We start from the raw sequence: 57,671 nt of genomic DNA, 5'->3' as shown, positions 1-57,671 counted from the left end.
AATTCTTGTAACAGGTGCGACTGGCTTCCTTGGAAAATATGTGATCGATGAATTGTTGGCTCACGATTATTCCATTGTAGCCTTTGGCCGAAACGAAAAAATTGGGAAGGCTCTGGAAGGTGAGCGCGTTCAATTTATTAAAGGGGATTTGAGCTCTATTGAGGAATTAAGACAAGCCTTTCAGTCTGTTGATGCTGTGGTTCACGCTGGAGCTTTATCCACTGCCTGGGGACCTTGGAAGGCCTTCTATCAGGCTAATGTAGTTGGTACTCAAAATGTCCTTGACTTGTGCCGTGAATATGCGGTAAAACGCTTGGTTTACGTATCTTCTCCCAGTATTTACGCAGCTGGAAAAGACCAATTAAACATCAAGGAAAGCGATGCTCCCAAAGAAAATCACCTCAACAATTACATCCGAAGCAAATTGGCGTCTGAAAAACTTTTTTCTGACTATTCAGATGTGCCAAGTATCATCTTGCGACCTAGAGGATTATTTGGTGTGGGGGATACCAGTATTTTGCCTCGTGTCTTACGCCTCAGTCGAAAAATTGGAATTCCTTTGATTCGAGGAGGAGAGCAGCTCATGGATATGACCTGTGTGGAAAATGTCGCCCTAGCCATTCGCTTGGCTCTGGAAGCAAAAGAAGCTCACGGACAAGTTTATAATATTACAAATGGGGAACCAAAGACCTTTAAGTATTTGATCGAAACCACACTAAAGGGATTGGGAGAGCCGATTCGCTATCGGAAACTTCCAGCAGGTCTCCTAGCAGGTATGGCGTACAGTCTTGAAGGGGTGTATCGATTCTTTCATATGAAGGCTGAACCCCCGTTGACGCGCTACACCTATTATCTTCTTCGCTATAGCCAAACTCTCGATATTCAAAAGGCTCAAACTGAACTTGGCTACTATCCAAAAATGACTATTGAAGAAGGGATTGACAACTATGTCCAACATGATCAAGCTCATTGATTATTTTCCAGCAGGCTATTGTAGCAGTCATTCTGGTCTCTTATTTAAAGGAATTCCAAATGAAAAAATGCAATTTCCTGCAGGTGTCTTTTTGATTCATCATCGTGAAAAAGGCTATATTTTGTACGATACCGGCTATCACTACGAGATTAAGAAAAAAGCTCGGTATTTCTGGTACCGTCTAGCCACCCCAATGCAGATGAAAAAAGAAGACCAGATCGATTATTTATTGCAAGAGCGGGAGATTGATCCAGCATCCATTTCCTATGTGATTCTTTCGCATTTGCACCCTGATCATCTTGGCGGAGCAGCACTTTTTCCAAATGCTCATTTCTTTGTCACTCAGGAAGTCTATGAGGTGTACCAAAAACCGAAATTCAAAGATTTGATTTTTAAAGAGTTTCTTCCAGCTGATTTTAAAGATCGAGTGACTTGTCTCAAAGCAGATCAAAGACATCCTGCATTCCCCTATCGCCCGACCTCGGATCTTTTTGGAGATGGGAGCATTCTTGTTTCGTCCATCGATGGACATGCGAGAGGGCAAGGCTGTCTTTATCTGGATGAGCTCAAGCTCTTTATTGGGGCGGATCTTTCTTGGGGAGTAGACCTCTTGCCTTTCACACGGCAAATGCGTCTCATTCCTTCCTTGGTTCAGGATGATAAGAAGGCTTATTTAAAAGGAGCTGATTTGCTGGAAACACTCTTGCAAGATGGTATTCAAGTTGTGGTTAGCCACGACCCGCAAGAACGGATTGAAAGGATTTTAAATGAAAAAAACAGTCTTTCTGAAAACCTTTATTGAAACCAGATGGTGCCACCGATTCCGTTCAAAAGAGGCCTTGAAGCGATACCAAGATAAGCAATTGGCACGCTACCATGCTTTTATCACCTCTCAGTCCCCCTATTTTCAAACCCATTCTCCCAAATCCTTTGGAACCATGGATAAAACCTTCATGATGACACATTTCAATGAACTCAATACCCTAGGGGTGGATCGAGATCAGGCTTTAGAGATGGCGATTCGCGGAGAACAAACACGAGATTTTACTGAGATGAATGGAGAAGTAGCAGTAGGCTTATCTTCTGGAACTTCCGGCCACCGAGGAGTCTTTGTCACCACAGAAAAAGAGAGAAGTATGTGGGCTGCAGCGATCTTAGCCAAGATGCTACCGAAAGGAAAACTGTTTGGTCATCGCATTGCCTTTTTCTTACGAGCGGACAATGAACTTTATCAAACCATTAATTCAGGCCTTATTCGCTTGGAATATTTTGATATTTTCAAGGATAGCAAGGAGTATTTAGAGCGACTCAAAGACTATCAACCAACCATTGTGGTCGCACCAGCTTCGACCTTGATTGAGTTAGCTAACTATGTCAGCAATCAGCAACTTGCGATCCAACCCGTCAAGGTTGTCTCTGTCGCAGAAATCCTAGAGGAACGAGATGCTGAGACAATCGCCAAAGCCTTTCAACTAGACACGGTTGATCAGGTCTACCAAGCGACAGAGGGATTTTTAGCTTGTACCTGTTCAGAAGGCAATCTACATCTTAACGAAGATATTTTGAATGTCGAAAAAGAGTACCTAGATGATAGCCGCTTTTATCCGATTATTACGGATTTCAAACGAACCAGTCAACCGATCTATCGCTACCGCCTCAATGATATTTTGGTAGAAGAAAAATCTCCTTGCCCTTGTGGTTCCGTCTTTACTCGAATCGCAAAGATCGAAGGACGATCAGATGATATCTTTCATTTCAAAAAAGAAGATGGCAGTAGCCAGATGATCTATCCGGATTTTATTCGACGGTGCATTCTCTTTGTCGAAAATATTCAGGACTATCAAGTGACTCAGTTGGCAGATGGATCCATTACCATTGCCTTGAGTCACCGGACAGAGTCTATGGAGCAAGCAATCTTTGCTCAATTTGAACTCTTAGCTCAGCAAAAACAATTCATTCTCCCAAGTATTCAATTTATCGATTATCAATGGGACCCAACACGTAAATTAAAACGTGTTCAACGACTTCAATAAAAGGAGAATCCTATGACTACCGTAAAAAGACATTTGCAAATTAAAGGCTATGGAACAGCGCTTCCAGCTCATACCGTAACTTTCAAAGACCAGACTCGTTACCGCGTGAAAGAAGGAGAAGAAACACAGATTGATCTTGCAGCTCGTGCGATTGAAGTGGCTTTAAACCATGCGGGGCTTGAAATGGCAGACATCGACTGCCTGGTTTCGGCTAGTGCGGTTGGCGTTCAGCCCATTCCTTGTACAGCTGCTCTGATCCATGAGCGCGTAGCCAAGGGACTGACGATTCCTGCTATGGATATCAATACCACCTGTACCAGTTTTGTATCAGCTTTAAGCACTGTTTCTTATCTGATTGAAGGTGGTGAATACCGTCGGGTTCTGATTGTATCTAGTGAAGTAGGGAGCCTAGGGCTTAATCCCAAACAAAAAGAAAGCTTTGAACTGTTTAGCGATGGCGCTGCAGCCTTTATCTTTGAAGCAACAAAGGAAGATAAAGGAATCATTGCCAGCATGCAACGTACCTGGTCAGAGGGAGCTCATGATACCGAAATTCGTGGTGGTTTGACAGCGTATCATCCAAAATTGTACTCTGAAGCAACCAAGACTGATTTCATGTTTGACATGAAAGGGAAGAAAATCCTTTTGCTTTCTGCCCGTGTTATTCCAGAAATGTTCCAAGAATTCGAAGAGAAATCAGGCGTTTCTAAAGATGCTGTAGACTATATTATTCCTCACCAAGCAAGCCGGGCCTTACCACTTGTCATGGACAAATTGGGCGTCAGCAAAGACAAGTACCTCAATATTGTCAGTGATTATGGAAATATGGTTTCGGTAGCCGTACCTTTCGGCCTAGCCTATGCACTGGATCATGGATATGTGAAGGAAGGAGATACCATCTTCTTGATGGGAACTGCAGCAGGGATGACGGTCAATATGTTGGCACTGAAACTTTAATGATGGATCCTCTCATTTCAAGCTCAAAAAGCATCAAGTCCCGCTAGTCTTTAGCGGGCTTTTTTGATATAATGAAAGGTATGGAAATTGAGAAAACCAACCGAATGAATGCGCTCTTTGAGTTTTATGCAGCGCTCTTGACGGACAAGCAGATGAACTACATCGAGCTCTACTACGCAGATGACTACAGCTTGGCTGAGATTGCAGAAGAGTTTGGAGTGAGCCGTCAAGCGGTCTATGACAATATTAAACGTACAGAAAAGATTTTGGAAGATTACGAAATGAAACTCCATATGTATTCCGATTACATTGTACGCAGCCAGATTTTTGATCAGATTTTAGAACGCTATCCGGAAGATACTTTTCTACAAGAGCAGGTTGAAATTTTATCAAGCATTGACAATCGGGAGTGATTATGGGCAGTCTCGTCATTTATCAAGGGATACCTTGCAAACTATTAGTCGCAGAGGAAGTATTTCCTACTCGACTACAGATTATCTCGCCCAATGATATCTCCAAAGCTATGCAAATAGGTTTTAGCTGTTGGGGATATCCAAATGAAATCATGAAAGAAGTCACACCCGAAGAACTAGAATGTTTGCAACATTTCGGACGATTTCCACTGAATTGAAAAAATAGGAGAAAATAATGGCATTTGAAAGTTTAACCGAACGTTTACAAAACGTCTTTAAAAATCTTCGCAAGAAAGGGAAAATCTCTGAAGCGGATGTCCAAGAGGCAACCAAAGAGATTCGTCTAGCCCTCTTAGAGGCCGACGTTGCCCTTCCTGTTGTAAAAGACTTCATCAAACGGGTCCGCGAGCGGGCTGTAGGTCATGAAGTCATCGAAACCTTGAACCCTGCCCAACAAATCGTGAAGATTGTTGATGAAGAATTGACAGCGATTTTGGGTTCAGAAACAGCAGAAATTATCAAATCTCCTAAGATTCCGACCATTATCATGATGGTCGGTCTTCAAGGGGCTGGTAAAACAACCTTTGCGGGTAAATTGGCCAACAAATTGGTCAAGGAAGAGAACGCACGTCCTTTGATGATTGCGGCCGATATCTATCGTCCGGCAGCCATCGACCAGTTGAAGACACTTGGTCAACAGATCAATGTTCCTGTCTTCTCACTTGGTACAGAGGTCCCTGCAGTAGAGATCGTTCGCCAAGGTTTGGAGCAGGCGAGAGCCAACCACAATGACTATGTCTTGATCGATACGGCTGGTCGTCTGCAAATCGATGAAAAACTCATGGGTGAGTTGCGGGATGTTAAAGCCCTTGCTGAACCAAATGAAATCCTCTTGGTTGTGGATGCCATGATCGGTCAAGAAGCAGCCAATGTGGCGCGTGAGTTCAATGAACAACTCGAAGTAACTGGTGTGATCTTGACCAAGATCGATGGGGATACCCGTGGTGGTGCGGCCCTTTCTGTCCGTCAGATTACTGGGAAGCCAATCAAGTTCACTGGTACTGGTGAAAAAATCACTGATATCGAAACCTTCCACCCAGACCGTATGTCTGGTCGGATCCTCGGTATGGGGGATATGCTGACGCTGATCGAGAAGGCTTCTCAAGAATACGATGAGAAACGCTCTCTTGAACTCGCTGAAAAGATGCGGGAAAACACCTTCGATTTCAACGATTTCATTGATCAATTAGACCAAGTTCAAAATATGGGACCAATGGAAGACCTGCTCAAGATGCTTCCAGGTATGGCCAACAACCCAGCTATGAAGAACCTCAAGGTCGATGAACGAGAAATTGCTCGCAAACGTGCAATTGTATCATCCATGACCCCAGCTGAACGCGAAAATCCAGATTTATTAAATCCAAGCCGTCGTCGTCGGATTGCTGCTGGTTCAGGAAATAGCTTTGTCGAAGTCAATAAATTCATCAAGGACTTTAACCAAGCCAAACAGATGATGCAAGGCGTCCTCTCTGGCGATATGAACAAGATGATGAAACAAATGGGGCTCAATCCAAATAACATGCCGAAGAATATGCCTGGTGGAATGCCTGATATGTCTGCCCTCGAAGGCATGATGGGACAAGGTGGCATGCCTGACTTGTCAGCTCTTGGCGGAGGCGCTGGAATGCCTGATATGAGCCAAATGTTTGGCGGTGGCCTCAAAGGAAAAGCTGGTGAATTTATGATGAAACGAGCTATGAATAAGATGGCCAAACAAATGCGCAAAAATAAGAAAAAACGGAAATAATCGTTTCTAATAAGGGCCTGGAACACACTGTTCTGGGTTCTTTTAGAAACTACTACTAGAGGAAACATGTTAAATAAACTATTTCAACAAGTCATTCGTTTCTTTGTAAGACTGTTTTCTTCTCACAGAAAGCCCTTTGAATTTCCTAAAGGGTCAAAGAAACCACCGATCAGACCAATCATCCTTGTACCTGGGAGTTCAGCCAGTATCCAGCGATTCAATGGAACCATCCGCATGCTCCATCGATTTTCTAGAAAAAAACAGAGTCTCTTAAAAATAAAAGTCAACAAAGATGATTCTATAGAGATGGAAGGAAGATTGAATACGAAAGAGCCGAATCCGATGATTGTGATTGGCTTCGAGAACAATCGAGACGGCTACAGCAATATCAAGCAGCAAATCGAATCCCTTAAGATTGCTCTAACCTATCTTCTTGATCACTATTATTTTACAGAGTTCAAGGCAGTTGGGCACTCCAATGGTGGACTAGTTTTGACTGGTTTATTGGAAAGTGGCTTTTTAGAAAAGAAAAAACTGACCGTAAGGAAGCTCGCTATTATTGGTAGTCCTTACCAATTCAATCAAGAAATGTATGACGATTTTCAAAAATGGAAGCATCGATTAGATAAAGAAGTAGAGGTCCTTAACTTTGTCGGTAGCTTTGCTGGAAAATCAGACGGCATCGTGCCTCTCTCTAGTGCCCAAGCAGCAAAATCTATTTTTGACAATCAAACCTATACAGAAGTGAATTTAAATGGTCGTAAGGCTCATCATTCAGCTTTACCCACTAATCCAGATCTAGTGAAACAATTAAGTCTATTTTTGAATCTATAGAAAATTACATAATTTCGGTTATGTAATTTTTATTTGTCTCTTGCAATCCTTAGGTAAATATGGTACATTTTTGGTAGCGATTACACATACTTAAGGAGGATTTTATGAAAGATCCCAAATTATTAGAAACAATAAAAGATTATAAGGGACGAGATGACGTTCCAGCAGATTTTGATACTTTTTGGGATCAAGCCCTAGCAAAGATGACTGAACTCCCTGAATACAAGCTCGAAGAACGAGATTTCAGCATTCCAAATGTGATTTGTTATGAATTAACCTTTAAAGGAACACGAGATGGACTTGTTTATGCGCGGGTTGTTCTCCCAAAAACGGATCAAAAAGTTCCCGTTATTTTCCATTTTCATGGCTATATGGGCCGTTGTTGGGATTGGACAGACATGCTGGCTTATACAGTATCTGGCTATGGAGTTGTGTCTATGGACGTAAGAGGTCAATCCGGTTATTCAACAGACGGAGAGCGATCACCACTTGGAAATACTGTAAAAGGACAGATTATCCGCGGAGCTGTGGAAGGTCCAGATGAGCTATTTTATAAGGATGTCTACTTAGATCTTTACCAGTTAATCGAAATTGTAGCTAGCTTTCCTCAAGTAGATGACAGCAAATTCGCCAGCTATGGAGCCTCTCAAGGTGGTGCCTTGGCCCTAGTAGCTGCCGGATTGAATCCCCGAATCCAACGAACGGTAGCCATTTATCCATTCTTATCAGATTTCAGACGGGTGTTAGAGATTGGAAACACCAGCGAGGCCTATGACGAACTTTTCCGTTATTTTAAGTTCCATGATCCATTCCATGAAACGGAAGACCAAATCATGGAAACATTAGCCTATATTGATGTGAAAAATTTTGCCCATCGCATCAAAGGACAGGTTCACTTGATTACTGGGTTAGATGATGATGTCTGTTATCCTGTGACACAGTTTGCCATTTATAATCGATTAGAGTGTCCAAAAGAGCATTTGGTCATGCCAGAATATGCCCACGAAGCTATGAATGTTCAAGTCAATGATCGAGTCTATAATTGGCTCTGTGGTAGCAAGATTTCCTTTCGATATGTAGAAAAATAAGTTAGAGCTGAAAAACAATCAGTAGATCCCGAGATTTGCTGATTGTTTTGTTTTTAAAAGGCATAGAGTATAGAAAGAAAACAAAACAGTCCTATAAAAACTAAAAATTTATGTACAATTAACTAAACTAGAGCTAAACTATTGATACAACTGAATTAGAAGCATAAAGTACATTCGTTAAAAAGTGTACTTTATTTTTGTTTTGTACATTATTATGGAGTGGTATTTTGTATGTTTTCTAGTACATAATATTCTCTAATCTAAGGAATTGATTTGTACATTTTATACTCAAGCAATAGCAGAAGAAGTGGTGGTTCAATTGTACATTTTTTGCAGCTTATTTATGTTCCTATTGAGAGTAAGTTACAGAATATTAATAGTCAATAAAACTTTGAACTTTCTTGTTATTTTTTTGAGCAAATGAAAACAGAAAGTTATAGTTTTGTGACAAGTATCTTGAAAATGAGTTGTTATCGTGATAGAATAAGGTTAGAAAGGAAATATAAGGGTATAGGAGATGAATAAACAAATTGGTAACAGAATAGCAGAGTTAAGAAGCGCTAAATCTTTTTCTCAAGAACAAGTAGCTGAAAGAATTGGAATAAGTAGACAAAAATATGCTCGAATTGAAAACGGCATTAATAGTGTAACATTAGAAATTCTTGTAAAACTTGCTGATGCTTTTGATGTCACTGTTAAGGATATTACAAAAGTACTTGATCAAGAAGTATCTGTAGCTTATAGATCAGGAGAACAAAAAAAATCAACACGTGACATGCTCTATATGATTGATTTATTCTATGCAAACAAGCGTTTGTATGAAAAATTAACTTATCAGGATAAGGAGTAGGTAACTCAATGAATAAATTACGAGAAAAAGAGATCCGAAGGAAGGCAAATGAGATCAGAGAACAGTGTACCACGACAAGGTATGGTATTGTAAATCTCTTCAGAGACTGTAAAAATTTTAACATCAAGCTTTTTCGCTATCCTATGGGTGAGGATGCAGATCTTGGTTTTACATTAAAAAGAGACAATGATACTATTATTTTTACGAATACAAGTATTCGTCTTTCAAGGGAAATTTTTACACTTGCTCATGAAATTGGCCATGCTGTTCTCCATTTTGAAAATATGGAAGCTTTTTTTGATAATAATTCAACTTTTTCAGATTCAGACGTTGATGAAAAAGAACACGAAGCAAATTATTTTGCAGCTTGCCTATTGATGCCACAAGAAAAAGTGGAAGGTTATATTTATTTCGAAATTGAGGATAGTGAAAATATTTCAGCAAGAGATATAGCAAAAATGATGGTGGAGTTTAACGTTAGCTTTGACATGGTAGTTAATAGATTATGTAGTTTGCAGTTCATTGATGAACATAAAAAAACGTTATTAAATGTTGCTAAAGTAGAAGCCAAAGTAGGGAATCTTATTAAATCAGTTGATGGTGGTTCTGCTTTAAATCGTCCTAGCGAGGAAATAGTCATTCCTGAAGAGTACTCACAGTATGCAATCTATAACTTTAATAATGGGGCAATGCCGAAAGAAACATTGGAAAAAGTTTTAGGATATTATCATCTTTCACTTGAAGATTTTGAGGATGAAATTGAACAAAATAATGCTTTTAGTCAGGAAGATGATGCAGAGGATATAAATTTGGATGATTTAATTGGAGGATTAAGTGATTGAACGCTTCACTGGATACAAATACTATTATTCATTTTTATAGAGCAGGATGTCAAAATATTCTTTTTGGGTATTTTGATTCTATCTATATTTGTGACCAAGTCTATTTAATTGAATTAAAAAACCATGGGCAAGATATTCTCCCTAATGTAAACTTAGATATTCAAGCAGGGAAGCTGGAATTATTTTCACAGGAAAAAATGGCTAGAGAAGGAATTTTCCAGATTTTTGAAGGACACGCTAAAGTTCAAGAAATGATGTATAATGTGGGGGATAAAGGCGAGGCACATGCTATCGCTTTAGCAAAAACACTAGGTACATGCTGTTTAGTCACTGATGATACAAAATACAAAGGACCGTATAAAAGCCTTTTGCAATATGATGATGAAGTTATGCCTTTTACATTTGCGGAAGTTATTATTCTCTATTATATTTTTGGAACAATAGACGCTTCTAAAGCAATATCGTATTTTGATAAAATCAATATTACATCAACAATGAATTGGAATTTTGAAACACAGCTAAAAAATTTTTTAAGACGGTTTACCCTAAATCAGGATAGTAAAGATGCTAGGTGGCTCGATAAGGCGTTAAAGGAACAAAAAGTTAGCCTAAAAAATAAAATACTAAATATGCAACAATCTTTAAAAACAAATAACCAATAGCAATAAACCTTGTTATTGAATAAGTAATTTTACTTCTTTTAATCTAAAAAAAGAATCAGTCGATTCTTTTTTTTGTATTATTTTAAAATTATGCTTTTTAACTTATCTTCAACAGACTCTCTATGTACTTTATATATCTGAGCTGGGTTTAGTGAAAAATTCCTAGTGTTATTAACTTCATAACAATACTTATAATCTCGTAAACCTTCAATGGCTTCGTACCATTTTGCAAAGGAGCGAGTAAGAATTATTTTCACTTTATCATTTTTGTCATCGATTCTTTTTTTAATTTTTTCAAAGAGGAATTTTTGCGTAGGAAGGTAATCTTTTATTTTTCTATTACTATTTGAGGAAGTACTTTATTACAGTAATGGGGGATGGTTGCAGAATCATCCTCTATTTTTTTGTGCAAAAACGAAGAACTTTATATATCGCATTTTGAGATTAGGCTCCCAGTATCAGTGAAGAATCACAGTCTTCAACATCATAATGATGGAAAGACAGTCTATCTTGACAAAATACCTCTATATGGTTATAATTATGTTCATAATCATATAGATACTAAACTTCAGATACAAGTTACAAAAAATAAGGAGGTATGGTTATGGTCACAAAAAATATTTATGTTGCAGAAGCAGATCTACACCTATTTGATGATGCTGCCAAGTACGCCGGAAGTATTTCTGCTGCTGTGATACAAGCACTTCAGGACTTTCTAAGTGTTCAACGCAACAAAAGCGAAGGATATGATAAGATTGAGTTAAACCTCTATGAAAAAGGGGTAAGAAGAAAGGTAATGTTCTATGGTATGGAGATTACTCGTGTAGAACGTCCGGTAGACGGTGGAATAAGGATTGACACGATTTATAAAACTGCAAAAGGACAGCTTGCAGTGGCAACCAAGGTTCGCAAGGAGCTTCCTAATTGGGCGAAAGGGAATCCACACGTATGGGAAAACCCGCAGTCTTGGTCACATGATTTTTGGAATCTGGGTGACAGAGTGTTAAACGTATATCCGGACATAGAGAGCCTAAAGGAGAAGGATACGTATCTTGCCGAGTGCTGTGAATCTTCTCTTTCGGCAAAGCCTTATGAGTTTTTAGATATTTAGAGTAAATATGGTTATAATGACGTTCCTGTTTGTTGCTTTTTCTATATCAAGAGGTAATGATCAGAAAATATAAGAAGGAAGGTGTAGATGAGCTGGCAGAGATTGTGGGAGGGGAGACGGGAAACAATCGTTTATTTAGAGAACGCAGATATAATCCTTCCCTTAAATTAGCTCTCATAGAAAGGGAAACACCAAAATGAGAAAGAACATTTTAGTGGTTTTGCTAATCATAGAAACACTTGTATTGCTAGTAGTTTTTGGTATGGAAATATTCATTTTTCAAAATAATGGAAAACTAAGGGAAGTTTACCGTGAATCATCAGAAGATGGCAGTCAAAGCATCATTATATATGAAATTGGAGAACCAGATTGGCCTTTTGGTAATGCTCATTATAAAGTATTTGGGCCTTCGGACTTTTATGTAGATGTTGCTGATGATGGCGGATATGGATGGTATAGAGTTGAGTGGAAGATGAATTCTGTGGTTGTTACTTTTGGAGGCTCAGAGCAGGGTAATTCCGTATATGAATTACCGTTTAAATAAATATATATGAATGGCAGAACCAAGAACAGCTACGTAATGTGGACGGTATGAGCTGTCCATTTTTTTATGAGTTAAGCACTAGAAAAAAATATGGGAGCTGCATCTCTTTTTGAGTATCTCAAGAACATAAAATTTAAGTCGTTACTAAAGGAGATGTACTTTAAACAAATTCTTGCAAAATCACTTCCATCCTTATGAAATCCTTAAAATTATGTTTTATATTTTCATTAAAAGGAGGATTTCATAATGAATAGATATATTTTAGAAACAAAGGAACTGACAAAAAAATTTGGCAGACAAAAAGCAGTTGCTAATCTTTCCCTACAGATTAAAAAAAACTCAGTATATGGATTATTGGGACCCAATGGTTCCGGTAAATCTACGACTTTAAAAATGATTACGGGAATGCTTCATAAGACTTCCGGTGAAATTTTATTTGAGGATAAGCCATGGAGCAGAGCAGATTTAGAAAAGATAGGTGCGTTAATTGAAATGCCCCCTCTTTATGACAATCTGACAGCGTGGGAAAATTTAAAGGTAAGAACATTACTTCTTGGACTGCCGGATTCCAGAATCAAAGAAGTGCTTGAAATCGTTGATTTAAAGAATACTGGAAAAAAGAAAAGTGGGCAGTTCTCTATCGGAATGAAGCAGAGATTAGGTATAGCAATTGCATTATTAAATCATCCACGCTTGCTTATTTTGGATGAACCAACAAATGGGCTAGATCCATTGGGGATTCAAGAATTACGGGATTTAATAAAAAGTTTTCCTGAACAAGGAATTACCGTTATCCTATCTAGTCATATTCTGGCGGAAGTTGAGCAAATTGCAGACCACATTGGGATTATAAACAATGGGCGTTTGGAATATCAAAATGCAATCAACCATCAGGAAAACCTTGAAGAATTATTCATGAATGTTGTAAAGAAGGGAAGGAGGGAAAACGAACATGCTTTATAAATATATGCTTGCTGAAAATCTAAAACATAAGCATAGTAATTTAAAGAAACTAATGCTTATTCTTCCTCTAGTTACGGTATTGTTTTCTTTTGTTTTAATGCAATCATATTTTACAATCAATGCATTTAATTGGTGGTATGCGATGATCATGCCTGTAACCTTCGCCTTGATTCCAGGTTTAATGCATAGAAAAGAAGATAAAAAGTTAAAGTATCAAGCAATCTATTCGCTTCCCGTAAGTTTAACGAAGGTGTGGATTGCAAAGGTTTTAACAGCGCTTTTGTACATTGTGGTTGCTGCTTTGGTTCATCTATTTGCAGTTTATATTCTTCAATTTGCAGTAGGAAAACAACTTACATCAAGTTATGTATTCCCTACTTTGTTCAGTGCAAGTGTGCTGCTTGTGATTACTTATCTATGGCAAATTCCATTTTGCTTTTTCTTGGTGAAAAAACTGGGGTTTATTGTTGGTGTAGCAAGTAATGTCATCATCGGATTAGGTTTAGGAGTCGTTTTTGCAGATTCTTCTTTATGGATGCTATGTCCATATACATGGGGAATTCGATTGATGATTCCGATTCTTAAGGTGTTACCAAATGGGCTTCCGGTAACCGCCAATCATCCACTTATTGAAAATACTTCCATTCTTATTCCTGTTATCTCTTCAGTTGTCTTGTTCGGGCTAATTACAATGATTACTGCCAAGTGGTTTTCAAGGATTGAGGTGAAGTAAATGAATGTGATAAAATCAGAACTATATAAGTTAAAACATACATGGGTTCCTTGGATTCATATTCTACTGCCAATTATTTATGCACTTCTATTTTGGGGAGCTGCTAAGGTAACTACCCTAAAAAATTTTCCGATTGCAGAGATTTATCAAAGCTATGCTTCAATTTTAGGTGGACTTTTGCCAACAATTATTGGATTGCTTACAGCAAAAATGATTGATATGGAATTTGAAGCTGGTCGATTTCAAGTTTTGCTTGCAGGAACAAAACGAAGAAGTCAATCGTATTTAGGTAAACTCAGTGTGCTGCTGCTTGGAAGTTTTGTAGCAATCACATTGTCGATTGGAATATTTACACTGTTATTTGGAAACCAAACCTTAGCCGATGGGGTTGCAGAAATTCTTTTGCTCTTTGTAGGGATCATTTCGGTATATCTCATTCACTTATGGTTGTCCCTTGCAATAAGTGGGAGTGCTTCTATTGGTCTTGGATTTATTGAGATGTTACTTGCATTTCTTTGCATGACAGGACTAGGCGATAAAATCTGGTATTTCTTACCTTGTGCTTGGCCAACAAGATTGACTTCCACCTTTCTTTTGTCTAAACAAATGACCGATCAAAGCTTGATGTACATGGAGTTGATAAAATGGTCTTATGTTGCAATTCCAATGTTGCTTGTATTGATGATTGGATCACTGGCTTGGTTTAAATGGTGGAATGGTAGAACAATCAATGAATAAATTTTAGTAGGAAGGAGGATGGGATATGACAAGAATTCTAGTGGTAGATGATGATCCGGATATGCTTGAACTCGTTAAAAATGTATTGCGGACGCAGTCATATCTTGTTGACTGCTGTCTAAGCCCTGCTCAGATTGATCAGCGTAAGCTGGCTAGCTATGATTTGATCTTATTAGACATTATGATGCCTGATTTAGATGGAATTTCTTATTGCAAGCAAATTCGCAGCATGGTAGATTGTCCGATTTTGTTTTTAACAGCAAAGTCATTAGAGTCTGATATTGTTGAAGGGTTAGTAAGTGGTGGAGATGATTATATTACGAAACCATTTGGAATGAACGAATTACTCGCAAGAGTTCAAGCTCATCTTCGCAGGGAAAAAAGAGAAAGGCACTCCAGCTTACATCTGGGTAATATTCGTTTTGACCTATCTGCAAACGAAATCTACGTAAAGGATATAAAAATGTCGTTTACAAAGTCGGAATATCAGATTTCTGAGCTTTTAGCTAAGCGAAAAGGACAAGTTTTTTCCAGAGAACAAATTTACGAGATGGTTTTCGGATTCGATGGGATTGGATCTCCTTCCGCTGTTTCGGAGCATATTAAGAATATCAGAGCAAAGTTCCAACAGTTTGGTGAGTCTCCGATTGCGACTGTATGGGGGATTGGATATAAATGGGAATAAATCATAAGGGCAAATCATTGAAATTTGTTTTCATTCAATATTTAGTAAGTGTAGGTGGTGGGCTTTTGCTGGCTTTAGGATTGGCCGTACTTTCCTTTTTCCTGTTTTCTGTCTCCAGTTTTGTGCTTCCAGCAGATCACATGGAAAAGCAGATATCGGAGAGCAAGACAGTTCTATCGCAATCCGATCCTTTTGACTCCTCTGTACTACCAGATAATACAAAATTTTTACTTCTTTCTGAGGATGGACAGGTGATGGATTCGGATATGGATCAAGCCTTAAAAGAAAAAGCATTACAGTTTCATAATCGGGAAGTATATTCTACTGCCTCATCCGCATTTATGGAAATAAAAAGGATAGATGGTTATTTGATAGTTCAATACTCCCTTGAACCTCAATATGTCAATTCGTGGATGGAGCGATACTTTCCGAAACTCAATACGGTTTTCGGTATCTTGCTGATCGTATTTAGTTTTACCAGTATTGTTTTCATTACTTTTGTTTGGGCTAAGAGGTTATCGAAGCAGCTTGTTCCAATGTTGATTGCATCAGAAGAAATTGCCAAACAAAATCTTAATTTTGAAATTGGCAGTTCAAATATCAAGGAATTTAATCATGTCCTATGTAGTATGGATGAAATGAAAGTTGCACTAGGTAATTCTTTAAAGGAAAACTGGGTGCAGGAAGAAAATCGAAGGAATCAAATATCTGCTTTAACACACGATTTAAAAACGCCTATTTCTATTGTGCAAGGCAATGCAGAATTGCTGAAGAATACGCCTTTGACAAGTGAACAGAAAATGTATGTGGATTTTATTTTGAAAAATGCCAGCCGGATTTCTGATTATGCACAGACACTGACTTTAGTAGGACAGTCTGATCGGTGGGAAGATGGTTTGCTACAAGAGATTTCTGTAGAAGATGTTACAGCGAGTATTCAAGAAGCTGCTCGTGAGATTGCAGACACGAATTCTCTTACGATCAAAGAAAGTATTCAAGTGGAACACAGAATCATGAATGTAGATTTGAAACTTCTTGAAAGGGCAGTTTTAAATGTCATTCGCAATGCGATAGAACATTCTAAAAAAAGGCCATTGCTAGAACTAAAATTGGAAACAGACAGTTATTACTTTTATATAGAAATAAAAGATAATGGGATTGGATTCACGAAAGAAGATTTAACACATGCAACAGAACTTTTCTATCAAGGTGATAAGAGTAGAAAATCGCAGAAGAATCATGGAATTGGTTTATATTCTGCGAAAAAGATTATGGAATTTCATCATGGCGAGATTTTACTGAAGAACAGTGAGAATGGACAAGGAGCGATTGTAGTGATGAAACTTCCTTTGTCAAGTGAATAGAATCAACGAGCTTTGGATTGAGACAAAAAAATGCTTTCAATTATCAGCTATAAAGTTGAAAAAAGGGAACTATAATATATTTTCATTCTAAAGTTTAATTTTAAACAACAACTCTATCACTTTCGTTCTATAATATAGAAGTTTGCTAACACCACATGTGGAGTGTGTGAGTTTGTTAGTGAAACGAAACTAATCCTCAAAAGGTTTCCCAAACCTTTTGAGTCCCACAGACCCATCATGAGGAGAAATCATGAGGGATATTATCAGTTGAATAAGTAAGAGTATAATCTACATCTCCAAAGTAGGAGTGGCTAGTTCCAGCAGAAAGACCTTCATAGGTTTTATAACTGAATAGATCGACTTACTTTGTTGTCGAATTTTTCCTGTTCTTCAAGTAATTCTGAGGAATAGACGACAACTTTAAAATCAAATAAGCTAAAAACGCTCTAAAATCATTAAATTGATATTAAAGTGTTTTTTATTGTCAAAATATACAATTGAAAAAAATTCCAGCTTTTTTAAAATCACTATCTCAGATGACAATTTAATCAAAATATGATATAATACAGAAAAAGTAAAAATAACAAAAGTAACTTACAAAAGTAAAAGAAAAAAAGTAAATAGATAGCCACGGCGGATATTCCTTTCATCGTTTAGAAGGAGTTGCTGTGGTTATCGTTGTTGCTGAGCTAATTAATTGCTCTTATTACTTTGATGAAGTTACTTTTATTATTGAATTAATTTAAATAATAATAACGATCAATGAAAGTACTCATCGATATTCCCTTTATGCAGTTTAGAGCACAAAGGAAAATGGTACTGATTTGATCGTTTTTTTGTGTATTGACATCCTAAACCCCAGTCAGAACCTTCAGTCATATTAAACAAGGAGATAACATGAGATTTGTTGTATATAAACATTCACTGGTTTTAGGTGATAACAACATCGTGACAAAGCAATTTATCGTTCTGAAACACGATGACGGCAACTTACAATTTACTGATTTTCATCGTTATGTTAAATCTACTTCAAGAATCAAGTCGATTTCGGATGATGGGAATAAACGCTTTTCTTACGTTGTTAAGTTTCTTAATTTCATATTTGGTACTCTTGGACTTAAAAGTGTAGATCAACTTACACTTGAGATGGTCAGAGAGTTTCTTACGCTTTATGGATTATCTCAGTTACCTGAAGATAGCGGGAAAAGAAAGAAAAGCACTGTTGAAAAATGCGTAAATGCAATTCTCGACTTCTTAACTCTTTATTTAAGTGAGCGAGAGGGAAAGGCTAAGTTAAAAGCAGAAGAATTGTATACTACGACAACTTTTACGAATAGTAGAGGACGGGTTATAAAGCGTAAAGAACCAAATTTTGAAATCTACGTGGATGATAGCAACACTGAGAAAGCTATTTTTCGCGATATGCCAAATAGTGCTTTTGAGATGTTGTTTTCTCACATTGCACACTATCATAAGGATTTACTCATGGTTGTGGCCTTGGGGGCCTTTGTTGGCTTAAGACCATCAGAAGCATGTAACGTAAGACGTGAAGATAGTCCTCTAGGACCAGGTATTTTATTTCACCAAAGTGATGGTCAAGTATTTAAGATTGAGATCGATCTACGAAAAGAAATACCTCTTAGAAGCGATTTAAAGCCGACTGGACGGATTAAAAAGGAAAGACTTCAAGCAGTACCTTATATCTTCTTGGAGGTCTTTTTAGACACTTATAACGACTATATGAGTTATCTGGAAGGTAAGAAGTATGAGAAGGACTATGGGCCATTAAATCTTAACAGACGAGGAAAAGCATTATCATACGATGTATACTATCAACGTTTTCGTAAGATTATTCGTGAAGAGATGATCCCAATCTTCTTAAAGTCCGATGATGCAGAGGTTGTTTTCTTCGGTCAACTTTTACAGGAACATAATATTTCCCCACATATTTTCAGACACTGGTACACGACACAGTTAGTCTTATCTGGGGTTTCTGAGATTAGTGAACTCATGTCTGCAAGAGGTGATAAATCTCCTGAGAGTGCTTGGGTTTACCTGCAAAATAAAGGTGAAATCGCAAAACAATATGGTCAAGTTAACAATGGTGTTTTTGATTATATGAATTGGCAAGCAAATGAACTTTTTGGTGATAAGTTAGAAAGGTAATGTATGACTTATTCAATTAAATCTTTGATTGAAAATCTGTTAAGTGAACTCGGAAAAAACGATATACAGTATAAAGGCAAAATTAGTAAGTTTTTAGTTGATAACAATTGGTTTAACATAGAAATTGATTTGGATAACTATTCTATCTCAGATAAAGATGCTCAATTATTAATAGAAAAAATAACCAATTATCTTCTTGGACCAACTGGTTTAGCAGGAATTCAGCCTATATTTAAACAAAAATTCCCATTAACTTACAAATATTTTCAGCAATACTCAGAAGATAGCAACTTATCTAAAGAAAACATGTTTTATGTTCAAGATTTTCTTGCTTATTATCTAAAAAGAGATTTATTTCTCTGTAATGATAGTGAGATTGAATTGTTGGTTGAAGAAGCAGTATATGCACTTGAAAAGCAAAAAGGCGAAGTTTTTATTGATTTTTTAAAGTGGTTAATGAATAAAACGAGATGTAACTATCACAAAAGATATGAATTTACACCTCGATACACATTAAAACAGGAGACTAACGCTTATGAGTTAGACGAATATTTAGAATTACTGTATTTTCTTTTTAATGACGATTACATTAGAAAAGAAGATATGCTTTATAAAGCAGCAATCTCAAAAGACTATGCAGATACATGGCTGTTTCTAGCACTTCATTTTATATGTGCGCTACGTGGAACAGATTTAGAACAACTAGGTCATCCACAACTTCCTAGAACACCGAAAGAAGTTCTAAAATCAGTTAGAAGTGGGAGTTGGAGTAGCAGTGAGGCAAGAAGAACTCTTTTGAGTATTACAACACGTTTAACTTATTTAAATATTACTCCAAACAAAACAAAGGGAACTAAAAATATTAGTCAGATTAAATTTCAGGTCCCTGAGAGCTGTCAGGTATTGATTGGAACATTGTTGGCTATCTGCGAAGCACATTATCAGTTGAATAAAGATAATAATCATGAACCTTTAATTCGACAAATAAAAGAGTATAAACGAATTAGCCGATATATGGGGAAAGAAATTGGAGACTTATTTCTTGAAAGGAATTTTAGTTCTAGATCTGCAAATAAATCCTATCTTCAAACTGTTGCCATGTTAGCAGATGATGTTTTACAAGAAAAATCTGAGTTAAATATTAAAGGGTATTTTTTAGCTGCATTAGCCCGTAGCCATAAAGGTTCATTCGATGAATTTGCTCAAACCACAACAACGTACCTAAAAGATGCCCAACTAAGCCAGCTTAAACCAGAAATGGTTGCGAGAGAACTATTTGAACGAGGTGTTTTATCTATGATTCCATCAATGCTCCTGACGATTGTTACTAGAGGAAAGTATAAAGAATTAAGCCCTAGTCAACAGACTCAGATGATTAAACAGTTAGATTTGACACCAAATGAGATTGAAAAAACATTGGCTTTAAGCATTCAGGCAGAAGTAAAATCGCAAAAGGCATTAAAGCTTTTGGTAGAAGAAGAAGCAGAGCCTAATCAACTTCTTACTATTTGTCATCGTATAGGAAACGGTGAAGCCTTTTCAAAACAAGGTGAAAGCATGTGTCTTTTGTCTGCGCTTGGAAAGATTTGTCCATATGACGATAGACAACATTGCATCGGTTGTCATTATGAACTGCAAACGAAATCTACTTTATTGTTATTAGTAGGAGAATTCAACCGTTTGAATAAACAATACGCTAGAGTTCGTTCTGATTTAGAAAAAGGTAAAATTCAGAGTATTTTAGAAGAACAAATAAAACCTTGTTTAACTGAAATGTTGCAAGCTTTATGCGAGCAATATGGAGATGACGTGTTACATGATTACGAGGAAATAATAAAGGAGTTAATAAATTGAACAATCAAGCTAAACTTTTTAAAATTGAAAATTATTTTGAACCTTTTGACCGTGATTGTGTTCTGCGAGCAAAAGAAGTTTTCGATGACTATTTTGATAAAGGAATTATTCTAAGTTACGATTTTGATCATAAGAAATGGGAAACTACAAATGAATATGCCAATATTAGCCTGTTTTTTAACATTTCTGAATTTCAATATAGGAGATTTTATCAATCAATTTTTCAGTTGCCTTATAAGGAATTTATCGATTACTTAAAAAGTTTTATTGTTTTCTCAATGAAACAACATGTTTTAAGAACTTTACAGCAATTTCTAATGGATATTAAACGTATTATTAAAAATACAACCAAAGATGCGTTTTTAGATTTAGAAAATATCTCTGTAATATTTCCTGGTTTATGTATTGACTTTTTCTCAAATCTTCCCTGTTCAGATGATAGTCAACTAAATCAACTATTGGAGCAATTAGATAATAAATTAACTATCAACCTTCAAAAAAGGCAGCGGTCAAAACAGCAAAGACAATTAGCACAATTTCAATCCTATTTTACCTTTAATGACATTTTAAATGATTATTGGTCTCAAACATTATCTAAAAAAGAACGTCTATTTTATTATCCATTGTATCTCTGGTGGCAGATTACAGCGATTTTACCTTTAAGGCCAAGAGAATTTCTTTTAATACAAAGAAACTGTTTGACCGAGAAAGATGGGAAATATTTTCTTACATTAAGGAGAAATATAATCAAAGGAAGGGATCGACTTGTTGCACATAAAATTTCTGAAGATTATACTTTGAATACTTATGAAATTACTAATTCATTAGCTTCTGAAATAAAGACTTACCTCAAACTTACGGAAAATGATAATTCTACTAAATTAGATACATTATTTGTGACTGATCCTCATTATAACCGTTGGGGTCGTAGAACAGGTGTCAATAACCGATTTTTAACTTACACTAATCTCAATACTATTTTGAGGTATTTTTTTAATGAGATCATTTCTCAAAAATACGGTTATCAAGTTAATTATTTTAGTTTTCCAGCTAGATTAGATGAAAACGAGATTAATTTGATTCATATTGGGGATACGAGACACATTGCAATGATCAATTTAATTGCAGAAGGGGCTAGTCCTGTTACAGCTATGCTTTTAGCTGGTCATGAAGATGTGACAACTTCATCTCACTATTTTTCAAATTTAAGCCATTTTATTGAATGTCGTAGTTATCAAATGTATCGTAAACTAACGAGTAAAAATACGAATTACGCCATTAGTAAGAGACAGCCATTTTATACAGCACAAGGACAATACATCACTTTAGAAAATAAAGGACGGTGTTACTCACCCCGCTTTGCGAAAGGTGATTATTCAGATTGTTTAAAGGTTATTAGTGAGCATGCAGAACTAGGTGCTTGTACGAGCTGCCCTTTTTACCGTAAAGCAGGCAAAGATTATTTTTCAATGGATAAAACATTTAAAAAGTCAGTTGATGAAAAAGCTATGGTTGTAAATGAAGCGATTAGAAAAGTTAGACAAGGGAAAGGTCATATTGAAGATATTGGAGAAGCTTTGTTGAAATTAAAAACAGTTAGCAATACCTATCAAGATTACTTAAATGCTAAACAACTATCTTTAGAGGAGAACAAGTCTAATGGCTAGAAAGAAATCAATTTCTGATGATGAATTGATTCATTTGTTTGAACAGTATTTAATTTCCCAGTGTTCCTGTGATTTAAGCTTGGTAAAAATTCCTCGGTTCGGTGACTATGTGAGGAATCATGGATATCAAAATGTTGCGGATACAACCATTAGACGTAATAAAAGATTCAGAGATTTTTTAAAAGAAAGTGAAATTAAATACCAAGATGAAAATTATGAAGCTGTAATTACTTATAAGACCATAGATCCTGACAATTTTATGGCAAAAAATCGTGCTCCAGGCGCTATGAAAAGAGCATTGGTGGAAATTAGCCAATACTATAAGAAGATAGCAAACATTGCGGCTAGCTATAAAGAAGAAGCAGATAAGTTACGTGGCTTAAATTCTGAACTACAGTCAACTAATGAAGATTTAAAACAGAAGCTACAAAGAGAAAATGAGTTAATTGATGAGAATCAAAAACTATTACAAATAATCAAAACAAGTGTCTATCCAGAAATTGCGAATGAGCTTTTAAAAGAAGAGGGATTGCTAAAATATTCTCAAAAGGTTATCAGTGAGGATTTCCTAGTAGACAATATCATTACTGCTGAATCAGAAATAGATTTTCATTCTGGTGGTTTTATTGAACAAGAAAATCCTCAAAAATCAACTAAAGTGGTTTCTATTAAAAACTTACTGGACAGCAAAACTAATTATAAATGAGGAAAGAAATGAACAAGAAAGTTAAAGATAATCCAGCTATTTACATGTACTGGGATCAAAAACGAAATGTGCTTGACCCCCAAAAATTGTCGTCAAATAGTTTAAAATATGCCTATTGGTCTTGTCCTTATTGTCAACACCATTGGGAAGCAAAAATCATTGATGTGCAGCTTGACAGTTATGAATATCTGAGGTGTTGCCCCCATTGTGGATTAGGTGAACGTTCCATTGATGAAAATGAGAGTGTTCTTCAGGTTTATCCCGATTTCAGAAATTATATAAACTACAGCATTGAGCAAGATGAAGAATTAGATGAGAAACTTCTTACTTTGCCGTTCAATAGTAAAAGAAAGTTCAATTTTAAATGTCCGACTTGTCAATTAAGTTGGAAAGATTCTGCGACAAATAAAAGGTTATTCCAACTAACAAGTGGGGATTTATTTCATTTTGGTTGCAATGAAACTACCTATCATTGCGATTACAAATCTGTCTATCCAAATTTAGCTAAAATCTATAGTGATCATTTAAACAAATTTAAATTTAACGAACTGAAGCTGAGTTACAATATAACAGTACCTATTCATTGGGAATGTGATAAGTGTCATTGCAAATTTGAATTATCTATTGATAGATTATTGAACCGAATTAAAAGAAGCGGTCATTACTGTTCGGAGTGTCATTCTTCATTTGAAGAGTTATTGGATAAAGATTTTGATGTTTCTCCTCTATCTTTTTTAAATTCTTCCATGCTCAAGGAGTGGTTTAAAAGGAACAATATTACACCTAATCAAGTTGATGTATTATCTAATGTTCATGTGTTATGGGAATGTACGAATTGTCACGGAGAGTATTCATGTTCACTATTTGAAAAAACAGATAGGTCTTGTCCATTTTGTTCAAATAGAGAAAAACTTCAGGATTTTAATACACTAAATGAAACACATCCCTATTTGAGGGAATTTTGGGACCTCAGTAATGAAAGGGATTTTTCCGAATATTGGTTTAAGTCAAATAATGTAGTTAGTTGGGTTTGTCCTTGTTGTAAAATAAACTTTCAATGTAGCCCAGCCGAAATGATCAGTCGAACCGATTTAGAAAATCAAAACTTTCAAACATGTCCTAATCAATGTGACTGGAGGACCGAGGTATTTAAAAATAATATTTTCCTTAAAGAACCAAAACTTATTAAAGAATGGAGTGATAAAAATAATATTCCTATTCATTTAGCTCAGACAACGATTGAGACCAAAAAATATTGGTGGGATTGTTCAAAGTGTCATGGGACATATTTATGTTCTATCCCAATTCGAAGAGAAGTTTCTCAGTGTTGTCCTTACTGCAACAATGATAAGCCCCTGAAGGGGTTTAATACATTTGATTATTTGTACCCTGAACTAGCAAAATTGTGGTCACCCAATAATAAAGTCTCTATAGATAGTTTTGTTCCATTATTAACTGAAAAAAGGTTTTATTTATGGCGCTGCAAAGAATGTAACTTTGAATTTCATGAGCGCTTCAGCATTATATTAAATAAGTATTTAAGTTCCGAGACAAAAGATCTTAAAGAAATGTGTCCATTTTGTGCAGAATTAAAAGAAAGACAAGATAATATCTCTTTTGAAGATTTGATGAATGAGTGGGACTATCTTAATAATCTTATTCTAGGAGATCCAGAAAGAATCCCAAATAATACCCAATTAAGATTTTGGTGGATTTGTAAGAATAATCCAGAGCATCGTTATAGAATGGCTATCGTAGATAAGATTGCAAATGTAAAACGAAATATCGAGCCATGTATGTTTTGTAAAGGGCGTAGACGAAAAAGAGAACATTTTGTTCCTTACAGGAAAATTTAAAAACAGGTTCAAATTTGAACTTGTTTTTTATCATAGATTTTTATAAAGTACATTATTTTAAAAGATTGTATTTTTAGTTTTCAAGTAGATAATGTACAGAATTTAAGTATGCGAAAGATTTAGTTTTCACGGGAATAAAGTACATTATTTCAAGAAAAATTTTTTCCAGTTAATATTATAATCCCCTATAACATCTTTCCGAAAAACTATAATTTTCTTGAAAAATATATCTAGCTATGCTATACTACTAGTATAGAAAGATTTGGAGAAAAACATGAAACGCGAGATCTTATTAGAACGGATTGATAAACTCAAACAAGTCATGCCTTGGTACGTCTTAGAATATTACCAATCAAAACTGGCCGTTCCGTACAGTTTTACAACCTTATACGAATACTTAAAGGAATACGATCGATTTTTCACCTGGGTCTTGGAATCTGGTATATCAAATGCTGACACCATGGCTAATATCCCTTTAGAGGTTCTGGAGCACATGACCAAGAAAGACATGGAATCCTTTATCCTTTACTTGCGTGAACGTCCTCTGCTCAATGCCAATACGACGAAAAATGGGGTTTCCCAAACAACCATTAACCGTACCCTTTCGGCACTTTCTAGTCTTTATAAGTATTTGACTGAGGAAGTTGAAAACGAGCATGGGGAACCTTATTTCTACCGTAATGTCATGAAGAAGGTTGCGACCAAGAAAAAGAAAGAAACCTTGGCTGCTCGGGCTGAAAATATCAAGCAAAAGCTTTTTTTAGGGGATGAAACAGAAGGTTTCCTTAACTATATCGACCAGGAGTACCCGCAAACACTCTCAAACCGCGCCTTATCCTCTTTTAATAAGAATAAAGAGCGAGATTTAGCCATTATAGCACTCCTTCTCGCCTCTGGTGTCCGTCTCTCTGAAGCCGTTAACCTAGACCTTCGTGACCTCAATCTTAAGATAATGGTGATTGACGTCACTCGAAAAGGTGGAAAACGAGACTCTGTTAATGTTGCTGCCTTTGCTAAGCCTTATCTAGAACAATATCTCGCTATTCGAGACAAACGTTACAAGACAGAAAAGACTGATACAGCTCTCTTTCTGACCTTGTATCGAGGTGTTCCAAACCGAATTGATGCTTCTAGTGTTGAAAAGATGGTCGCCAAGTATTCAGAAGATTTCAAAGTCCGAGTGACGCCCCATAAACTACGCCATACATTAGCAACTCGTCTCTATGATGCAACCAAATCACAGGTTTTGGTCAGCCACCAGCTAGGACATGCTAGCACCCAAGTTACAGACTTATATACGCATATCGTTAATGATGAGCAGAAAAATGCCTTGGATAGTTTATAAAATTACATAACGTAAATTATGTAATATATTAGTTTTAAAAAGAGCGATAGATTTTTTGAATGTCTACCGCTCTTTTATACTTTCTATAAAAATTCGATCCAATAATTACGGTGTGGCTCAATAATGACTGGTTTTCCCCAGAATGATTTTAGATAGGCCAAGTTTGCAGGGGTGACAGGTCTTTTTTCACCATTGAACTTCTCTGCACTCTCTTTCGTTAGAAAGCATTTAACAGCTTCATATGGTGTACCATCGCTCGCTATTCGATCAATTCCTAAATAAGCAATTTCATCACCGGCTTTTGGAAAATCTGTAAATAGTTTACCAATAAAATAAACCGTCTTATCTTTCATTAATTCATAAGCCTTACTATTTTCCAGTCTGTTATTCGCTGCAGCGTACATAATACAAAAACTGTCCACAATATCTTTCAAAGGCATTAATTCTTCTTTGCTGACTATAATTTCGTCGGGAGCAAGTCCGCCAAGGATTAAATTTTTATAATGAGGTTGCTGGATGATATTATCTAAAGCCATTCCTAATGGTAGTTGGACAGCTTGATAGCCTAATGGTTCGAGCTCTTGCTTTTTCTGGTCAAGGTGTCCTTGTGTAATACTGACATTCAAATCATAAGGACTGGAAGGTTGTTGCTTGCTAAAAAAAGCCACTACTATACGATCTAACTGTTCAAATAGACCAAGATTTTCAACTGGAATTTTCATCATCGAATTTAATCCCCTTTTGTGTTCAGATTTCCTCTATATTGTACACTCATGATATTTAATTATCAAGAAAAGAGACTATGTCATAAACGAACTTTCGTTTTATTACGATATCACCTCACCAAGCATAATTTTTCTCACCACAGGTAGCCATTGCTGCTAACAACTCCTCTGGTGTCAGTTTCTTCAAGCCTCCATAGGTTGGATCCTGTACATGTGTATCGGGGTCTAGATAATAGATTGCTGAGATATCCTTACCATCTTCTGTCAATTCATAGCCAACTCCAATCACATTATGTTCCCCACTTTTTCCAGGATAGATTTGAGCTACATTGAAGGTGTAATAGAGAGGATAGCCATCATCAATATCTTTGCGCACGCGTTCTTTAAAGAGTCGGATATCTTCAGAATCTGGACTAGTGTCCGTTACAGTAGTTAGTCGATAACCCGCTTGATTTCCACTTGGTTCTGGATAGCCAAATAGACTCTGATTCAAGACCCGAATGGCATCTCGATTATGAGTCCCATAGGGGTTATAAGTCCCCATTTCCTTAGCTAATTGATGTTGAGAGACGCTAACCCCTCGACTAGCCAGGATCATTTGGACTGTCGCCGGAGCACAGAAATACCATTCTTCTTGAAGTTTTAGAGGAATAGGCAATAATTTTCGGATCCCTTGATTCTCTTTGGACGATGTTTCTTGTTTGACCGATTGAGAAGGTTGCGTATTCTCTTTCAATGAAGCTTGTTCCTCGCTTGAAGATGGCAATGTTTCCTGACCACCGGCTTCCGTATTGCCTTCCTTAATTTTTAATCGCTCTGCTACCTCTGCTGGCATTGGTGGATTAGGTTCTGTACGCTCCTTTGTTTCTACACTGACTCTTGTTGATGAAGCAGATGTGGCCTTACGAGAGCTGGAAGGACTTGTTTTACTTTCTTTTGGTGTCTCTTTACAGCCAGATAAACCAAGAAAAGTCAGAAATACAATGAATAGACAAACTTTTTTCATGATTTTTCTCCTTCAAGAAAACGATCACGAGACTAAATAAAATTAGGATACAGGGATTAGCAAATACACTTTTCCACCTTTACTATACTACAAAATCCTTCGTAAAACAATAATTTCTATGTGAAACTAGTTTCAAAAAAGAGACCCGCTTCTGCGAATCTCTTATGACTTTATTCCACCACTGCTTCAGCAATTTCTTCTGCAGTGATACCTGCAAAGTAACGACCTAGGTTAATGGTTTGAAGGGCATTGAGGACGTCTTCACGTTCGTATTTAACGCCACGAAGAACATCTTCTACTGCTGCAACATCTTCGATACCAAAGAAGTCACCATAAATCTTGATATCTTGGATTTTTGATTCAATGACATTAGCGAAGATTTCAACCTTACCGCTTGGGAATTTGGTGCCACGACGGACATTGTATTCAGGAGACTTTCCATAGTTCCAATCCCAGGTACCGAACTTGGTTTCCTTGATACGATTGATTTCAGCCAATTCTTCATCTGAGAAGACATATTCTGTCATCTCAGGGTATTCTTTCTTCATGTAGTCCAAAAGCAAGTCACGGAACTCTTCAACCGTGATTTTTTCTGGCAATTCATCGATGATATTGGTCACACGAGCACGAACCGATTTAACTCCTTTAGACTCAAACTTGTCTTTAGACACCTTGAGAGCATTGGTAAGGACTGACAGATCCACGTCAAATAGAAGACAACCGTGGTGCATAATGCGTCCGTTGATATAAGCTTGGGCATTTCCACAGAATTTCTTACCATCAATTTCCAAGTCGTTACGACCTGTAAATTCAGCCTTCACTCCAAGCTGAGCCAAGGTGTTGATCACGGGAGTTGAAAGGCTCTTGAAGTCAAAGGCCTTATTTTCATCTTCTTTTGAAATGATGGTGTAGTTGAGGTTGTTCAAATCGTGATAAACAGCCCCACCACCACTGATCCGGCGAACCACTTCAATCCCATGCTCCCGAACATAGTCACGGTTGATTTCTTCGATGGTATTTTGGTGACGACCAACGATAATCGAAGGTTTGTTAATCCAAAGAAGGAAGATTTGATCCTCATCTAAAAGGTGTTTGAAGGCATATTCTTCCAAAGCAATATTAAAAGCAGTATCATTTGAATAATTAATAATGTATTTCATAAGATTCCTTTATATACGATAGAGACTGGTCCAGCATTTGCTGTCCAGCCATTCTATCATTTCAAATATTATTTCTTCTTAGGTGAGTGAACAGCCAAGCCGAGTACATCCGCAAAGGCTTCGTACATCACTTCTGAGAAGGTAGGGTGTCCGTGGATGGTCTTAAGCATTTCTTCTACAGTGATTTCCATCTCAATGATGGTAGAAGCTTCGTTGATCAATTCAGCTGCTGCTGGACCAATGATGTGAACCCCAAGAACTTCACCGTATTTCTTGTCTGCAATAACTTTAACAAAGCCTTGAGCCGCATCTGATGCAATGGCACGACCGTTCGCCGCAAAGTTAAATTTACCGATTTGAACATCGTATTTCTCACGAGCTTGTTCTTCCGTCAAACCAACAGCCGCAACTTCTGGAAGCGTGTAGATGGCTGCAGGCGTCAAGTTCAATTTGGCAACAGCATGATTTCCCTTAAGGGCATTTTCAGCCGCTACTTCACCCATACGGAAGGCAGCGTGAGCCAACATCTTAGTACCGTTGATATCACCTGGCGCATAGATACCTGGAACAGACGTTTCCATGTATTCATTGACCTTGATACGACCACGGTCTAACTCAAACTCAACTTCTCCGATACCTTCAAGATCTGGAACACGACCGATTGAAAGAAGGGCTTTATTTGCGATGATATCATCTTTGCCTTCAACCTTGATACGGAGTTTGCCATCTTCTTCAATGATTTCTTGCAATTTCGTATCGGTCAAGATGGTCATACCTTTACGTTCAAGAATCAAACGAAGGTTTTTAGATACTTCTGCATCCATAGCTGGAACAATGCGATCCATCATTTCGATAACAGTAACTTTTGAACCAAATGTCATGAAGGCTTGGCCAAGCTCGATACCGACAACTCCACCACCAATGATGACAAGTCTTTCTGGAACTTCGTTCATTTCAAGGATGTCATCACTCGTCATGACAAGAGATGATTCCATACCAGGAACGTTGATTTTGCTTACTTTTGAACCACCAGCAAGGATGATCTTCTTCGTTTCAAGCAATTCAGAACCATTTACCAAGACATTCTTATCTTTCGTAATGGTACCGATACCCTTGTGAACATCCACTCCGTAGCTGCGAAGAAGCCCTGCAACACCACCAACAAGGGTATTAACAACTTTAGATTTAGTTTCTAAAAGTTTATCCATATCTACTGAGAAACTTGGGTTTTCAATAATAATACCACGGTTGGCTGCATGTCCGATATTTTCGATAATTTCAGCGTTGTGGAGGTAAGTCTTAGTTGGGATACATCCGCGGTTCAAGCACGTTCCACCAAGTTCAGATTTCTCAACAAGAGCAACCTTACCACCTAATTGAGCTGCCTTTATAGCAGATACGTAACCAGCAGGACCACCACCGATCACTACGATATCATAAGCATCATCGCTCTTATTGTCATCGTTTGAAGCACTTGCTGCAACTGGTGCTGGGCTTGCTTCTGGTGCTACTGCTCCAGCTGTAGGGATATTTTCCCCTTCTTCACCAAGATAACCGATTACTTCTGTGACAGGAACTGTTTCGCCGTCTCCTTTCAGGATAGCGATCAAGTAACCGTCTTCTTCCGCTTCCAACTCCATGCTGACTTTGTCTGTCATGATTTCAAGGAGAACTTCTCCTTCTTTTACAAATTCGCCGACTTTTTTATTCCACTGAACGATTTGTCCTTCGGTCATATCTACGCCGGCTTTTGGCATAATTACTTCTAAGGCCATTTTATTTCCCTCTTTTTCTTGTTTCTATTCTCTCATTGATTAGACCAACATTGAAATCGGGTCTTCAATCAAGGCTTTCAAGTCTTTCATGAATTTGGCACCAGCCATACCATCGACAACGCGGTGGTCAATGGTCAAGCCCAAGCTCATGATTGGACGAATGACAATTTCACCATTCACAACAACTGGTTTTTCAACCGTTGCACTAACTCCAAGGATGGCAGAGTTTGGTTGGTTGATAATCGGTCCAAATGATTGAACACCAAACATTCCTAAGTTACTGATGGTAAAGGTTGAGTTTTGCAATTCACTTGGAGCAAGCTTACCATCCAAGGTACGTCCGATAACATCCTTGAAGGCTACGACCAACTCTGACAAGGTCATCTTTTCAGCATTGTAGACAACTGGAGTCATCAATCCATTGTCCATCCCAACTGCCATCGCTAAGTTGACATAGTTGTGAGTGATGATGGTTTTGCCATCTTCCGTCAATGACGCATTGATGTATGGGTGTTTCATCAAGGTCTTAACCACTGCTAGAGAAAGCAAATCTGTTACAGTGACTTTTTTGCCAGTTGCTTCCATGATTGGATCCAATACTTTCTTACGAAGGGCCAACATTTGAGACATATCAACGTCATAGTTCAAAGTAAAGGTTGGTGCTGTCAAGTAAGATTCCACCATCCGTTGAGCGATCACCTTGCGCATTGGTGTCATCGGAATCCGCTCGATCTCACCATAAGGTGTCACATTATCTGGAGCTTCCTCCACCTTCTCGATTTCAGCAGGTGACTTAATGGTCTCATTCTCAATATTTTCAGGAAGGAAAGCAAGAACGTCCTTCTTCATGATCTTACCACGATGACCAGTTCCTTGAATCTCTTGCCAAGCAATATTGTGTTCTAAAGCAATTCGTTTTGCAAGTGGTGAAATGCGAACCACATTTGTGTCTTTATAGGTTTCCACGTCTTCTTTGTGGACACGACCGTTTGCGCCTGAACCAGAAACATCATAGAGGTTGATCCCAAGATCATCCGCTAATTTTCTAGCCGCAGGAGTCGCTCTTAGCTTATCATCAGCCATGACCTCTCCTATTCTATTTATGATGCAAAGGGCGTTTAAAAGCGACCGAAAAATAGGAAATCAACGCAGACTTCGATGAAGTCAAGGAGATTTATCTTTTTTCCGAGCTTTTAGCCCGTGATCTAATCTAAGATATTAAGGACGCAGAGAACTTTGTACCTAAAAAGATACAAAGTTTCCTCGTCTAATTTAAATGACATTACATAATTTATGTTATGTATTATTCTTTGTTATATGTTTTACGAATGGCATCTTTGATGCTTTCAACTGTTGGAATCATTGCATTTTCAAGGTTTTGTGCGTAAGGCATTGGCACATCTTCCCCCGCACAACGGCGGATTGGTGCATCCAAGTAATCAAATGCTTCTGATTCAGAAATGATAGCTGAAATTTCACCGATATAGCCACTTGTTTTATGAGCATCATTGACAAGGACTACTTTTCCTGTTTTCTTGACAGAGTTAATGATGATTTCTTTATCAAGCGGAACCAAAGTTCGTGGGTCTACTACTTCTACTGAAATGCCTTCTTCAGCCAATTCTTCAGCTGCTTGCATCACGCGACGAAGCATTTTTCCGTAGGTTACAACAGTGACATCCGTTCCTTCACGTTTGATTTCGCCGACACCAAGTGGAATGGTATAATCAGGATCTACAGGCACTTCACCCTTTTGGTTGAATTCTGATTTATATTCAAGAATGATCACTGGGTTGTTGTCACGGATAGAAGACTTGAGAAGTCCTTTCATATCAGCTGGAGTTCCTGGAGCAACAACTTTTAAACCAGGAATATGGGTAAACCATGATTCCAAAGATTGGGAGTGTTGAGCTGCAGATCCAACTCCGTTACCAGCTGCACAACGGACAGTCATCGGCACCTGCCCTTTTCCACCAAACATGTAGCGAGTCTTAGCAGCTTGGTTGACGATAGCATCCATGGCAATCACCGAGAAATCCATGAAGGTCATATCAACGATTGGACGAAGTCCGGTCATGGCTACTCCAGCTGCTGTACCTGAGATAGCAGCCTCAGAAATCGGACAATCACGAACACGTTCTGGACCGAATTCCTCTAGCATTCCTACGGAAGTTCCGAAGTCTCCACCGAAAACTCCGACATCTTCCCCCATCAACAATACATTTTCGTCGCGACGCATTTCCTCAGACATAGCAAGGATAATGGTATCGCGGAAAGACATTAATTTTGTTTCCATAATTCTCAACTCCCCCTTAGTCTGCGTAAATATCTTCGAAAGCTGATTCGAGTGGAGGGAATGGGCTTTCTTCCGCAAATTTCACTGAAGCTTCAACTGCTTCTTTCACTTCTTCTTGAATCTTATCCAATTCTTCTGCACTCGCAATTTCATTTTCAAGGAGATACTTGCGAAGGTTTTCAATCGGATCTTTTTTCTTCCACTCTTCGACTTCTTCACGGGTCCGGTATTTACCAGGGTCAGATGAAGAGTGACCAAGCCAACGATAGGTGACACTTTCAATCAAGACAGGTCCTTTACCAGAGCGGACGTGTTCAACAGCTTTTTGGAATCCTTCATAGACATCGATAACGTTATTTCCATCAGGAATAAACATTCCAGGAATGCCGTAAGCAGCACTACGTTCGTGGATATGCTGGATATTGGTCATTTTCTTGATGTCAGCAGAGATTCCATAACCGTTATTGATACAGTAGAAAATTACTGGAAGATTCCAAATAGAAGCCATATTCACCGCTTCGTGGAAGACACCTTCATTGGTTGCACCATCGCCAAAGAAGCAGACGACAATCTTACCAGTCTTTTTCATTTGTTGAGTAAGGGCAGCACCTACTGCAATTCCCATACCACCACCAACGATCCCGTTCGCACCAAGGTTACCAGCATCGAGGTCAGCGATATGCATGGAGCCACCCTTCCCTTTACAAGTACCCGTATACTTACCAAGGATTTCAGCCATCATGCCATTTAAATCGATTCCTTTAGCAATGGCTTGTCCGTGTCCACGGTGGTTAGATGTCAGCAAATCATCGTCGTTTAAAGCCAACATCGCTCCAACGTTAGCCGCTTCTTCCCCAACAGAAAAGTGCGTCATTCCTGGCACTTTCCCTTTTTTTACTAACTGTGCAATTTTTAAGTCCATGCGACGGATTTCTTCCATTTTACGGAACATTTCCAATAAGAGACTTTTATCTAATGTTGCCATCATTTCGCCTTTCTTAGCATTTATTCATTCTCTTTCATTCTAGCCAAAAATGAAAGCACTGTCAAAAATAATGCTCAAATGATTTCACAAACTATATACCTTGGAGGAAGGTTTTATAAGCATTTTCAACTTAAAATAAACTATTTCACAAACTTTTCTTTCATGAGATTGCATTAAAATATAAAAAACCAATAGGATCCTATCCTACCGGTCGTTATCTTATGATTGGCGTTGACCAAAGTCATGAATCATTTGTTCTAATACTTCACGACTAGGCGTTGTTAACATGTAAAGGTAATCACCTTGAAGCTCAGCAAAGGCTGCAGGCATATCTTTCTTGACACGGAATTGATCATGGTATTTAGCCAAAACTTCTTCTTCTGACAGAGCATAGGCTGCATTGGCACGACGAGAAGTTGCCAAGCAATAAAGGGGTTCAAACTCAGAAGCCGGGAAGGGTTCCCCTGCTACGATGGCAGCATAGCCACGGTACAAATCAATCGAGTGAGCGTAGTTGTAGACGTCGATGGTAAAGCCACCTGCAGGGCGATTATTGTACTCGATCGCAATATATTCATCCCCATCGCGGAAGAACTCAATGTGGAAGAAACGTTCCTTCATACCAAAGGCTTTGACAATCGCTTCCCCGTATTGACGCAATTTTGGATCCATCTCTTTAAGAACATAATAAGAGTTGTCCATCTTGTAGAGCATCAAATCGAGTGGCGTATAAGCATAGTCAAAAGTCGTTGAGAAGACAATATTGCCATCACGATCGACCAGACCATCAAAGGTACAAATCTCGCTAGAAGTGACGAATTTCTCAAAGAAATACTCAGTATTGCCATCCCATTCTGCCTTGAAATGGTCCACATCTTCTGGCGTTTCGATCTTGAAGGTTGCTGCTGCTCCTACCCCATTGTCAGGCTTAGCAATCAATGGTAACCCAATCTTCTTCACGGCCTTATCAATGTCTTTTTCTGTTTTAACCACAGCACCCGGAACGACTGGGACTCCAGCCTTCTTGAAGAGTTTCTTCATTTCGGATTTGAACTTGGTTTTCTTCAGATCTTTTGGCTTAGCCCCGAAGACATTGAATTGCTCCCGAAGCGCCGCATCCAATTCCAACCAGTATTCATTGTGGGATTCGATACGGTCGATTGGACCATGTTTGTAAAAGAGAAAGGCTACCGCACGCTTCACTTCATCCAGATTTTCCAAATTTTCAACACGGAAATATTCTGTTAAGCTGTTGCGCAAAGACTCATCTAACTGTTCATATGGCTCTTGACCAATTCCCAAGACAGTGACCCCTTTATTAGCCAACTCGATTGTAAATTGTTGGAAGTTTTGTGGGTAATATGGTGAAATAACGATATAATTCATTGAGGTCTCCTCCCTTTTTACTTATAGATACATTTGGCCTAGGAAATATGGCATTTGTTTGCGCCACCATTCCCAATCGTGGGCGACATCATGCCCCCATTCAGCGAACCATGCAGGAATATTTTTGTGATCAAAGGCTTCTTTCAGTTTGTAGAAAGATGGAAGTCCATCTTGTTCCCAAGCCCCTAAACCAGTACAAACAACGATTTCAGCCTGACGGTAACGATCGATAAACCAGCCATCGTTTTGGTTCCAAATATAATCAGATGGCGAGTTTTGGTAAATTGCTTCATCGCCTCCAAAGTCACCAACAAAGAAACGAGCGTCATAGATACCACTCAAGGCAATCACTTTGTTAAAGACATCTGGATGTTGCAAGAAGAAGTTGAGCGCGTGGTAGGCTCCCATAGAGCAACCAGTTGTCATCATCGGATCAAACCAGCCTGTTTTGTGTTTGATAAAAGGAATGGCTTCTTCAATCACATAGCGTTCATAAGCTCGGTGCATTCCTGCTCGATCGTGAGGATTCTTCCAATTACAAAGCCAGCTATCACTATCCACACTCGAAAGGGTAAAGAATTGAACCCGTCCTTCTTCGATAAATTGAGCACAAGCATCAATCATACCAAAGTCATAGTACTCGTTATGGCTGCCACCTGAGGAGGCAAAGACCACAACAGGAATTCCTGCATGTCCATAGCGGTTCAGATACATTTCACGGTTGAGTTGGCCACTCCAGTGGCTTAAATGTTCAATATTCATAAGTTCCCTCTTTCTCTATAATTCTTTATTTACAGGCTATTAATCCCATTTTTCTGCCAAAAAACGAAGGCATTCTGGTAAATGTTCAGCCCAAGCTTCTTCATGGTGAATAGCACCGGATTGAATCCGAATGGCAATATGATTGAGATCGACTCCTTGTTGAATGACATCGTGATAGTAACGAAGGGATGAGTCAATATAGGCTTGCTTGATATTCCCCGCCATCAGCGTTTTATCTGTATCATCCGCCTCTTCAGTCCCCACATAGATGTAGATCCGTTGGTCTACATATAATTTTTTGCGTTCAATATAATGATTGAAGGCATCTTGGTGCAGCCAGTTAGCGGATGAAAAGATACCTAAACAACCAATTTGATCTTGGTACTCTAAGCCCAAGAATTGGGTAATATTCCCACCCAAGGAAGAACCAATCATGGCCGTATGTTCTCGATCAGCAAGAGTCCGATATTCTTGGTCAATGAAAGGTTTCACCACCTCCATAACAAATTCGCCGTACTCAACTCCCTTGCCACCAAATTGCATGCCAGGAATATTAGATTCCTTGTACTTCCAGGCAGAGTATTCGTTCATGCGTTGGAAACCATCATTATCGATCGCAACGACAATCATGCGGCTAATATCGGGATTCCGCTTAATGGCTGGAATGACTTTCCAGGAATGACCCGCATAAGCTTCCTTGCTGTACAAAACGTTTTGTCCATCGTGGAAATAAACCACAGGGTAACGTCTATCTGTATCCGTTTCATAATTCTTAGGTAATAAGACTCGCACACGACGGAGTTTTCCGGTATAAGGCACTTTCAACTCGTGTGTCTTCATATCTAAATAAAAATAGGATTTGTTCATTGTCAGAAAACTCTCTATATTCTAAATTTTATTCATTATACCATTTTTAGAAGAAAAAGTCTGGATTTTCTCCAAACTTTTTCCTTTCTTGGGTTATTTTTCCATAAACTGAGCCAAATCTTGTAAAGAACGTTCGGCAATTTTCTCATAACGTTCCTTTTTATCCCGAATGCGTGGTCCTTCTAGCTCTTTGATAATCCCGAAGTTGACATTCATGGGTTGGAAATGCTTGCTATCTGCATGGGTGATATAGTGAGCCAGGCTTCCGATAGCTGTCGTTTCAGGGAAAATCGCTGCTTCTTCTCCTTTGAAAAGGCGAGCGGCATTGATTCCAGCTACCAAACCTGAGGCCGCTGACTCAACATAGCCTTCTACCCCTGTCATTTGACCTGCAAAGAAGAGATTTGGTTGTTTCTTCGAGCGGTAGGTTTGTTCCAGCAGATTTGGAGAATCCATGTAGGAATTGCGGTGCATGACGCCGTATCTGACAAACTCCGCATGTTCCAAACCTGGAATCATTTGGAAGACCCGTTTTTGTTCGCCCCATTTAAGGTGAGTTTGGAAGCCGACGATATTGTAGAGGCTGGCAGCCGCATTGTCTTGGCGCAACTGAACGACTGCGTAGGGTGTCTTAAACTCCCCATCACGTGGCCCTTTGTAATCATCTGGATACTCGAGTCCAACTGGTTTCATAGGGCCATAGAGCATGGTTTTGATACCACGTTTGGCCATGACTTCAATGGGCATACAGCCTTCGAAATACTTTTCTTTTTCAAAAGAGTTGAGCGGGGCTTCTTCAGCATTGACCAAGGCCTCGTGGAAGTCCATAAACTCTTGCTTGGTCATTGGGCAGTTGAGATAAGCTGCTTCTCCCTTGTCATAGCGTGACTTGAGATAGACCTTGTTCATATCGACAGTATTGACATCGATGATTGGAGCTGCTGCATCATAAAAATAGAAACCATCGCCACCATTAAGGGCGTGAATCTTTTCTGCCAAGGCATCGCTGGTTAGAGGCCCCGTTGCGACCACTGTGATGGCATCTGTCGGCAATTCCGTAATTTCATCACGAATGACTTCGATGAGCGGATGTTGGGACACCTTCTCCGTCACCCGGCTAGCAAAACCTTCTCGGTCCACAGCAAGTGCTCCACCGGCTGGTACACGAGTTGCTTCCGCTGCTTCAAGGATGACAGAACCCAGACGACGCATTTCTTCTTTGAGGAGCCCGACAGCATTGGTGAGAGAATCCCCACGAAGAGAGTTGGAACACACTAACTCAGCAAAGTTGTCTGTTTTGTGTTGCGGAGTGGATTTGACTCCACGCATTTCATAAAGCTTGACCGGAATTCCCTGTTGGGCAATCTGGTAAGCTGCTTCCGAGCCTGCAAGGCCCGCACCGATCACATTGATATAAGATTGAGACATGACACTAATACCTCTTTGGGTATCAAACCACCTCACTGAACTGTTAGACACCCACAAATCTTTCTAATTTTCTACTTGGTCCATTATACCAAAAAGCCAAGTAAAAAGACAGGGAGGCTTTTCCTTCCTGTCTTAGACTTTACTATTTATTTTCTTATAGACACAACCAAGCTGCTAAGAGGGCAGATAGGATACTGAACAAGGACCCGATCAAGTAATACTCCGCAAAGGCTGGATCCTCCGAAATTTTATTGTAGCGAGCGATGGACTTGGCAGTAAAGACTAGGCCGATAGAAGCAAATTGCCCATAGATGAGACAGGCACCAATCACCAAACGCTCTAAAAAGCCAATCATGGAACCAGCCCCAGTGATCGTATCCATTTTCTTCTTGCTGGTGGGTTGATACTTGGCAAACAGAATTTTAAAGGCAATATTGCTTGGTTTCCCAACTAGGAGAACATAAAAAATTAGATTTAAAGTGTCCAGAGGCAGATAGGTCGAACCATTCTTCGCTCCTAAAAGGACTAGACAGCTAATGATGCTGACATGCAAGACTTGATCCAAGGCAAAGGTCCAGGCGGTTGGTAATTTCAAACCATTCTGCACGATCGGTTTTAAGAAATCTATTGCGGCATGGCTCAGTAAAATGACCAAGCAAATCCACCACAAGTCTAGATGACAGAGAGAAACAACGATCAGAGGCAGAGCAACATATAGAATGTGAAGCCCGAGCACTTTCTTATCCTGATCCTTGCGATCTGCCATCTTTTGGCTTTGAAAATAATAATCCGATAACAAATGACAAATTAACAAGAGGATCAAGTATGGATTCGTTACGATACTAGACAATCCGCTCATGGGCCTCTCCTTTCTCTAAGCTTTGAATACAAGCTAGTGCTGCTGCTCGTCCCCGTAAATAAACACGAATACTGCTACTCTTTAAGCGCTTGGACAGGGCGCTTGGGTTAATGGCTAACGATTGGGCCAAATCCTGCTGGCTAAAGCTTTCACTATAGACAGATCTCTTTAAAAGATCAAGCAGGATCTCCTCCTGACTCTCTCGCCAACCCGAACGTATGGCCTCTCCGGAAGCGATGAGCGCATTCACCACCGAGTCCTTGCTGTCATTACCGCTCAAAAAATAGATCTGGGTGTTGCCATAATCATTTTTCTGATGGACCAGATTTATAGCTGCACGAGCATTCCAATAGGCTGGTCCATCTGCACCGATACTTTGCAGGGGATCGATATCCGTTACAATTTCTCCAAGGCCAATGCCGAAACGAAGTTGAGTTGGCTTTAGTTCTGAACGCAGGGTATCGATAATTTGAAAAACCGGAGCATCCATTTTTAAAAGCGCCTGAAATTCATCGCCCAAAGTTAAGGTAAAAGACGATGCTAGATAGTCTTTAAAAAGCTCATTGATCTTTTGAAGCGTTTTTTCTAACTGTTTTTGCAGGTCAAAACGTTCTTGTACGGTTTTGGAATCAATGACATCTGCAATCAAAGCAAGATACATATGCTCACCTCCTTGTGTCTATTATAACGAAAAAAACGATAAATGTCTATTATAACAGACATTTATAAAAATTGCTGTTATAATAGACATTTAATAACTTATTTCACTTTTTCTTCTTCGTAGTCGCCATTGCTACATACGACTTGTTTGCCGCCACCACGAACTTTTTTCTCAACTAAGTAGTGGCCACATTTTGGACAATCCCTACCGATCGGTTTATCCCAAGAGGTAAATTCACACTCTGGATAGCGATTGCATCCATAGAAGATACGGTTGCGCTTGGTTTTGCGTTCGATGATTTGTCCCTGATGACAGTCAGGACACTCCACACCGATTTCTTTGACAATGGCCTGGGTATGACGACAATCTGGGAAATTGCTACAAGCATAGAACTTTCCAAAACGTCCTAATTTAATCACCATCGGGCTTCCACAAACTTCACAATCAAAACCAGCTGGTTCGTCTTTAATTTGGATTTTTTCCATCTCTTCTTCAGCCTTTGCGACCTCTTTAGAAAATGGTTTGTAGAAAGCATCGATGACTTTTTGCCACTCTTCTTTTCCAAGTTCGACATCATCGAGTTTACCTTCCATCTCTGCTGTGAAGGTCACATTAACGATATCTGGGAAAAATTCAACAATCAGTTTATTAACGATCTCCCCTAATTCCGTTGGTTCAAAGCGTTTGGCTACCAGCTTCACATAATAGCGTTTTTGAATGGTCTCAATCGTCGGAGCATAGGTTGAAGGACGACCAACCCCATTTTCTTCTAAGGTCTTAATCAAGGTTGCTTCAGAATATCGAGCAGGTGGTTGGGTAAAGTGTTGCTCCGGCTTGCTATTGACCTGCTTGACGATATCGCCTTCTACCATGTCCGGCAACATCTTGTTTTTGTCTGAATCATTATAAATCGCCAAATAACCGTCAAACTTTACCTGACTCCCATTCGCTGTATATTGAACCCCATTTTGACCTAAACGGACATTCATAGTATCAAAGACAGCTGCCGTCATCTGGCTAGCGACAAAACGATTCCAAATCAAGGTGTAGAGTTTCAATTGGTCTTTGTCCAAGTATTTAGCAATGCTCTCAGGAGTATTGAAGACGCTAGACGGACGAATCGCTTCGTGGGCATCTTGGGCACCAGAAGCATTCTTCACACGGCTTCCATGCTTAGAATATTTATCACCGAAGCGATCTACGATAAAGTTCGCTGCCTCATTTTGCGCAACTGGACTGATCCGTGTAGAATCGGTACGCATATAGGTAATCAAACCTTGAACACCAGAGCCAATATTGATTCCTTCGTACAATTGCTGCGCTACCATCATGGTCTTGCGTGTACGGAAGTTGATCTTATTGGCAGCATCCATCTGCATAGAAGAGGTTGTGTATGGAAGTGGCGCATTCCGACGACGTTCTTTCTTTTCAACTTTTTCAACGGTAAAATCTTTGCCATCTAAGCGTTCAAGAACAGCTTTCACCTCTTCATTGGTGTTGAGCTTCATCTTCTTACCATCAATCCCATAGAAGCTGGCTTGGAATTGCTTGGTCCCTTTTTTAAAGACGCCATCAATGGTCCAATATTCTTCCGGCTTGAAATCATTGATTTCATTTTCACGATCAATGATTAATTTGAGGGCAACAGATTGCACGCGCCCTGCAGAAAGTCCTTTTTTGACCTTTTTCCAAAGAATAGGCGAAATGGAATACCCTACAATCCGGTCCAAGACACGACGGGCTTGTTGGGCATCGACCAAGTCCATATCGATTTGGCGCGGTTCTTTAAAGGCATTTTTGACTGCATCCTTGGTGATTTCGTTAAAGACCACGCGGTTCTTTTCTTTGGCATCCAAGTTCAAAATATGCGCTAAATGCCAAGAAATAGCTTCTCCTTCTCGGTCCGGGTCACTTGCGAGAAAGACTTGTTTGGCTTTTTTAGCTTCTTTTTTTAAATCATTGATCAAGGGACCTTTTCCACGAATATTGATATACTCCGGTTCATAGTTATTGTCGAAGTCAATCGACATGGTTGATTTTTTCAGGTCCCGAATATGGCCAACACTAGCCATGACTTTGTAGTTACGACCAAGGTATTTCTCGATTGTTTTGGCCTTAGCAGGAGACTCCACAATCACCAAATTTTTCTTGGTTGTACTGCTTTTCTTTTTTGTTACCACGTTTTATCCCTCTGTATTGTATAAATCTCATTGAGTTTAATACATTTTAAGAAAGATGTCAACTAGGAACTTCTCCTATAGGAAAATCACAATTCGTATTTCAATTCATCAAGAATGTCCTGGCCTGAGGTGACAAGCTTTGCACCTTCTTGAATCAGATGATGGCAGCCTGCAGATTTTCCATCTAAAATATTTCCTGGAATAGCAAAAACGTCTCGGCCTTCTTCCATAGCACGCTCACAAGTAATCAAACTCCCTGAACGGAGTCGCGCCTCTGCCACAATCACTGCCTGACAGAGACCTGCAATGATGCGATTTCTCTCAGGAAAATGAAACTTAAGTGGGGCCTGCCCTGGACCATACTCGCTCAAGATCAGATGGTTTTCCCCCATATGTGCCTGCAGTCTTTGATTGCTTTTAGGATAAAAGACATCCAGTCCCGTTCCTATCACTCCGATGGTCTTGCCACCATTTCGTATACTGGCATAATGAGCTGTCGCATCAATTCCCTTAGCAAGTCCACTAACGATGACCAGTTCATTTCCAAGTTCTTTAATAATCTTCTCTACAGATCGCACCCCTTCTCGCGTCGTTTCCCGAGCTCCTACGACTGCAATCTTCGGTTTGGTTAACAGCTCCAAATCTCCTTGGTAAAAAAGGAGTACAGGAGGATTGTAGATCTGTAGCAATTCCTCCGGGTATTCAGGATCAAAAATGGATAGAGATGGGAACCGTTCAAACTCCTTGTGTAAATGCTCTTCATCCAGCTGCCGGTATTTGTCTACAAAATGAATAATACTGCGACAGCGAGCGATCCTTGCTATCTCTTCTAAGCTTGGTAAGGCTTGGTCTTTCCTACAGTAGTCCAAAACTCTCAAGACTTGCTCATTTGATAAACCAGCTTCTTTTAATTTAAAGATTTCAAATTTCTCCATGGTCACCTTCTACTTCCTCTCACTTATTTATTCGAAAAAGAATGGAAAAAAAGCTCTATTTCTAGAACTTTTTTTGATATGTAGAAGAATAAAAGTAAGATGCGGCACCAATCAAGTTGCTTTCATTATGGAAGCGAGCCGCTTGGATCGGCAAGGCCTCAAATTGTTTATGCCCTTTTTGAGAGAGTAGGTTATGGTATTGTCGACTGATCTCATCGATCAGTAGCGGTTGGCTACTAATGCCCCCTCCAATTGTCACCTTCTCAAGCAGGAGCAATGATTGAAGATTAAAAATCAGAATAGCAATATCATGACAATACTCCCGAAACAAGGATTTCAGCTCCTCATGGCCTCCTTGATCAAGAGCCTTGAAAACGGCTATACCATCTGCCTTTTCTAGGTTTAAGATGTGACTAGCCTTCTCAACAAATTGAACAGCTGAACCGGTGTTTTCCAAAAGATTGGAAATACCTTGCAAAAAGAGTCCGCGATGAAAGCGGCGATTTTCTGGTGTTCTTTCTGCCTTATCAATAGTCCGAATGTATTCTGTCAGTTGCCATCCTCTCAATAGATCACCGTTAGAAAGAAGAGCAAGGCCGACTCCTGTCCCTAAGACCAAGGTCGCACCGCAAGAACAATCTTTTAGATTGCCAAGCCTTGCTTCCGCTAGACCAGCAGCTTCTCCATCATTAAGAACGGTGACGGGTACTTGAAATGTTTGTTGCAATCTACTAGCTAGAGGAATGCCTCGCAAATATGGAATGAGACCACCTCGAAAGACAAAGCCAAGGCTCTTTTGGATCTCACCAGGGCATGAAATGGCGATTCCCTCGATTTCTTCCCGTACAGGAGCAACGATTCCTTCTAATCCTTGCCAAAAGTCCTCAATCGTAGATGGTGTTGGGATCTTGTCTGTACGGATCAATTGATAGTCTGCATCCATCAGACCGTACTTTATAAAGGTCCCTCCGATATCGATGGTAAATAGCATAGCCTAATCCTCACACATTGATTTGACGGGTTCAAATGAACGCCGATGGATAGGAGTCACTCCCAGCTTGTCGAGGCCAGCCAGATGGTTAGCCGTCCCATAGCCAGCGTTCTGCGTAAAATCATAACCCGGATATTCGCAATCAAACTCTTCCATCATCTGATCCCGAGTCACCTTGGCTACGATGGATGCTGCAGCAATGGATAAGGAGTTGGCATCCCCTTTGATGATACTAGTTTGGGGAATAGGAAGATCCAACTTCATGGCATCAATCAAAAGATGCTGGGGTTGAGGCTCTAACTGACCAATGGCCTCCATCATGGCTAGCTTCGTAGCTTCATAGATATTAACCTGATCAATCACTTGATTGTCCTTGATGCCGATTCCGATCGCAATGGCGTTTTGGAGCACAGCCTCATAGATTTCTTTGTGTTTGGATTTTGGAATCTTTTTACTATCGTTGAGTCCCGGAATTTTACAAGCTTTCGGCAAGATCACGGCAGCTGCAACAACTGGACCCGCTAATGGGCCGCGTCCCACTTCATCCACACCTGCAATAAGATCAATCCCTTGAGCATAAAGTTCTTTCTCATAGGCTAGCATTTTTTCCAAACGCAAGTCTTCATCCACTTGTTTTTGGAGTTCGCGTTTTCGTTTGCTGATAGCCGCTTGAACCCCCGCTCGACCATCAAGGATCAATTCTTCAAATAAGGGATGATCTAGATCGTCAATCGTTGCCAAACGCTCTTTGATTTCTTTAATCGTTGGCATCTATTTCACCTACACGATCAAGGGAATAGCGTCCCAAACGACCATCACGTACATCCTTGACAAACAAACTGTAAAAACGGTCGTAATCCTCTCGAAATCCTAATTTCTGGGTCATTTCCATAATGATTTCAGGAGCTTCTTGTTCCAGATCCATTTGTTTAAAACGTTCCTGCAAAACAGCTGGATAGTGCTTTTTGAAATAGTTAAGACCAAAGATGGTCACTTCATCCATTGGAAGCAACTGGTCTTTGATGGCACCTGTTAAAGCGAGCTTTAAGGCCACTTCTTCATCTTCAAACTTGGGCCAGAGAATCCCAGGAGTATCCAAGATTTCAAGGTCTTTGTTGGTTTTCAACCACTGTTGCCCCTTGGTCACCCCTGGTTTATTCCCAACAACAGCAATCTTTTTCCCTGCTAAGCGGTTCATCAAAGTTGATTTCCCGGCATTAGGAATTCCGATGATCATGGTCCGAAGGGTTTCAATCTGAATTCCCCGTTCCTTTTGACGGGCAATTTTATCGGCCATCAAGCTCTTAGCAGCATCTGTGACCTTCTTAACCGTAGATTGCTCTTTGGAGTTGATAGCCAAGGTTTTGATGCCTTGAGACTCAAAATAGTCCTGCCATTCTTTTGTTGCTACAGGATCTGCCAAGTCTACCTTGTTCAAAATCATTAATTTAGGCTTATCACCAACAATTTTCGTTAACATAGGATTTTGGCTTGATAGGGGTAAACGAGCATCTACCAGAACCGTCACAAAATCCACAAATTTTAAATTTTCTTGTACTTGTCTTCTAGCTTTGGACATGTGTCCAGGAAACCATTGTATAGTTGCCATGTTCTCCATTCCTTTCCAGTTCAATCTCTTCTATTATACCATGTTTTCTGAAATCACTGTGATTAAGAAAAATACTAAAAAAGAAGCTACCTAAGTAACTTCTATTTTATATTCTAGCGAATTTGCTCAAAATGCAAATGCACGGCGATATGATCACCATAGCCGCTCCGTTCCAAATCACGTTGCAAGCGATAAGAAATATAGTGTTCAGCAATGGTAATATAACCAGCACCAAGTAAACGGTGCTCAACCATTGACTGGATCATGCTGATCGTCGCACGTTCCACTTTAGCTTCTTCCAAATCCATCACAACTTTCTTGGTCACTTGCGCCAAGTTTTGGCGAAGATCATCCGTCAAGACATAAACTGTTTGTGCTGCCTTCAAAACAGCTTGATAGATTTTATCTGGGTCAAATTCTACAACTTCACCACTACGTTTAATGACTTCCATCTTATTCTCCTTGATCATCAATATACTTCTATTATCTTAATAAATAGGGGATTTGTCAAGAATCTAAGACATCAATAATCCGGACGAAGAACTCCCGTAATGATTTCTTTGGTCGCGTGGTAATCCCCATCCACTACAACCTTGATAATGCGCTTCGCTTCCTCAGCAGGAGCTGGCACTAATGGTAAACGAGTTGGCCCCGCTTCAAAGCCCATATAGTTTAAAACAGCTTTGACAGGAGCTGGACTCGGATAAGAAAAGAGAGCATTGACTTTAGGGATAAATTGACGTTGGATGGCTGCAGCTTTTTTTATATCGTTGTGCTCAATGGCTTGGAACATCTCATACATCTCATCTCCATTTGTATGAGAGGCTACTGAGATCACCCCATCAGCTCCAAGGTTCATAGCATGGAAAGCATCTCCATCTTCCCCTGTATAGACGAGAAATTCTTCGGGCTTGTGTTCAATCAAGTAGGCCATATTAGCCAGGGTTGTACACTCTTTTACCCCAATGATATTTGGGTGTTCTGCCAAACGAAGCATGGTTTCTGGTGTCATTTCGACAACCACTCGCCCTGGAATATTGTAGATAATAATCGGAAGATTAGATGCATCCGCAATCGCTTTAAAGTGTTGATACATTCCTTCTTGGGATGGTTTGTTGTAGTAAGGGACGATAGCCAATCCTGCTGCAAAGCCACCAAAAGCATCCACTTCTTTAACGAACTCAATCGAGTCGCGGGTTTCATTGGTTCCGACACCAGCGATCAAAGGAACTCGACCATTGACAATCTTTTGAACAGCCGCAAAGAGTTGCAATTCCTCATCGTGGGTCAGAGTTGGACTTTCCGCAGTCGTTCCAGCTAAGAGAATCCCGTCTGTATGATGAGCCAAGAGGTGCTCGATCAAGTCAGGAAGAGCATCAAAATTAATGCTCCCATCTTCATGGAAGGGGGTGATAAATGCAGTGATGATTTTACAATCTTTTAAATCATTATAAGACATAGAAAAACCTTTCTCTATATAAGAAAGAGGCTGGGGTCTGCTTGCCTTTGCCTCATGACCTGTTCATAAAAACAAGTTGATTCGTTAGAAAGCTGAGGAAGAAATCAAACTCTTCGAGTTGCTGATTTCTGTTTCGCTCCCTACTTCAACTCAAATTTCAACTCAGCTGTTGGACGTACAAGTCCACGTTCGTGAAGAGTTTCTGCGATTTGGACTGAGTTCCAAGCAGCTCCTTTAAGAAGGTTATCTGAAACAACCCACATGTGGATTCCTTTTTCAGCATCCAAGTCTTTACGAATCCGTCCAACGAAGGTATCGCGTGATCCGACCGCATTAACGGCTTGTGGGTAGACTTGGTGAGCAACATCGTCTTCAAGAACTGCACCTGGGAATTCTGCAATAGCAGCTTTCACTTCATCAATTGGTGCCACTTCTTTTGTTTCAATGTAGACTGACTCTGAGTGAGCTGACAAGACTGGAATCCGCACACAAGTTGCTGACACGGCAATGCTATCGTCTTCCATAATTTTCTTAGTCTCGTTTGTCATCTTCATTTCTTCGTAAGTATAGTCATTTTCTGTGAAGACGTCAATTTGTGGAAGAGCGTTGAAAGCAATTGGGTAATGTTTTTTATCACCACCTGAAGGCAAGATTTCAGCTTTGACATCGCGTGGGTTGACCCCATCATTCAAGACTTCCTTCAACTCACGTTGGGTTTCAAGAATAGCTCCCATACCGGCACCTGAAACAGCTTGGTAAGTAGATACGATGATACGGTCCAAGCCCCATTTTTGACGAACTGGCTCAAGAGCGACCATCATTTGGATTGTTGAACAGTTTGGACAAGAGATGATTCCGTTGTGAGCATCAAGAGCATGTGCATTCACTTCAGGAACTACCAATGGGACATCCGGATTTTGACGGAAATAAGAAGTGTTATCAACCACTACTGCGCCTGCTTTTACCGCATAAGGTGCATATTTGGCAGATGTTGAACCACCAGCTGAGAAAAGGGCAATATCAACCCCTTCAAAAGCATCTTCAGTCGTTTCTTCGATGGTCACGTCTTTCCCTTTGAATTGCAAGACTTTTCCTGCAGAACGTGCTGACGCAAGGTAGCGAATTTTATCGATTGGAAGAGTAGATTCTTCCAACATTTTGATCATTTGAGCACCAACGGCACCTGTAGCACCGACAACAGCAACTGTGTATCCCATAGTAAATCCTCTTTCAAAATTTTCTAAAAATTGAGTATTTGTACTATTATACAATTTTTTGGCATAAATGAAAAGTACCAACAGTAGGAAAAAATCCTGATTCTAAGACCAGGATTCTTGATGGTTATTTATCATAAATAGCTCTTTAGTTCAGGTCATAGTTCAAGTCGCTTAAATCTTTCTTACCTTGTGTTTCTTCAGCAAGAAATGGAACTTGATGGATCCCCTTTAAACCTGCTACGATAGACGCCGGAAATGAAACAATTTCTTGATTAATGTGGCTGACATTACTGTTGACAATTCGCTTCGCTGCAGCAAGATCTTCATTTTCGTCAGCGATTTCCTTTTGCAAGGCTAAGAATTGATTAGAAGACAAGAGCTCTGGATAATTTTCACCAACTGCACGAATTTGTGCCAAGACATCGTTTTGATTGGTAATAACTTGGTTGGATTCTTGAATTGTTGCTCCTTGGCGTAAAGCAACTAAATCAGTGAAAATCTGTTGCTCATGTTTGGCATAGGCTTTGGCTACTTTTAGCATTTCCGAAATGGTATCATAGCGTTTTACAAGAACGATATCGACCGTTCTCTTTGATTCTTCAATGGTTACTAGATAGCGATTGAGGCGATTTCCTACACTAATAAACCAAATGGCCAATAGGACAAGAAATAATAGGATGATTCCAATAATGACGTTCATGATGCTTCTCCTTCAAAAATTGCTGTTATTTCTTTAATTAAAGCTAGTTCTCTGCATAATTTATGATATTCAGTCACCAAAGATAGTTGATCAATATCTTCTGGTTTTTGGGGAGTCGGAAAGATATAGCGATCAGTATACAAAGAAATAAAAAGTTTATTGTCTTTCAAAAATACACACATGGCATTTTGAAAAATTTGTCGATCAAACCATTCTAACATCTTAGGGGTGAGAAATTTTCGGGCAGACAGTTCATCCGTGCAGTAGATATTGTAATTCTCGTTATTGCGAATATCCTCTGTTTCAATCTGAACTTCATCCCCTCTGGCTCCAGGATAAACCCCATTCACCTCCCTCTTAAAAAGAAATGATTTCTTGGTTGGCACAACCCGAAGATGACCGGAGAAATTGATCGGTAGACATAAAGAGAACACTTGTCCAAGGAAATCTGTAACTTCCACATGTTCCGTCCTCGTATGTCCATTAGATGTCCGGTAACGAGTCTCCGTATGATGGGCATAGAGATTTGACACTGTCAGCTCTTTGTCATCATGAAATGATAGCTCTTTGAAACATAGAAAATCAGTCGACCGAGGACATAAATGCGAGAGAGCTTCAGAAGGGATGGAACCGTCCTCTTTGATCGAAGCTCGAGGAAAAACTTCCTTTAATACAGGCGAAAGGATATCATCAAGATAGATCTCATCGTTCGAACGAATTCGATCCCCAAACAAGGCTTTTCGTTTTTTATATTGTGGCCAATAATACAAACCAACAACTAAAAGGATCAAAGGAATAGCTGCAAAACGCAATAAAATGAGAGACAGTATGGCGCAAATAATACCAAAGGATCGCAAAACATTCCACTGAAGATTGTTCTTCATCTGTTCTCGGATCAATCCGATGGCATCCTGAAATTGTTTGGAGTTTTCAAGCTCTTCAATTTTCTGCGAATAGTCTGTAGATGCTGAATCATTAGAATGATAGAAATCTCCCAATCAACTCCACTCCTTTCTGACCTAGGCACTTTACTATATTATAACACCAACATAACTTTGTAGCAAATGTATTATAATAGTTTTGGACCTTTGAAGACACAAAAAAATCCTGATCCGAAGACCAGGATTTGAGGCACCTTTCGGTGAGAACAGCCGGTTCACACAACTGTTCAAGGTCCGCTCCTGCGTTACAATTGAATGTAGACCTCCTCAGCGCAAAAGGCTCCTAAGAGCCAATCGACTCATCGCATAAATCTAGTTTACCATGAACATCCACAAACTGTCAAGAAGGTAGGTACTTGCTTCCTTCTCGAATACTCAAAGGAGATAACTGCTCTCGATAGCGGTCGATAAAGGCCCCTACCCAATCCGGATTAACCTTGGAATAATTGCGTAAACTCCAGCCGATTGCCTTATTTATAAAGAACTCGCTTTGACCTAGATTATTGAGGATCACTTTTTCTAACAAATCCGTATCTGTTTTTTCTTTCCTCATAAGCTGGTGATCAATGGCAATCCGCCTCAACCAAAAGTCCTGATCCTTACTCCAATCTAGCATAACCTGCTTGGTTTCTGGATAGTGAAAAGTAATCTCTCCGATGATAAGGTCCAATTGATCTATACTGTCCCACCATGATTTGGTTTGAGCCAATTCCTTTAGCTTTGGAAAATCTTCAGGTCTAAGCTCCTTCTTCTTTTTATCCAGATAATCCATAGCAATATATTGGAACTCACGGTACGGTTGCTGCCAACACTCTTCCACAAAAGCCCAATCAATTGGATCCTTTATGAAAGGCTTAAAAAAATCTCTTTCAATCTTTTTGAGAATTGGTTTTTGAACGCCAAGAAAGCTGAATTTATTTTTCATATAAGCTTCCATTGCTGGGACTTTCTCTGGATCAGCTTGGTCTTCTAACAATTTCAAAAGAATTTTTGTATCCATATGATTCCTCCTTTTTTACATCAAAGGTCCAATCAGAGAAAAAAGATAACCGCCCAGACGATGAGCCATAGGCATTTTAGATAAACTTTCCAATGTTACTTCCTCCGAGAGAGACTGGGTTCTCTCAAAATCTTGTTCAATGTTAAGCACTTCCGGATTCTTATAAAGATATACACCATCTTCAAAATTTTGATAAAGACTTCGGTAGTCTGTATTAATGGTTCCTACCACAGCTTGTTGGCTATCAGAAACATATACTTTAGCATGGACAAAGCCTGGGCTATAACGGAAAATACGGACGCCAGCATCCAAGAGGGCTTTAAAATAGGTCGTCGCAATATCAAAGGCATACTGTTTATCTGGAATCCCTGGCATAATGATCCGAACATCCACACCTCGTCTAGCCGCAAAGGTCATAGCTCGTACCAATTCATCATCCAAAATCAAATAAGGTGTCATGATATAGACATAGTTAGTTGATGTATTTAGAAGATGTAAATAAACATTTTCTGCAACCTTGTGGTAGGTTAGCGGTGAATTGCCATAAGGGAGTACAAAACCCTGACTCTTCCTTTTTTGAGGTTTTTCTTGTAGATAGTGCTCCATATCCGCTTTATCTTCTATTCCGGTCACTGACCACATGGTCAAAAAGAGAGCTTTCAGTGTTTGAACTGCTGAACCATCTAAGCGAAGGGCCGTGTCCTTCCAATGACCAAAGCGTTCTCGTTTATTGACATACTCATCAGCGATATTAACGCCACCAGTATAAGCAACTTGACCATCAATTACTGTAATTTTTCGATGGTCTCGGTAATTGTAATAGGTTGATAGAATAGGCTTGACTGGTGAGAAGGCCTGAGCTTTAATCCCAACCTTGTGCAATCGCTCGATATAATCATAGGACAAGGTAGTCATCTCATTCATCCCATCAAACATGACACGAACATCCAGACCTGCCTTGGCCTTCTCCTCTAAAATGGCTAAAATCTCACCCCACATGATCCCTTCGTCAATAATGAAATATTCCATAAAGATATAACGTTCCGCCTTTTTCAAATCCTCCAACAAGGCTGGTAGCATGTCATCTCCAAGTGGAAAATAGGTGACCTCTGTGTCTCTGTAGATAGGAAACTGGGCTGGACTATGCTCCAGAAAATAAGCTAATTTCTGTAATTGGCTATCACTTTGGGATAAATAATCAGCAACTTCTGGATCGGTGCTTAGATAGTCAGATGCCTGCACTGTAGCATCCTCAAGCCGCTTCTTCAAGCGTCTCACACCCAAATCAGCTAACGAAAAGTAAAGCAGAGCCGTCCCAAAAATTGGAAAGAGGGCAATGATAATCACCCAGGACAGTTTGGAACGAGAATCCATGGAACGATTGAGCAAGTAAAAGAAGGTAAAGACACTCAACAAGTGTTCCCATAAGATAATGGATGGGAAATGCTCTTGTAGACTGAGATATGAAAAGACAAGAAAGGCCAATTCCAGTAAGAAGAACAGAAGAATGGGAACCTTTCGGTTAAGTAGAATTTTGGCCCATCTGGAGGGCTTTTGAGGTAACAGCCTAGCACTTTGTTCTTCAGTCATAAAGGCTCCTTTCATGTAGGGGAGACCATCACAACTTTCCGGTCTCTTTCAGTAATTTTATTAGTATCATTTTAGCCTATGAAAAAGTCAGGGATAATTAACTATTGCGATTTACAAATGTCGTGATTTCTACTGTATTTTTCTCACCGGCCCTTCGATCGTCTTTTGCATCCAGACGATATCATGCCATTTGTTAAACTTATAGCCAATCTTTGGGAAATGAGCCACTTGGACATACCCTCGCTTTTCATGCATGGAAATGCTCGCTTCGTTCGGAACTGCGATACAAGCCAGAAAGCGTAAGTAGCCTCGTGCTTGCAACTCCTCTTCTAAGGCAGTATAAAGGGCCGATCCGATCCCTTGTCCACGCGCTTCTTTTGCTACATAAATAGACAATTCAGTGGTCCAATCATAGGCAGCGCGTGCATAATAGGTCGAGGCATAGGCATACCCCACAACTTTCCCATCCACTTCTGCGACCAAATAAGGAAATTGGGTCAGCGTTTTTGTGATGCGGCTTTCAAACTCCTGGACAGTCGGTACATCAACCTCAAAGGTAATGGCTGTCTCTGTCACATAAGGTTGGTAAATCGCTCGGATAGCTGCTGCATCGCTGAGCTGAACGGGTCGAATCATTATGGTGGCCTCCTCATTAGATTATACCTAGTATACCGATATGCCTTCTCACTGTCAATGAAGGACTAGCAGCAAGCAAAAAATCCTGGAATTGTATCCAGGATTTCCATCCTTCTTAAACCGTTTGACGTAACCCCATCATCCGGTAAAGGAATAAAGCACTCGGAGCTTTCAAAAAGCTCTTTTGCTTGGAATTTGTTGCTTTTAAGACATAGTTAGGTTTGACTGTTTTAGTGACTGTCTTTGCTTGTTTAAGATTCAGACCGGTTTGTTTTTTAGACGGTTGAACTTTCGATGGTTGAAGGGGAACTTTCACTGCGCTTGCTTGAAGTGGTTTTTCTTTGACTTTCAAGGCTTGTCCAATTGGTTTTGAAGCAGGAGCAGATAGTCCTGCTTGAGCTGGATGAGAGAGTTGACTCATGGTTTGATTGTTTCTGACTTCGACATGATTTAGGATACCTCCATTTGGATTGAGGTGATCGGTCACACCTGTATCAAATGGCGCTACAAATACATTGTCCTCAATGGTGACATTTTTAATATCTCCATAGCGCGTTTCAACATCAATCGATCCACGATGCTTGTTGTAGATATCGCTCTTCGTTCCTGTACGCTCCAAAAGATTGTGGTGAACCCGAATTCCTTCTTCATTCAGATCAAAGTTATGGCCTTTAAAGACAGTCGTCAAGCGAATTCCGGCATCACCGATATTGTCTTTAATCCGATTGTAGGCGATCTCATGGCCTTTCCCACCAAAGATTCCAATACCCCCAGCGCGCCAACCGAGTTCAATCGTATTGTGCAAGAATTTATTATTTTCTGCTACTGCCGATTCTGTTCCATCCGCAATACTTGACCAGCTGGCAAGTCCGTCATCTCCATTCCCACGAATACTAGAATTGCGGACAATCGAATTCTTAGTCCCTTGGGCAAAGTTGACTCCGTCAGCCAGGTTATTGCGCAAACGGACATTTTCTACTACTAGACCATCTGTGTACTTCATATCATTTTTTCCAGCATAATCACCAATCCACATGCCGACTTCAAAATGTTCGGCCCAAATATCGTGAATATGAGAATTCTTCCCTGGCGTTCCAGAAATGGCCTTGTATTGAGCATTTTCACCATAGCGTGAACGGAGGTTAGAGGATAGATAGACATCGCTAAATTCAACATGGTTGTCTTGGTGAAGGAAGTCAAAACCACCGCCACCAGCTTGGTCGCTAGTGAAATGCAGTTGGGTATGCCAGATACCGGCCCCTGAAATCTTCATATCAGAAGCATCGATACCGACTTTTCGATTGAGATTAAATCGCCCGGCTGGAATATAGACATTCTTTCCGGTTTGTTTAGCCTCATAAATCGCATCATAGAGGGCTTGGCTGTCATCAGTATCATCGTTTGGCGTAGCTCCTTTAGAAACAATATTGATGGCATTGTCCTCTTGAGCAATCGGGTCTGGAGCTTGCTCGAATTCCACAAAGTCAAGACCATAATGGACGTCGTCTGATTTGTTTTTTACGAGTGAAACCACATCTCCTTTTTGAAGTTGAATGCCTGGAAGGAGGCTATGTACTTCATCAAATTGGAAGCGGGCGCGTGTATCAGCCTGGGCACTATCATAAACACCTTTGTCATTCAAGTACTGCCAATTAGACGAGGACGAAAGATTCAATTGTTGAACACTGTGACCATTCACCTGTACATCGAGTTGTCCATTGGCTCCATCTGGTACTGTGTAGCGTACAGTTAAGGCATTGGCTGGCTCATTGACCTTAAAGGAAACACCATCTCCCTTTTCTTTTAAAGCGACATAAGTCTGATCGGACGCTTCAATGGCTGTTGATTGACTGTCTTGAGACTGCTCTACCTCTGCCTTTCCAAGGAGGTTCCCTTTGTCTGCCTCATAACGGGTGTAAGGCATAGATGCTCCATATTGGCTGGTATCTACTTGAGAGCTTGAGGGATCAGAGGTTGTCGCTTCTTGCCCTTGTGTTTGGACTTGTGCCTGCTCTCCAACTTGATCAGCTGCCACAGATTTTCCAGTCAAAAAACAAGCCCCCATGATCGCAATCACGACAGAAAAGACTCCAAGCTTAGATTTGCGAATGCCAAAAACGGTATCTTTGTTTAAATGATTCATCACACGTTTCTCCTTTTATTTTTTACAACGATTCTATCCTAATAAAAATTATCATGACAAACAAGGTGAATTGTGTGAATATTCTGTATCAATTTATTGCAGAAATGTTAACCTTTTTATGTAGTAATAAAAGTGAGTAAGAAAAAGAGGCTGAGAATACTTTCTCAAACCTCTTTCGATGACACGAGCTTATTCCGCTTTTTTATTTGAAAATTGGCTATTGTAGAGCTCATAGTAGAATCCTTTATCTGCTAACAAGGATTGGTGATTTCCTTGCTCGATGATTTGGCCATCTTTGAGGACAAGGATTTTATCTGCTTCTTGAATGGTAGACAAGCGGTGAGCAATGACAAAGCTAGTCCGCCCTTTCATCAAATTCTTCATCGCTTTTTGAATCAAGAGCTCTAAACGCGTATCGACAGAAGACGTCGCTTCATCCAAAATCAAAATCTTAGGATCAGCTAGGAGCGCACGCGCAATGGTTAGGAGTTGCTTTTGCCCTAGAGAAATATTGCTAGACTCCTGGTTCATTTCCATATTGTAACCACCAGGGAGTGTCCGGATAAAGTGATCGACATTGGCTGCCTTTGCGGCTTCAACAATTTCTTCATCCGTTGCCTCGAGATTGCCAAAGCGAAGGTTTTCTTTGATGGTTCCTTCATATAACCAAGCATCCTGAAGCACCATTCCGAATTGTTTGCGGTAATCTTGGCGAGACAGATGGCGAATATCATGACCATCGACTGTAATCGATCCTGCAGTCACATCGTAAAAGCGCATCAGCAAATTAATCAGGGTTGTTTTCCCTGCTCCGGTCGGTCCGACAATGGCCACCATTTCACCTGGTTTGACTTCAAGGTTGAAATCACGAATCAAGGGTTTGTCCGCTACATATTGGAAATCAACGTTTTTAAAGCTGACTTGCCCTGTCAAGTCTCCAGAGAGGGTTTCTGTCACATCTGCTACTTCATCTGGCTCATCCATGACTTGGAAAATCCGGTCTAGAGACGACTTAGCACTTTGTAGCTGCCCTGCCAATTGGGTTAAGTTTTGAATCGGTTGGTTGATCTGCCAAACATATTGAACGAAGGCCTGCATATTCCCGACAGTCAAACGACCTGCTAACACTTGCAAGCCACCAAACAAAGCGATAACGAGATAAGTCAAATCTGAAATCCCATTTAAAATCGGCATCATTAAGCCAGAAATGAAATTAGCCTTGAAACCTACCTTTTGAAGGTGATGGGTAATATCATGAAACTCTTCCTGGGAAGATTTTTCCCGAACGTACAGCTTAAGGACATTAAAGCCTGTTAAATTTTCTTGCACAAAGCCGTTCATGGCTCCCAAAACATCTGCCTGCTCTTTAAAGTAAGGCTGAGATTTTTTCATGATAAATCGAGCACTGAAATAAGTGATCGGAATGGACAAGATGACTACTAGCCCCAGCTGGATGTTTAAGTATAAGACCATGCTGATAACAAAGAGCAAGGTAAAGATGGCATTAACGATTTGTAAAAAGGACTGTTGCAAGGCGTTCGAGACAGTTTCGACATCGCTAGTAAAACGTCCTAGTAAATCTCCAAACTGATGCCGGTCAAAATAAGAAACGGGAATGTGGTTGATTTTATGAGACAAATCATTTCGCATGTCCTGAACGGTCTTTTGAACAGCATTGGTCATGAAATAGTTGGAATAATAAGATCCCAACTCATAGAGAACCCCACGGAATAGATAGAGCGTCATAATGATCGCGATATAGGAGGTGTTAAGACCAGCTCCCGCAAGGCCTTTTGCCATATCCATGAGATTTTTTGTCAACTCAGTAATGGCAAGCCCCAAAACAAAGGGTTCGACAACACTCATGACGACACTTAGAATTTTTAAGAAAATGGACAAGCAAACTTCCAAGCGATAGGCTCTCAAATAGGTCCATAGTCTACTAAAACTGTTTTGTTCTTGTTTCATCTGCTTCTCCTTTCTATTCTTCTGTCAATGATGGACTATCGAGCTGCGAATTGGCAATTTCACGATAGATCTCATTGCTTTCCATCAATTCATCGTGGGTTCCTCGACCGACGATCTCCCCTTGGTCCAAGACAATAATTTGATCCGCATCCATAATGGTTCCCACGCGTTGCGCTACGATCAAAACGGTCGCATCTCCTG

54 protein-coding genes (2 of these 54 only partly in view) are annotated in these 57,671 nt (G+C 39.6%); 25 read left to right on the top strand and 29 right to left on the bottom strand.

Annotated features, from left to right (window positions below; all coding sequences use genetic code 11):
- The 25 genes from ABVF55_RS06090 to xerS form a co-directional block, all read left to right on the top strand.
- A protein-coding gene (locus ABVF55_RS06090) for an NAD-dependent epimerase/dehydratase family protein (RefSeq protein WP_272106708.1) crosses the window boundary here: on the top strand, positions 1-973 show its 3' portion. It extends 5 nt beyond the left edge of the window; the window shows 973 of its 978 coding nt (coding positions 6-978); its start codon lies off the left edge, out of view; it ends in the stop codon at positions 971-973.
- Positions 948-1,775 carry an MBL fold metallo-hydrolase gene (locus tag ABVF55_RS06085; RefSeq protein ID WP_445285045.1) on the top strand — a complete coding sequence of 276 codons (828 nt, stop codon included), beginning with the start codon at positions 948-950 and terminating at the stop codon, positions 1,773-1,775. The genes ABVF55_RS06090 and ABVF55_RS06085 overlap by 26 nt, the downstream gene beginning before the upstream one ends.
- Positions 1,741-3,006: a F390 synthetase-related protein gene (locus tag ABVF55_RS06080; protein WP_445285044.1), complete on the top strand. Its 1,266-nt coding sequence runs from the start codon at positions 1,741-1,743 to the stop codon at positions 3,004-3,006. The genes ABVF55_RS06085 and ABVF55_RS06080 overlap by 35 nt, the downstream gene beginning before the upstream one ends.
- A 12-nt stretch (positions 3,007-3,018) precedes the next feature.
- On the top strand, positions 3,019-3,963 hold the full coding sequence (locus ABVF55_RS06075; protein ID WP_320909180.1) for a 3-oxoacyl-[acyl-carrier-protein] synthase III C-terminal domain-containing protein: 945 nt from the start codon (positions 3,019-3,021) through the stop codon (positions 3,961-3,963).
- A gap of 80 nt (positions 3,964-4,043) precedes the next feature.
- Complete coding sequence (locus ABVF55_RS06070; RefSeq protein ID WP_003001435.1) at positions 4,044-4,376, top strand: putative DNA-binding protein; 333 nt, start codon at positions 4,044-4,046, stop codon at positions 4,374-4,376.
- Between the two features lie 2 nt (positions 4,377-4,378).
- Positions 4,379-4,594: a hypothetical protein gene (locus ABVF55_RS06065; protein WP_037606554.1), complete on the top strand. Its 216-nt coding sequence runs from the start codon at positions 4,379-4,381 to the stop codon at positions 4,592-4,594.
- Between the two features lie 17 nt (positions 4,595-4,611).
- Positions 4,612-6,183, top strand: coding sequence for a signal recognition particle protein (gene ffh, locus ABVF55_RS06060; RefSeq protein WP_024055635.1), 1,572 nt, complete (start codon positions 4,612-4,614; stop codon positions 6,181-6,183).
- 66 nt (positions 6,184-6,249) lie between these two features.
- The gene (locus ABVF55_RS06055; RefSeq protein ID WP_320909179.1) at positions 6,250-7,017 is read left to right on the top strand and encodes an alpha/beta hydrolase; all 768 of its coding nucleotides are present in this window, start codon (positions 6,250-6,252) and stop codon (positions 7,015-7,017) included.
- Positions 7,018-7,121: 104 nt separating this feature from the next.
- The gene (locus tag ABVF55_RS06050) at positions 7,122-8,105 is read left to right on the top strand and encodes an acetylxylan esterase (protein WP_320909178.1); all 984 of its coding nucleotides are present in this window, start codon (positions 7,122-7,124) and stop codon (positions 8,103-8,105) included.
- Positions 8,106-8,622: 517 nt separating this feature from the next.
- Positions 8,623-8,955, top strand: coding sequence for a helix-turn-helix transcriptional regulator (locus ABVF55_RS06045; RefSeq protein ID WP_414342097.1), 333 nt, complete (start codon positions 8,623-8,625; stop codon positions 8,953-8,955).
- A gap of 8 nt (positions 8,956-8,963) precedes the next feature.
- Complete coding sequence (locus ABVF55_RS06040) at positions 8,964-9,797, top strand: ImmA/IrrE family metallo-endopeptidase (protein WP_314794897.1); 834 nt, start codon at positions 8,964-8,966, stop codon at positions 9,795-9,797.
- Positions 9,794-10,459: a PIN domain-containing protein gene (locus ABVF55_RS06035; protein ID WP_414342099.1), complete on the top strand. Its 666-nt coding sequence runs from the start codon at positions 9,794-9,796 to the stop codon at positions 10,457-10,459. The genes ABVF55_RS06040 and ABVF55_RS06035 overlap by 4 nt, the downstream gene beginning before the upstream one ends.
- A gap of 604 nt (positions 10,460-11,063) precedes the next feature.
- Entirely contained in the window at positions 11,064-11,570 is a 507-nt protein-coding gene (locus tag ABVF55_RS06030; protein ID WP_414342101.1) for an EXLDI protein, read from the top strand.
- Between the two features lie 196 nt (positions 11,571-11,766).
- A complete protein-coding gene (locus ABVF55_RS06025) occupies positions 11,767-12,114 on the top strand; it encodes a hypothetical protein (RefSeq protein WP_414342103.1) in 348 nt (115 codons plus the stop codon).
- A gap of 246 nt (positions 12,115-12,360) precedes the next feature.
- A complete protein-coding gene (locus ABVF55_RS06020) occupies positions 12,361-13,077 on the top strand; it encodes a lantibiotic protection ABC transporter ATP-binding protein (RefSeq protein WP_414342105.1) in 717 nt (238 codons plus the stop codon).
- Positions 13,067-13,810: a lantibiotic immunity ABC transporter MutE/EpiE family permease subunit gene (locus ABVF55_RS06015; RefSeq protein WP_414342107.1), complete on the top strand. Its 744-nt coding sequence runs from the start codon at positions 13,067-13,069 to the stop codon at positions 13,808-13,810. The genes ABVF55_RS06020 and ABVF55_RS06015 overlap by 11 nt, the downstream gene beginning before the upstream one ends.
- The gene (locus ABVF55_RS06010) at positions 13,811-14,548 is read left to right on the top strand and encodes a lantibiotic immunity ABC transporter MutG family permease subunit (RefSeq protein WP_445285043.1); all 738 of its coding nucleotides are present in this window, start codon (positions 13,811-13,813) and stop codon (positions 14,546-14,548) included.
- Between the two features lie 25 nt (positions 14,549-14,573).
- Complete coding sequence (locus ABVF55_RS06005) at positions 14,574-15,233, top strand: response regulator transcription factor (RefSeq protein WP_414342111.1); 660 nt, start codon at positions 14,574-14,576, stop codon at positions 15,231-15,233.
- Positions 15,224-16,597 carry a sensor histidine kinase gene (locus tag ABVF55_RS06000; RefSeq protein WP_445285042.1) on the top strand — a complete coding sequence of 458 codons (1,374 nt, stop codon included), beginning with the start codon at positions 15,224-15,226 and terminating at the stop codon, positions 16,595-16,597. The genes ABVF55_RS06005 and ABVF55_RS06000 overlap by 10 nt, the downstream gene beginning before the upstream one ends.
- Before the next feature lie 897 nt (positions 16,598-17,494).
- On the top strand, positions 17,495-18,763 hold the full coding sequence (locus ABVF55_RS05995) for a site-specific integrase (RefSeq protein ID WP_445285041.1): 1,269 nt from the start codon (positions 17,495-17,497) through the stop codon (positions 18,761-18,763).
- Between the two features lie 3 nt (positions 18,764-18,766).
- Positions 18,767-20,617 carry a hypothetical protein gene (locus ABVF55_RS05990; protein WP_445285040.1) on the top strand — a complete coding sequence of 617 codons (1,851 nt, stop codon included), beginning with the start codon at positions 18,767-18,769 and terminating at the stop codon, positions 20,615-20,617.
- Positions 20,614-22,284: a hypothetical protein gene (locus tag ABVF55_RS05985; protein ID WP_445285039.1), complete on the top strand. Its 1,671-nt coding sequence runs from the start codon at positions 20,614-20,616 to the stop codon at positions 22,282-22,284. The genes ABVF55_RS05990 and ABVF55_RS05985 overlap by 4 nt, the downstream gene beginning before the upstream one ends.
- Positions 22,277-22,990 (top strand): hypothetical protein, encoded by a 714-nt coding sequence (locus ABVF55_RS05980; protein WP_445285038.1) that lies wholly within the window; start codon positions 22,277-22,279, stop codon positions 22,988-22,990. The genes ABVF55_RS05985 and ABVF55_RS05980 overlap by 8 nt, the downstream gene beginning before the upstream one ends.
- Positions 22,991-22,998: 8 nt before the next feature.
- The gene (locus tag ABVF55_RS05975) at positions 22,999-24,846 is read left to right on the top strand and encodes a zinc-ribbon domain-containing protein (protein ID WP_445285037.1); all 1,848 of its coding nucleotides are present in this window, start codon (positions 22,999-23,001) and stop codon (positions 24,844-24,846) included.
- 274 nt (positions 24,847-25,120) lie between these two features.
- Positions 25,121-26,191, top strand: coding sequence for a tyrosine recombinase XerS (gene xerS, locus ABVF55_RS05970; RefSeq protein WP_445285036.1), 1,071 nt, complete (start codon positions 25,121-25,123; stop codon positions 26,189-26,191).
- A gap of 83 nt (positions 26,192-26,274) precedes the next feature.
- On the opposite strand, the gene ABVF55_RS05965 is transcribed toward xerS, so the two are convergent.
- The 29 genes from ABVF55_RS05965 to ABVF55_RS05825 form a co-directional block, all read right to left on the bottom strand.
- Positions 26,275-26,916 carry a hypothetical protein gene (locus tag ABVF55_RS05965; RefSeq protein WP_061563968.1) on the bottom strand — a complete coding sequence of 214 codons (642 nt, stop codon included), beginning with the start codon at positions 26,914-26,916 and terminating at the stop codon, positions 26,275-26,277.
- Positions 26,917-27,031: 115 nt separating this feature from the next.
- Positions 27,032-27,922, bottom strand: a complete 891-nt coding sequence (locus tag ABVF55_RS05960; RefSeq protein ID WP_023918157.1) for a C39 family peptidase — start codon at positions 27,920-27,922, stop codon at positions 27,032-27,034.
- 170 nt (positions 27,923-28,092) lie between these two features.
- Positions 28,093-29,082 carry a lipoate--protein ligase gene (locus ABVF55_RS05955; RefSeq protein WP_445285035.1) on the bottom strand — a complete coding sequence of 330 codons (990 nt, stop codon included), beginning with the start codon at positions 29,080-29,082 and terminating at the stop codon, positions 28,093-28,095.
- Positions 29,083-29,150: 68 nt separating this feature from the next.
- The gene (lpdA, locus tag ABVF55_RS05950) at positions 29,151-30,857 is read right to left on the bottom strand and encodes a dihydrolipoyl dehydrogenase (RefSeq protein ID WP_371608637.1); all 1,707 of its coding nucleotides are present in this window, start codon (positions 30,855-30,857) and stop codon (positions 29,151-29,153) included.
- A gap of 39 nt (positions 30,858-30,896) precedes the next feature.
- Complete coding sequence (locus ABVF55_RS05945) at positions 30,897-31,940, bottom strand: dihydrolipoamide acetyltransferase (protein WP_070665775.1); 1,044 nt, start codon at positions 31,938-31,940, stop codon at positions 30,897-30,899.
- Between the two features lie 220 nt (positions 31,941-32,160).
- On the bottom strand, positions 32,161-33,153 hold the full coding sequence (locus ABVF55_RS05940; RefSeq protein WP_155169770.1) for an alpha-ketoacid dehydrogenase subunit beta: 993 nt from the start codon (positions 33,151-33,153) through the stop codon (positions 32,161-32,163).
- 16 nt (positions 33,154-33,169) lie between these two features.
- On the bottom strand, positions 33,170-34,138 hold the full coding sequence (locus ABVF55_RS05935; protein ID WP_037608368.1) for a thiamine pyrophosphate-dependent dehydrogenase E1 component subunit alpha: 969 nt from the start codon (positions 34,136-34,138) through the stop codon (positions 33,170-33,172).
- 219 nt (positions 34,139-34,357) lie between these two features.
- Positions 34,358-35,524, bottom strand: coding sequence for an ATP-grasp domain-containing protein (locus tag ABVF55_RS05930; RefSeq protein WP_155169768.1), 1,167 nt, complete (start codon positions 35,522-35,524; stop codon positions 34,358-34,360).
- A 21-nt stretch (positions 35,525-35,545) separates the two neighbouring features.
- Positions 35,546-36,286, bottom strand: coding sequence for an esterase family protein (locus ABVF55_RS05925; protein WP_155169765.1), 741 nt, complete (start codon positions 36,284-36,286; stop codon positions 35,546-35,548).
- A 39-nt stretch (positions 36,287-36,325) separates the two neighbouring features.
- Positions 36,326-37,153: an alpha/beta hydrolase gene (locus ABVF55_RS05920; RefSeq protein ID WP_155169762.1), complete on the bottom strand. Its 828-nt coding sequence runs from the start codon at positions 37,151-37,153 to the stop codon at positions 36,326-36,328.
- 93 nt (positions 37,154-37,246) lie between these two features.
- On the bottom strand, positions 37,247-38,581 hold the full coding sequence (trmFO, locus tag ABVF55_RS05915) for a methylenetetrahydrofolate--tRNA-(uracil(54)-C(5))-methyltransferase (FADH(2)-oxidizing) TrmFO (protein ID WP_031573201.1): 1,335 nt from the start codon (positions 38,579-38,581) through the stop codon (positions 37,247-37,249).
- A gap of 154 nt (positions 38,582-38,735) precedes the next feature.
- Positions 38,736-39,440 (bottom strand): DUF3307 domain-containing protein, encoded by a 705-nt coding sequence (locus ABVF55_RS05910; protein WP_155169757.1) that lies wholly within the window; start codon positions 39,438-39,440, stop codon positions 38,736-38,738.
- Positions 39,424-40,101 (bottom strand): SatD family protein, encoded by a 678-nt coding sequence (locus ABVF55_RS05905; RefSeq protein WP_003007400.1) that lies wholly within the window; start codon positions 40,099-40,101, stop codon positions 39,424-39,426. The genes ABVF55_RS05910 and ABVF55_RS05905 overlap by 17 nt, the downstream gene beginning before the upstream one ends.
- A 98-nt stretch (positions 40,102-40,199) precedes the next feature.
- Complete coding sequence (gene topA / locus ABVF55_RS05900) at positions 40,200-42,281, bottom strand: type I DNA topoisomerase (RefSeq protein WP_195327387.1); 2,082 nt, start codon at positions 42,279-42,281, stop codon at positions 40,200-40,202.
- Between the two features lie 86 nt (positions 42,282-42,367).
- Entirely contained in the window at positions 42,368-43,216 is an 849-nt protein-coding gene (gene dprA / locus ABVF55_RS05895) for a DNA-processing protein DprA (protein ID WP_023918173.1), read from the bottom strand.
- 61 nt (positions 43,217-43,277) lie between these two features.
- Complete coding sequence (locus tag ABVF55_RS05890) at positions 43,278-44,207, bottom strand: ROK family protein (RefSeq protein WP_129299244.1); 930 nt, start codon at positions 44,205-44,207, stop codon at positions 43,278-43,280.
- 3 nt (positions 44,208-44,210) lie between these two features.
- Entirely contained in the window at positions 44,211-44,978 is a 768-nt protein-coding gene (locus ABVF55_RS05885) for a ribonuclease HII (RefSeq protein WP_155169754.1), read from the bottom strand.
- The gene (gene ylqF, locus ABVF55_RS05880) at positions 44,965-45,816 is read right to left on the bottom strand and encodes a ribosome biogenesis GTPase YlqF (protein ID WP_023918177.1); all 852 of its coding nucleotides are present in this window, start codon (positions 45,814-45,816) and stop codon (positions 44,965-44,967) included. The genes ABVF55_RS05885 and ylqF overlap by 14 nt, the downstream gene beginning before the upstream one ends.
- 113 nt (positions 45,817-45,929) lie before the next feature.
- On the bottom strand, positions 45,930-46,268 hold the full coding sequence (locus ABVF55_RS05875) for an ATP cone domain-containing protein (protein WP_006597242.1): 339 nt from the start codon (positions 46,266-46,268) through the stop codon (positions 45,930-45,932).
- Between the two features lie 71 nt (positions 46,269-46,339).
- The gene (gene dapA, locus ABVF55_RS05870; protein ID WP_031573180.1) at positions 46,340-47,275 is read right to left on the bottom strand and encodes a 4-hydroxy-tetrahydrodipicolinate synthase; all 936 of its coding nucleotides are present in this window, start codon (positions 47,273-47,275) and stop codon (positions 46,340-46,342) included.
- 140 nt (positions 47,276-47,415) lie between these two features.
- Complete coding sequence (locus ABVF55_RS05865) at positions 47,416-48,492, bottom strand: aspartate-semialdehyde dehydrogenase (RefSeq protein ID WP_445285034.1); 1,077 nt, start codon at positions 48,490-48,492, stop codon at positions 47,416-47,418.
- A 145-nt stretch (positions 48,493-48,637) separates the two neighbouring features.
- Positions 48,638-49,192 (bottom strand): LemA family protein, encoded by a 555-nt coding sequence (locus ABVF55_RS05860; RefSeq protein WP_155169752.1) that lies wholly within the window; start codon positions 49,190-49,192, stop codon positions 48,638-48,640.
- The gene (locus ABVF55_RS05855) at positions 49,189-50,190 is read right to left on the bottom strand and encodes a DUF3137 domain-containing protein (RefSeq protein WP_155169749.1); all 1,002 of its coding nucleotides are present in this window, start codon (positions 50,188-50,190) and stop codon (positions 49,189-49,191) included. Before ABVF55_RS05855 ends, ABVF55_RS05860 begins: the two co-directional genes overlap by 4 nt.
- Positions 50,191-50,473: 283 nt before the next feature.
- The gene (locus ABVF55_RS05850) at positions 50,474-51,133 is read right to left on the bottom strand and encodes a DNA alkylation repair protein (protein ID WP_031573169.1); all 660 of its coding nucleotides are present in this window, start codon (positions 51,131-51,133) and stop codon (positions 50,474-50,476) included.
- Between the two features lie 15 nt (positions 51,134-51,148).
- A complete protein-coding gene (cls, locus tag ABVF55_RS05845) occupies positions 51,149-52,723 on the bottom strand; it encodes a cardiolipin synthase (protein WP_445285033.1) in 1,575 nt (524 codons plus the stop codon).
- 129 nt (positions 52,724-52,852) lie between these two features.
- The gene (locus ABVF55_RS05840) at positions 52,853-53,359 is read right to left on the bottom strand and encodes a GNAT family N-acetyltransferase (RefSeq protein WP_023918191.1); all 507 of its coding nucleotides are present in this window, start codon (positions 53,357-53,359) and stop codon (positions 52,853-52,855) included.
- 115 nt (positions 53,360-53,474) lie between these two features.
- Positions 53,475-55,502 carry a right-handed parallel beta-helix repeat-containing protein gene (locus ABVF55_RS05835; protein ID WP_445285032.1) on the bottom strand — a complete coding sequence of 676 codons (2,028 nt, stop codon included), beginning with the start codon at positions 55,500-55,502 and terminating at the stop codon, positions 53,475-53,477.
- 189 nt (positions 55,503-55,691) lie between these two features.
- Positions 55,692-57,470 carry an ABC transporter ATP-binding protein gene (locus ABVF55_RS05830; RefSeq protein WP_070449988.1) on the bottom strand — a complete coding sequence of 593 codons (1,779 nt, stop codon included), beginning with the start codon at positions 57,468-57,470 and terminating at the stop codon, positions 55,692-55,694.
- 13 nt (positions 57,471-57,483) lie between these two features.
- A protein-coding gene (locus ABVF55_RS05825) for an ABC transporter ATP-binding protein (protein WP_201089131.1) crosses the window boundary here: on the bottom strand, positions 57,484-57,671 show its final stretch. 1,549 nt of this gene lie beyond the right edge of the window; 188 of the gene's 1,737 nt are visible here — the last part of the coding sequence; the start codon falls outside the window, past its right edge; it ends in the stop codon at positions 57,484-57,486.

The organism is Streptococcus sp. KHUD_012 (assembly GCF_052588255.1).
Note: the sequence above shows the minus strand (reverse complement) of the source record. Positions and strands in the feature narration are given on the sequence as shown.

What these genes read in the sequence shown, in the direction of transcription:
- ABVF55_RS05840 (WP_023918191.1), bottom strand. Translation starts at nt 53,359, where the DNA reads ATGATTCGACCCGTTCAGCTCAGCGATGCAGCAGCTATCCGAGCGATT.
- ABVF55_RS05890 (WP_129299244.1), bottom strand. Translation starts at nt 44,207, where the DNA reads ATGCTATTTACCATCGATATCGGAGGGACCTTTATAAAGTACGGTCTG.
- ABVF55_RS06085 (WP_445285045.1), top strand. Translation starts at nt 948, where the DNA reads ATGTCCAACATGATCAAGCTCATTGATTATTTTCCAGCAGGCTATTGT.
- lpdA (WP_371608637.1), bottom strand. Translation starts at nt 30,857, where the DNA reads ATGGCCTTAGAAGTAATTATGCCAAAAGCCGGCGTAGATATGACCGAA.
- dprA (WP_023918173.1), bottom strand. Translation starts at nt 43,216, where the DNA reads ATGGAGAAATTTGAAATCTTTAAATTAAAAGAAGCTGGTTTATCAAAT.
- ABVF55_RS05995 (WP_445285041.1), top strand. Translation starts at nt 17,495, where the DNA reads ATGAGATTTGTTGTATATAAACATTCACTGGTTTTAGGTGATAACAAC.
- ABVF55_RS06010 (WP_445285043.1), top strand. Translation starts at nt 13,811, where the DNA reads ATGAATGTGATAAAATCAGAACTATATAAGTTAAAACATACATGGGTT.
- ABVF55_RS06040 (WP_314794897.1), top strand. Translation starts at nt 8,964, where the DNA reads ATGAATAAATTACGAGAAAAAGAGATCCGAAGGAAGGCAAATGAGATC.
- ABVF55_RS06075 (WP_320909180.1), top strand. Translation starts at nt 3,019, where the DNA reads ATGACTACCGTAAAAAGACATTTGCAAATTAAAGGCTATGGAACAGCG.
- ABVF55_RS05850 (WP_031573169.1), bottom strand. Translation starts at nt 51,133, where the DNA reads ATGGATACAAAAATTCTTTTGAAATTGTTAGAAGACCAAGCTGATCCA.
- ABVF55_RS05955 (WP_445285035.1), bottom strand. Translation starts at nt 29,082, where the DNA reads ATGAAATACATTATTAATTATTCAAATGATACTGCTTTTAATATTGCT.
- ABVF55_RS05865 (WP_445285034.1), bottom strand. Translation starts at nt 48,492, where the DNA reads ATGGGATACACAGTTGCTGTTGTCGGTGCTACAGGTGCCGTTGGTGCT.
- ABVF55_RS06020 (WP_414342105.1), top strand. Translation starts at nt 12,361, where the DNA reads ATGAATAGATATATTTTAGAAACAAAGGAACTGACAAAAAAATTTGGC.
- cls (WP_445285033.1), bottom strand. Translation starts at nt 52,723, where the DNA reads ATGACTGAAGAACAAAGTGCTAGGCTGTTACCTCAAAAGCCCTCCAGA.
- ABVF55_RS05830 (WP_070449988.1), bottom strand. Translation starts at nt 57,470, where the DNA reads ATGAAACAAGAACAAAACAGTTTTAGTAGACTATGGACCTATTTGAGA.
- xerS (WP_445285036.1), top strand. Translation starts at nt 25,121, where the DNA reads ATGAAACGCGAGATCTTATTAGAACGGATTGATAAACTCAAACAAGTC.
- ABVF55_RS05835 (WP_445285032.1), bottom strand. Translation starts at nt 55,502, where the DNA reads ATGAATCATTTAAACAAAGATACCGTTTTTGGCATTCGCAAATCTAAG.
- ABVF55_RS06070 (WP_003001435.1), top strand. Translation starts at nt 4,044, where the DNA reads ATGGAAATTGAGAAAACCAACCGAATGAATGCGCTCTTTGAGTTTTAT.
- ABVF55_RS05945 (WP_070665775.1), bottom strand. Translation starts at nt 31,940, where the DNA reads ATGGCTGATGATAAGCTAAGAGCGACTCCTGCGGCTAGAAAATTAGCG.
- ABVF55_RS05905 (WP_003007400.1), bottom strand. Translation starts at nt 40,101, where the DNA reads ATGTATCTTGCTTTGATTGCAGATGTCATTGATTCCAAAACCGTACAA.
- ABVF55_RS06005 (WP_414342111.1), top strand. Translation starts at nt 14,574, where the DNA reads ATGACAAGAATTCTAGTGGTAGATGATGATCCGGATATGCTTGAACTC.
- ABVF55_RS05860 (WP_155169752.1), bottom strand. Translation starts at nt 49,192, where the DNA reads ATGAACGTCATTATTGGAATCATCCTATTATTTCTTGTCCTATTGGCC.
- ABVF55_RS05965 (WP_061563968.1), bottom strand. Translation starts at nt 26,916, where the DNA reads ATGATGAAAATTCCAGTTGAAAATCTTGGTCTATTTGAACAGTTAGAT.
- ABVF55_RS06050 (WP_320909178.1), top strand. Translation starts at nt 7,122, where the DNA reads ATGAAAGATCCCAAATTATTAGAAACAATAAAAGATTATAAGGGACGA.
- ylqF (WP_023918177.1), bottom strand. Translation starts at nt 45,816, where the DNA reads ATGGCAACTATACAATGGTTTCCTGGACACATGTCCAAAGCTAGAAGA.
- ABVF55_RS05920 (WP_155169762.1), bottom strand. Translation starts at nt 37,153, where the DNA reads ATGAACAAATCCTATTTTTATTTAGATATGAAGACACACGAGTTGAAA.
- ABVF55_RS05960 (WP_023918157.1), bottom strand. Translation starts at nt 27,922, where the DNA reads ATGAAAAAAGTTTGTCTATTCATTGTATTTCTGACTTTTCTTGGTTTA.
- ABVF55_RS05925 (WP_155169765.1), bottom strand. Translation starts at nt 36,286, where the DNA reads ATGAATATTGAACATTTAAGCCACTGGAGTGGCCAACTCAACCGTGAA.
- ABVF55_RS06045 (WP_414342097.1), top strand. Translation starts at nt 8,623, where the DNA reads ATGAATAAACAAATTGGTAACAGAATAGCAGAGTTAAGAAGCGCTAAA.
- ABVF55_RS05910 (WP_155169757.1), bottom strand. Translation starts at nt 39,440, where the DNA reads ATGAGCGGATTGTCTAGTATCGTAACGAATCCATACTTGATCCTCTTG.
- ABVF55_RS05930 (WP_155169768.1), bottom strand. Translation starts at nt 35,524, where the DNA reads ATGAATTATATCGTTATTTCACCATATTACCCACAAAACTTCCAACAA.
- trmFO (WP_031573201.1), bottom strand. Translation starts at nt 38,581, where the DNA reads ATGTCTCAATCTTATATCAATGTGATCGGTGCGGGCCTTGCAGGCTCG.
- ABVF55_RS05885 (WP_155169754.1), bottom strand. Translation starts at nt 44,978, where the DNA reads ATGCCAACGATTAAAGAAATCAAAGAGCGTTTGGCAACGATTGACGAT.
- ABVF55_RS06015 (WP_414342107.1), top strand. Translation starts at nt 13,067, where the DNA reads ATGCTTTATAAATATATGCTTGCTGAAAATCTAAAACATAAGCATAGT.
- ABVF55_RS05980 (WP_445285038.1), top strand. Translation starts at nt 22,277, where the DNA reads ATGGCTAGAAAGAAATCAATTTCTGATGATGAATTGATTCATTTGTTT.
- ABVF55_RS05935 (WP_037608368.1), bottom strand. Translation starts at nt 34,138, where the DNA reads ATGGCAACATTAGATAAAAGTCTCTTATTGGAAATGTTCCGTAAAATG.
- dapA (WP_031573180.1), bottom strand. Translation starts at nt 47,275, where the DNA reads ATGTCTTATAATGATTTAAAAGATTGTAAAATCATCACTGCATTTATC.
- ABVF55_RS05990 (WP_445285040.1), top strand. Translation starts at nt 18,767, where the DNA reads ATGACTTATTCAATTAAATCTTTGATTGAAAATCTGTTAAGTGAACTC.
- ABVF55_RS05875 (WP_006597242.1), bottom strand. Translation starts at nt 46,268, where the DNA reads ATGGAAGTCATTAAACGTAGTGGTGAAGTTGTAGAATTTGACCCAGAT.
- ABVF55_RS06025 (WP_414342103.1), top strand. Translation starts at nt 11,767, where the DNA reads ATGAGAAAGAACATTTTAGTGGTTTTGCTAATCATAGAAACACTTGTA.
- ABVF55_RS06030 (WP_414342101.1), top strand. Translation starts at nt 11,064, where the DNA reads ATGGTCACAAAAAATATTTATGTTGCAGAAGCAGATCTACACCTATTT.
- ABVF55_RS05940 (WP_155169770.1), bottom strand. Translation starts at nt 33,153, where the DNA reads ATGGAAACAAAATTAATGTCTTTCCGCGATACCATTATCCTTGCTATG.
- ABVF55_RS06055 (WP_320909179.1), top strand. Translation starts at nt 6,250, where the DNA reads ATGTTAAATAAACTATTTCAACAAGTCATTCGTTTCTTTGTAAGACTG.
- ABVF55_RS06000 (WP_445285042.1), top strand. Translation starts at nt 15,224, where the DNA reads ATGGGAATAAATCATAAGGGCAAATCATTGAAATTTGTTTTCATTCAA.
- ABVF55_RS05975 (WP_445285037.1), top strand. Translation starts at nt 22,999, where the DNA reads ATGAACAAGAAAGTTAAAGATAATCCAGCTATTTACATGTACTGGGAT.
- ABVF55_RS06065 (WP_037606554.1), top strand. Translation starts at nt 4,379, where the DNA reads ATGGGCAGTCTCGTCATTTATCAAGGGATACCTTGCAAACTATTAGTC.
- ffh (WP_024055635.1), top strand. Translation starts at nt 4,612, where the DNA reads ATGGCATTTGAAAGTTTAACCGAACGTTTACAAAACGTCTTTAAAAAT.
- ABVF55_RS06080 (WP_445285044.1), top strand. Translation starts at nt 1,741, where the DNA reads ATGAAAAAAACAGTCTTTCTGAAAACCTTTATTGAAACCAGATGGTGC.